Raw genomic sequence first — 48,299 nt, 5'->3', positions numbered from 1 at the left:
CGACCTCGTCGACGTCGAGCTCCACGACGGTGCGTTTCTCGCCTTCGCGGGTTTCGTAGCTGCGCTGCTTCAACTGGCCCGAGACGATTACCCGTGCGCCGCGGCTGAGGCTCTCGGCTACGTTCTCCGCGGCTTGTCGCCAGATATTGCAGCGCAGGAATAGGGCTTCGCCGTCGCGCCATTCACCGGTCTTCCGGTCGAAATAGCGCGGTGTGGACGCGACGATGAAATTGGTGACCGCGTCACCTGCCGGTGTGAATCGAAGCTCGGGGTCACCGGTCAGATTTCCCTTGACGGTAAACAGGTCCTGAGCCATAAATCGGCTCCCTTCTCGAAAATAGTTGATGCACAGCCGCTGTCGGTCGGGATCAGCGATGGACCGCGCTGGGAATCGGTTCGGACGCGCGGCATGTCGGTGGGTCAGGCAGCGGTGGCTGCGGCGGCAGCGTCCACATTGACGTCGGCGTCGATGTCGATGTCGTGGAAGTCGATGAGCCCGGCGGCGGCTTGCTCGACGTCGACGAGCTCGAACTCGAGCTGCTCGCCGACCGTGGCGAGGAATCGCAGATACCGTTGCAGGCCGCGGTCGTTGTAGCGCCAGGAATCCTTTCCGGCGCGGGATTCGAACGCGCCGAGCACCATGGCCAGCACGATCACCCACGCCCGGCTCGCGGTCGCGGATTGGATCGAAGTGACCAGTTCGCTGGTGTACCCGGACACCCCGAGCAGGTTCAGCGCGGTCCTGGGCGCGTGGAACGACCCCAATAGATCCGACTCCCAGGCAAGGGACTCGGCGACGAACTGACCGGCCTGCGGCGGTGGAGTCCTGCGCGACAACAACCGTGTCAGGAACTCCTCACGCCGTTCTTTGGCGGCGAGACCGCGCTTGTTCAGCTCCCGCACCCGCCGCCGCTCCCGACGCGCCGCTTCCCGTTGCGTAGCAGCCTGTTCGGCCTCGGCACGCAGCTGCTCGGCGCGCTCGCTGCCCGCTTCCCCGTTGCTCTGAGAGAAGCTGCGCATGCGCAACCCTGACTCGGCCAGCTGATCGGCAGCAAGGAAGTACAGGGGAATCCAGCGGTCGCGGTATTCGACCGAATCGGCGTGACCCCGTCCCTCAGTGGGCTGGGATGCGGTGTTGCCCTGGGTGTCCCAGTCGACGTGATCGGGGTCGACCAGTTCGCCGGTGAGGGTGTCTACTAGTTGCCCGTTCTCCTCCACGTCGACATACACCAGCCATCGGTGCGCGTCCGCGGTGATCAGGTCTTCGGTGACCGGTCCGGAATCGACGGTCTCCAGCAGCTCAGCCGGAAGAATTTGCGGCTCGGTCGAACTGGTGTCGTGTTCGGTGGTGAGGACCCCGAAGCCCAGGGCCGCGTACAACAGGGATGCTTCGAGACGAGCGCGGGTTTCGCGGCGGTCGGCGGCGATCTGTTTGGCGCGGTAGCTGAAGCTCGACCGCGGCACCTGCAGCAGGCGCTCGACGGCGTCGGTGTCGCCGAGGGTTTCGTACTCGGCGATGACCGCGAGCTGATCGAGACTGTAGGAGCTGGAGTCGATGAGTCCGCGTGCGGTCGTCGATGCGGCGATCGCGGCGGTGTGCTTGATCTCGGAGCGTTTGCGCTGCAAGCCCTTCGCGACGCGTGTCACCGACGCACCGAGGTCCAGCATCAAGGCGATGCCGTCGGCGCGGTCGGCCTCGACCATGGGCACGCGCCGGTCGTTGACGTTCATCTGCATCAACGTCCGGGAGATACGGCGCTCGTTCTCCGGAAGGGTCGGGTCGGCGTCGCTCACCCACACCGGGACCTTTTTGGTGCCGACGCTGGCGGCGATGAGTGCGCGCAGCTGTCCTTCGGTGACATGCAGACTGCCGTCGGGCTGGCGTTCGGCGATGATCGGAATGCTGACGCCGAACTCTTTGATCGAGTCCCGCACGTCGGGATGCTCGTTGAGATCGAAAGTCTTGCGGACGTTCTCCGCGATCACCAACTCAGTCGGGTTGCGCCACAGAGCCTCGACCGTGGGCAACAGCTCCGTGTCGGAGTCGGGCTCCAGCTCGGTTGCAGGTTCGAGTTCGGCGGGAGAGGCAACGATTTCGGCGGGCTCGATAGCGTCGGTGTCAAGAACTGCTATGGCGGTAGGGGCGGAAATAGATTCCATGGGACAGACCTCCAGGAGTACATGAGTGGGGTCCGCTACGTTGTGGCGTAGCGGGCCCCAGAGGGAGAGAAAGCGGATGAGTGGTGTGCCTCAGGCAGCGATGGGGCGGCGCTCGGCGCGGGTGACGTTGAGGGGGCGTAGCCGCAGCACCTCACGGTCGTCGGCGATGAAGCTCCAGTGCCGACCGCGCCAGTCGGGATGTTCGGCGCGCCACTGATCCAGTACCGGAGAAGACTCGATCCCCGGCACGGCTCCAGCATGGCCACGATGAACCAGCTGTTCGTACTCGCCACGCGAGATGCTGTTGACAGCAAAGGATTTGACGGACATGAATGACCTCCGAGAATGTTGACAATCGGCAGAGCGTGAAGGACGTGTGGGTATGCAGGACGGCGGTGGCGGCGAACACGGTGTAGCGACGCCGCGAGGTACCGGGGTTAGCGCGCGAGTACGTCCTGGACGTCGCGTGCGGTGGTGATGAGCTGTGCCTGGCCGGTGCGGATGAACTCGTGGCAGCCGCGGGACTCGGCTGAGTCGACCGGCCCGGGAACGGCCATGACGGGCCGTCGCAGTGTGTTGCCCCAGCGCACGGTGTTGGCGGTACCACTGCGGATCCCGGACTCGCACACCACGATTCCCGCCGACAGGGCGGCGACGATGCGGTTGCGACCGAGGTCTATTGACCGGACTACGGGAGGACACTTCGGCTTGTTCTATAGCCATCCGCCCGGAGAGCGCGGTACACCTCCCCGTATTCGATCGACGAAAGTTGGTGGAGGTTGTTCGATGAGGGGCGTGATGTGGCGGCGATTCGGTTGCCCCGGTGGGGACGGGTCGACAGTGCCGAGGGTGTTGTGCCGTGGCTGGTATTCGATGACACCGGGTTACCGGTCGAGCCGGTCCGCCAGTACCTGACGGACTTCGTGGCCCGGGCCAATAGCTCGAAGTCGGTGCGTAGTTATGCCTTTGCGTTGTTGCGGTGGTGGCGGTGGTTGCAGGTCGTGGGGGTGGAATGGGACAAGGTCACGCCGTGTGAGGGTCGTGATCTGGTGTTGTGGCTGAAACAGGCGACCAAGCCGCGGAATTCGTCGCGCACGAAATCCGCGTCGACGGTCGGCACGGTCAATCCGATCACGCGCAAGCGCTATCTCGATGACCGCTACACCGCCCGCACGATCCGTCACTCGAATTCTGTGGTGAGGGCGTTCTACGAGTATTGGATCGAGTTGGGGCGGGGACCGCTGATCAATCCGGTTCCGTTGGATCGCCGGGGCGGCCGCGCCAACGCTCACCACAATCCGCTCGAGCCGTTTCGCGCCGAGGGCCGGATCCGCTACAACCCCAGACTGCCCAAACAGCAGCCACGCGAGATTCCCGATGAACAATGGCGAGATCTGTTCGGGGCCTTGCGCTTCAACCGCGACAGAGCGTTGCTGGCGCTGACGGTGAGCTCGGCCGCGCGCGCCGAGGAGATACTCGGCATCCATCCGGTCGACCTGGATTGGGGTGATCAACGAGTTCGGGTGATCCGTAAAGGAACTCGGGCAGAGCAGTGGTTGCCGGCCAGTCCGGAAGCGTTCGTCTGGCTGCGGCTTTATCTTGCCGATGTGGGCGAGCCGGTCGATCCGAATCAACCGCTGTGGCAGGACGCTTCGCCGTCGTGATCGCGGGACCGGGCTGCGCCGTCAGCCGTTGAATTACGAAGCGCTTCGCAAGGTTGTGGTCCGGGTGAACGAGCGGCTGGGCACCAACTATTCGATGCACGATCTTCGCCACACGGCGGCGTTGCGCATGGCTCGTGACGAACACCTGTCGATTCGCGATGTCCAGACGATTCTCGGACACGTCCATCTGTCCACGACCGCTTCGATTTATCTCGTCGAAGACCAGGAACAGGTGATCCGCCGAGTCCAACAGCACCTGGCCGAACGCGAACAACGCCAATCCCTGCCGCCCGCGCCGGTCGCAGTCGGCTACGACGCCGATGACCTGACGATTCTGTTCGGAGGAAATCCTTCATGACCACCTCAGCCGCGACATCGGCTCGCAACCGCAAGGAACCGACGTTCAAACGCCACGACGATCTGGCCGACGCTCCGGTCACCGGCGGCGACCGCGATCACACGCCGATTTCCGAACTACTGGAACTGGTTTCGTCGTTGCCGGTTGGACCGGCCCGTGAGCACGGGAAACGCTCCGGCAGCATCGCCGCCGCACGCACCATCCTGGAATGGCTGCGCAGCCACCCCGCCGACGGATGGCAGGACCGCTGGGTCGTCTCCGGGGCTGATGAGGGCCTGGACTGGATCGACGCCCTGGTCGACCCTGCCGACCCGCGCGCACCGGTCACTCAACGTGATGAGCTCCTCAATGGCCTGGGTCGGCTGTTGTTGTGTCGGGTCTTCTTCCCCAGCTTCGGATTCTTCACCGGCTTCAACTCCCACTCTCTGTTCAGGCATGTTCGGGCAGTGTTTCGCCCGGACTTGTTCGACAAGATCGAACAACGCGCGGACGCGCTCGGCGTCAGCGCCAGAGGGCGCACTCTGTCGATCCGGGCGATCAGCAAGATCGTGCTGCACACCGGTCGCGATCCCGGCCAGCTCACCGCGGAGGACCTGCTCGCCTATCGGTCGTGGCACATGCGCACTCGTGACGGCGGCAACGGCGTCCCGCTGGCCTGGACCCTGTTGCAGGGAATCGCCGACCTTGGTGAGCACGCCACCCTCGACGACGTGGTTCGCCACGGGCAACGGCCCACGCACGAACTCGTCGCCCTCTACGACATTCAGAACCGGGATGTCCGCGACGTGTTGATCCGATACCTGCAAGAGCGCCGACTCAGTATGGACTTCAGCAGTTTCACCGGCCTCGTTGCTCGTCTGGCGGGCCTGTTCTGGTCCGACATCGAACAGCATCACCCCGAGGTCACCACACTGCACCTGCCAGAGGAGGTGGCGACGGCCTGGAAGCAACGGTTGCGGACCGTCCGCAGCGGCACCGGTGAACGGTCAGACGGCGACTACATCGTCACGCTCATGACCGTTCGCGCCTTCTATCGGGACCTACAGGAATGGGCGATGCACGACCCGTCCTGGGCGCGATGGAGCTATCCGAGCCCGATCCGCAAGAGCGAGACCGCCGGACAGGCGAGCAAGGTCAAACAGCGAACCGTCGCCAGCACGCACCAACGCATCCGTGAACGAATGCCGCACCTGCCGGCCCTCGTCGACAGCGCTGAACGCCACAAGAACGAACAGGCAGCGCTGCTGGCTGCCACCCGGGCGACACCGATCGGATCGACCTTCGAACACGCGGGCCGCGGTTATCGCCGGACGATGCCCAAGAGCTACACCAAACCCGGATACCGGCACGAGTGCCCACCCGACCAGGTCGAAGACCTCGCAACCGGTGAACTCGTCGAGATCGGCAAGCAAGAACACGAAGCGTTCTGGTCCTGGGCGATCATCGAAACTCTGCGCCACACCGGAGTTCGGATCGAAGAGCTGCAGGAGATCACCCACCTCGGGCTGGTCTCCTACAAACTCCCGAAGACCGGCGAACTCGTCCCGATGCTGCAGATCGTTCCCTCCAAGATCAACGAGGAACGCCTGCTGCTGGTCGGACCCGAGCTGGCCAGCGTTCTCGCCACGATCATCACGCGCCTGCGCACCGAGAACAACGGCCACGTTCCGTTGACGGCGCGCTACGACGAACACGAGCGCATCACCGGCCTGCCGCTGCCGCACCTGTTCCAGCATCGTCTCAGCTGGCACTGGAAAGTCCCCAGCGCCAACACTATTCAGCATTGGCTCAACGAGACCCTGCAACGCGCCGGGCTCACCGACACCGCCGGGCAACCACTGCGCTTCACACCGCATGATTTCCGCAGACTCTGGGCGACCGAAGCGGTCACCAGTGGACTGCCGATCCACATCGCCGCCCGCCTCATGGGCCACAAGAATCTGAACACGACCCAGACCTACGTCGCGGTCTTCGACGAGGAACTCGTGCGCTCCTACCGCGCCTTCCTCGACACTCGGCGCGCCCTGCGGCCGAGCTCGGAATATCGTGAGCCCACCGACCAGGAATGGCACGACTTTCAGCAGCACTTCGAGCTGCGGAAACTCGAACTGGGCACCTGCGGCCGCCCCTATGGAAGCCCTTGCAAACACGAACATGCCTGCCTGCGATGCCCGAGCCTGCGAGTCGACCCGCGAGCTCGAACGCGAATCGTCGAGATCATCGCCAACCTCCGTGACCGCATCACCGAGGCCCGCGTCAACGGCTGGACCGGGGAAGTCGAGGGCTTGACCGTCAGCCTCAACGCGGCCGCGGCGAAGCTGGTCGGCCTCGACCGGATGAATGAACGGCCCTCTGGCACAACCAGACTCACCGAGCTCGGAATGCCGGTCATCCAAGAAGGGACAGGCGCATGAGCGAGGTCCGGCTCTCGACCGCCGACGTGATCGAACTGTTCGAGATGCTCCAACTCGTCAACGACTGGATCAGCACCGACCCGATCGCACAACGCAGACTCAGCGGATTCATCAACGACTCCGACTGGGCCCCAGACACATTCGTCGCGGACCTGGATCGGTTCGTCTTCCTCCTCGGCGGCAGCAACGGCGAATACCTCCTGCGCGACAAGGACTCCGGCTAGTCCGGATAAGGAAGAGGTTCCGGTTGGGTTCGACACCGGGCGGGTATTCGCTGACCAGCAGCCCGGTCTTCTCGATGTCGGCGAGCAAGCCGGCGTTGCCCTGGGGGAAGAGCCGGTGCAGCCCGCACGGCAGGACCGCCACGGTGGGCCGCCCGGCCTCGAGAGCGGCTGCGTGGGCAGTCGCATCGATGCCGAAGGCGCCTCCGCTGAGGATGGTCCAGCCCTGTGCGGCGAGGTCCATGCCGACATATCGGGTGACCTTTTCGCCGTACGTGGTCGAGGCGCGTGCGCCGACGACGGCGATTTCTGTGCGGTCGGCGAGCGGGTTCAGCTGCCCGGGACCGCGGGTCCACAACGCGATCGGAGTGTGGGCCTCGATGGTGTCGAGGTCATTGAGCGCGGCCGGCCAGCCCGGGTCGTCGCGGGTGAGCAGCCGACCTCCGACACGCTCGGCCCGTTCGAGGTCGTGCTGTGCCGTGACGCGGGCCTGGGGGCCGAATTGTGAACGCATCTCGTCCATAGCGATGCGTTCTGCGGCGTCGACCGGACCATGCGCCGCGAGCAAAGCGCGCACGGTATCGGGTGCAGTCAGTGCCGCGCGTGAGAGCAGCGCCCACGCCAGCAGGTGATCATCGGGAACGGTCATCGGGGTCCTCCTTGGTGGGTGAATCAGGTTCTGCGCCACCGATATCGATGCGCAGCTGCGCGGCGGCATCGATTCCGAGGCGGCATAGCCGGCGGAGTCTGCTGGGCGGTGACGCGGTCGATAATGCGAGGTCGAGGAGCTGTGCCATGCGGTGGTCGGGGTCCGAGGCGAGTGCGGCTTCCAGGGCGATTCCCGCGAGTGCGCCGTCGCCGCGTAGGTAGGCGCTGAATCCCAGCAGCATGGCGGCGTCGGCGCGGTCCGGGTCCGGGAGTGCGCGGGTCAGGATCGACCAGAGCTGGTGCGCGCGGGCAGAGTACGGGCCGGCGGCGATGCCGTACATGACCTCGCGGACATCGGTGTCGCGCAGGGCAACCGCGACTTCGGCGAGGTTCCGTGGTGCGGGCGTCTCGACCGCGGATGAGTGTTTGATGATCTGTACAACCCGCCACAACGCCTGCCTGGTGTAGGCGTCCGGATTGCCGATGCGCACCGCGCGAGCGAACCGCCGCTGCGCATCGGCGGCGACCTCGGGCAGCGCGTGGGTGACGCGCTCGCGCAGTGTCGGATCCACCTCGACGAGATCGGTGATCGCCGTGCGGTTTGGGCGGATGGGGCGGCCCGCGACCGTGTACTCGGCGGCAATCTGTGACGAGGCAGGATCGCGAAGGCGCCCGTGCTGATCGGGTGCGAGCTCGTTCCACCATTCAGCCTCGGCCGCGATGATGGGTGTACTCCACGCTCCGGCGAATGCGAGGCCATCGGCTTCCAGGTCCCGCCGCAAACTCGCCAATGTTGAACGACAACTCTCGTCGGCGGCCGCTAGCTCTGTAGGTCGGGACAGCCGATCGTCCACCAAGACCGCCACAACGGTGGAAGCCTCGCCTTGCGCGCACATGTCTTTCGCGCGCTGCCCAACGTCTGTGTCGGACAAGCGGTGAGTCTGCAACGGAGACTCGGTCCGGACGAGAAACTGCACGGTTGGCGCTCCGCCCCAACGAGTTTCGTCTCTCACGAAGATCAGGACCAGTGATCGGACGGGAGTGAAGCCGAGCATCGCGGGCACGGCGGCGATGAAGTCGGCGGGATCGGCGATATGCACATGCAACGGCATGAAGAAGACTCCTAATCTTGGACGAAGCGCAACGGCACGGACCGCGGTCACGGCGAGACTGGGATCGATTGGTGTGAAGGCGAACTCGGTGCCAGCGCCGCAAACTTCACAGGGCAGCCGTAGATTCAGTGCTGCCGCGTTGAAGCCTGTGCTGCGGGTGAACTTCGAACTCGGCACCTGCGGCGGTAACCGGTATCGTGGGGAGTGCGAGGGACTGGCTGGGTTGTCGTATGCCTGTCAGGAGTTGTGTGTGATGACCAAAAACCCTCGCGCGCGTCAGGCGCGTTCTCGCACCCCGGAGTCACCGGAACTCGTTGCACGCCTGCAACGCTCACGCCAACGCAGCCTGCAACGCCGCGCCGCGGCCACCGAGCGGGAGAAGACCATCACCCGCGCGGTGGGTAAGTACCTCGCCGCCTGGAACGCGATCACCAACGCAGAACAGCGCCGCGACAGCGAAGTCGAACGGTTACGCGAGCAGATCGACACGGTCATCGCCCGCGCGTCTACCGAGATCGGAGGCTACGAAAACGCGCAAGCGGCAGCCGCGGCCGCAGTCCGCGCGCACGTGCAGGCCGATGAGGAAGTCGCCGACCTGCTTGAGATCACCCTCAAACGTGCACGCCAACTACTGGGCGGCTCACGCGCAAGGACCCCGGCTCAGTCCAGAGGCAGGGCATCGTCGAACAGCGCAGATCCCACGCATCTGCTGACTACCATCGCACCGGCACACCCACGCCCGGGTGGTGGCAACCCGGTTGCCACCTCAAACATCCGATCTACTGCATAGACGTGACCGATCCAGTAGTGCGTTCGGCGAATTCACTCCCTGACGAGCACGATGACCTCGTCCGAGCGTGAGGTGAGTTGTCTGATCTCAAGTGCGGTGAGTTCTTCGGCAACGATGCGCGAGCACACTTCGAGCCATCGGAGCTCAAGGTCGATTCTCGACAGGCTCAGCAAGCTGATCGCGATGAGTCGCAGCAGCGTTGCTGACGCCGACGACAGCGGGCGACGGTCGTCGAATATGTGTGCAAGCGAGGCAGCGTAGGCCTCGGACAATCGGCACAGCGGCGACCAATGGCCAGCGCGCAGACCGAGGCTGATCTGCTCGACGGCGTCACGTAGCTCATCCACGGAGTGCGTAGAGATCGTCACGGGTACGTCGCGGTGTCGGTTGCGTGCGAGGGGCCAGTGGAAGCGACTGCGTGGCGGTGTGATCCACAGGTGTGGGTCGTTGGCGTTGATCGCGGAGATCATACCGTCCAACTGTCGGGGCGCCGGCCAGGACAGATTAGGCCAGCGCATCTGGCGGACACTGTCCAGCAGTGGCCGCACTGCGTCCAGGTCGCCACCTGGTGCCAGGGCTGGGATCAGCGCTGCGGTGGTGTCGGCGTGTGCTCGGGAGGAAAGGAAAGCGGGCAACGGGTGTTCGCTCCATGAGGGATCCGCCAGAAAGTTCGCGAACTCGAGGGCGAGAACGGGGAACAGTTCGGCCACTGACTGCCATCCACGTCTGCTCAGATGCGCGGGCCCGGACCGACCTCGGTGGAGTTTGTCGGAGTCGATATGCGACATGTAGGCGGCGGCATATAGATCCGCTGCGGCGATTTCGGTGCTGCGGGCGGTCGTGCGGCGTAGTGCCCGCGAGGTGCGTGCGTAGGCGATGGTGCTTGTAACGTCGCGGACAAGTAGTTCGGTGAGCTCTTGTCTGGCAACGAGGTTGGTTTGCGCGGCGCCGACCTCGGGCTCCCACAGACGGGGCATCACTAGCTCTTCGATGGGTTGCGGCTTGGAGATCCACACTGACACGCCAGCGTCACCGAGCAGCCCACGCTGGTGCAAGTCGGCGGCCTCGACGGCGTAGGGCAACCGGTAGGTCGCGCCGTCGGCCCAAAGGTTGATCCAGACGCGGAAGGCATGTGCGTCGTCGAAGCGTGCACCGCGTACCACCGTTTCGTCCTCGGCAGGCAGGCGCTGGCCGGGTGGTCGTGCGATGCCATCGCGTTGTTCGTCGGCCGCGAAGAGGCGATACAGGCCCGCGGGGACCGGCAGTGTACTGCGGTGTCCGCCGGTGATGTGAGCGGTGCGCGCGACGTAGCGGGTGGAAACCACACGCCGCAGCAGGGATTGGTCGATACCGGGAAGGTCGAGCAGCAGCGTGTTCATCTGCTGGCGTAGTCGCGGTGACATCCTGGTGCCCTGCTCGGTGCAGTCGAAGGCCAGCCCCAGCGAATGCGCAGTACTCGACTGCAGGCAGGCTTCGATCACCTCGTCCGCGTCGTGCTGGGCCGTGTAGAGCACGACGGTTTCACGCCACCATTCGTCATCGACCATGGCGGCCAGCAAGCTCACTTCGCCTCGCCGATGAATCTCGACCGAAGCCAGGTATTCCTGAAAAGTCTTGTGACAGAAGCTCAAGACACCGGGCTCTGGCTCGACCAGCAGTCCGTCGTGAACCAGTAATGTCAGCATCTGCCGGGTGTCGAGTTCGAGCGTGAGCCGCGACAACAGATCCGCGATCACCGCACCAGCCTGGGCCTGGTCGAGTTCGCGGACTCGATCGATCATCATCGCGTACGCCAGTGCCTGCAGCAGTGCTTGCTTGTCGCCTGCCGAGACGCGCAGCGACAGCCCTTTAGCGCCGGCGCGGCGCCAAAGCAGCACCTCGCAGATCTCTTTGTAGAGCTGAATGCGGTTGTCGGGCAACGTTCCTCGTTCGCGGTGAACATTGACGATCATGGTCAACAGCAGAGGGTTGACGGCCATGTCACCGAGCGCGTCGTGGGAGGCAAGTTGATCGCGCAGCCCGTGGGCCTGGCGTTGGGCTTGGGTGCGGTCGGATTCGACGGCGCCGTACCAGTTCTCGACGAACCGGCTGATCTGCTCAAGGGTGAGCTGGCGGACCTGCAAGACCTCGGCGCTGTTGATCGCGGCGGGTTCATAGCCGTGGCGACGCGAGGCCAGCACGAAGTGGTTACCACCGAAATATCCGATCTGGCAGTCGATCCACTCCAGCACCGCGTGACGATGATTCGGGTTCCCGACCTCGTCGAGCCCGTCGAACAACACCACACATCGGCCGCGCCGCAACGCGGCGTCGAACCAGCCCGGCGGCGGCGTGCGCCCCAAGCTGGCCGGGACTGCCAGATCGGCCAGCCGTACCGTGTGGTCGGTGGCGATGGTTTCGGCGTGCTCGCGCAGATACAGCAGAATCGGTATCCGCCGCCGTCCGAGGCGGCCGCGGCAGCTCAGTCGCGCGACCTGTCGCAGCAGCGTCGTCTTGCCGCTGCCCGGTGCACCAAGAATCGCCAGCACCCTCGCCTCTGCGGTGGACAGCATCGCCGCGATCGAGAGCCGCTCGGTGACCGCGCCGGGCATCAGGTCAGCGACCAGGTTACCGCTGACCTGATGCTGGGCGCGGTTGACTAGGCTCAGATCGATGTAGATCTGATCGAACGACGGCGCGGTGTGCGGGGTGGTCGCCAAACCCTGCAGGTCGATGCGCTTGAGGTGGTGGATCAACCAGTGCCGGTAGGTACGTTCGAACCGCGACAACCGAACAGCCAGTACGGAATCGAGCGACTCCACCAGCCGCGGACGCCACCGGGTGGCGATCTCGGAAACCACGCCGCCCGCTAAACGCCCCACCCCCAGCACCGCCCAATACCCGACCAACACGGCGAGCGCCCATCCCGGGTGGATGGCCGCGAAGTCCTTGAGTGTCGACCCCACGATGGCAGGCACGCCCAAAGCGACCATCACCCAAGCCACTGTCGGCAGTCCCGAGCCCCACCCGCCTCCTTCTTCGGCCGCCACGTTTACTCAATCCCCCTGTCGTGCAACAACTCTTCCGCCGCCGCACAGTATCGCCGGTCGCAGCCACGATCGCAGCCCGATCCCAGGAAATACCACACACGAGCCGATCGCCGGGCCAGCGCCGGTCCCGGTGAATGTCACGGCCGTCTTTGGCGTACTTCGATTCCTTGTCCAGGCAGTTCCTCTGAAGGGGGGCATGCGCGGCGGGATAGCCGAACCAATATCGAAGCTGCATGCACGCTCAATTCGGCGTGTGCGGATGGCTGAGATGTGATGTGGCAGAGGCCATGTAGTTCGGATGCCGATCGAGGTTGGTGTGTACGTCATCGACCCTCGGTGAGGCGATCGAGATCCAGTGCTGCGGCCAACATGTCGAGCACCGTCGGCTCGGAACTGGCTGTGCCGCGTACTTTCCGCAGCCGCCGGATCGGCACCTCCCGCAGACGGACCCCGTATCCGGAGGGGCTGGACTTGTCGCCGTCGACGTGCATGATCTGGTAGTCGCGTGCGTCGATCAACGCGGCATACCAGGAGTCGGCGGGTTTACCTGCGCGTTGGGCTTCGTCGGACTCGGGACCGGGCGCGGTCCATCGGCGGCAATCGCACTCAAGGTCGTCGCAGGGAGTGATGCGGGCGGCGACGGCGTTGGAGCGGTAGGTCGGCATCCGCCCGGCGAGCATGGGGCACCCCTGTGTCGAGTAGGCGGCGCATTCGGGGTGAAGCCCGGCTTCAGGGGCGATGCCGCGGAGCCAGTCCTGGGGGCGGATGAAGACTACGACCTGGTTGCCGGGGCCTTCGCCTTTGCCGAGCTCGTTGCCGCAGACTTGGCACAGGCGCAGCCCGAGTACCAGTGCGTAGCGTTCGGGGTCGATCGCGCCCCAGACCGGTGAGCGCCGTCCGCGGTGACACAGCGTCAGGTACGGGATGGCCAGCCCTTGTGCGGTCGGCGCGTCGTGCAGATGTGCGGGAATCGGATGTCGAGGCGAATTCGATGACGGCACAGCGGAATTCATAGTCTCTCCTCGAAGACAGAACGGACACGGCTGGCAGTGGGGTTAGAGTGCGGTGCAATCTGCAGTGGCCGGATGCGTGGACAAGGTCACGGTGACTGACTGTGTGACTCGACCTGCGGACTCGACTCGGACGTGCACCACTGCGGCGACGGCACCTTGACCTGCAGGCTTGGCGAGCCACGGGCCAAAGGCTGCGGGATCGACTGGGGGGAGGGCAGATTCGATCCATGCGACCAATGCGGTGGCGTCGGCGATCACCATCGCTTGCACCCGGTGTATGGGCTGGAGTTGTGCACGGCTACGACGGTCGGGGCACCGGGAGCGTGATCGATCGTGGAGCGTGTCAGGACGGCCTGGTAGCCGCCCGTCGCCCATGATCCATCGGCGACGATGAACCGGCCGTCGGGTGAGGGGTCGACGGGTATGAGGGACCACTGGGTGCCCGAGTCGCCGAAGCTCTCGAAATAGTCTTCTTCCCAGGCGATTTCGCGGCGTCCGTCTGCTCGGACGCGTAGGACTTGGGTGGCGCGCTCGACCGAGATCAGCGCCATGGTCGCGGTACCGACGTCGCCGGCCGCGTACGGAGTGATCCCCGCGAAGGGAGCTATTTGTGTACGGGGCATCGGAGCGTCGGCGAAGCATGCGCGATAGCCAATGACGAGCACCCCGGCAACAGGTGCTTCAGGGGCAACTTCCAGGTAGCGGGGGTCAACGCGCAACCGGGCGTTGTGTCTGTTCAGGTCACTGTCCACCATCGTGACCACCTAGTGGGGCAGTGAGGTGAAAGGTGTTGGCGCGAGGCGCAATCGATATGTGGGATGGTTCAGTCACGCTCGGAAGTCCCTTTCTCGGCGAGACTCTCAGCCAGAGCTCGGCTGGGTCGCTGATTCAGGTCAGGCGACATCAGAGAAGGTCAGGTCGGCGTATCGGTCTGTGCCGGTGAGGAATTCGCATTCGCAGTGTGGGAACTCGCGCCAGCACTCGTCGCAGAACCCGCACGCGGTGCAGTGTGGGCCGAGACGTTCGGTATCGAATTGGCCGCAGTAGTCGCAGTAGTCGTACAGGTAGCTGCCGGGCTGGTGTGTGGTGCCTGGCGCGCGCCACCGATAGGAGTGGTTGGAGTACCAGATCCCGTCTGCGCTCCAGTGCCCGTGGTGCTCGTTGAGCAGGTAGGCGGTGTGCTTGTAGCGTGGGTCGACAGTCAGGATGATGATCTTGTCGCCGTTGAGCCAGTGCTCGAGCCCGGTGCGGCCGGTCCAGGAATCGATCGGCCCGAACGGCTCGCGCGGGAGGAAGTCCTCGGCCGCGACCCGGGTGTCCGAGCGCGGATCACCGATCCGGGGGTGCACGATCTCGGGAAGGATCCCGTTGTGCGCCATCACCGTTCGCTCATCGCCACCGAACGCGAAGGGATGACAGTTCTGCTCGCTGACATATCCGTGGGTGGCGAAGCGGGAATGGAACAGTGCCGGTGTGTCGGGGAATAGTGCTCGCGCGGAAGCGAATTCGTTGATTACGGCGTCAGCGTCGAGTCCGCGGCCGAGGAGGATGTGGTCGTCGGCGACGATGGCGTAGCCGTGTCCGTGCGGGTTCGCGGCCGCACCATCGCGCAGCGCCTCGAGGTCGGGGGTGATGCCGGGCTTGTAGAAGCTCAGGATGCACATTGCAGGGCCTCCATTTCCGCCAGCAAGGGCAGGTAGATCGGGTGGGCTCGCACCCAGGTGACGAACGCGGCCCATTCCCAACCCCTCCGGCGAGCCACGTCGCCGGAGGTGAGGGTGCGGGTGTACTCCACCGACGCGGCGACGAAGGCCAGAGCGGCTTGGACCTGTTGGCGGTGTAGGGAACTGGCGAAGATGCGGACTTCGAAGGTTTCTTGCGGGTAGACGTTGATGGCTTGGTAGCGGCCGTAGCCGAAGCGTTCGCCTTTGGCGAATTTGGCGATGTCGGCGCGGGTTTCGGGAGTGAAGCTGGCCCAGTCATCGCTACGGCGGCGGGCCAGTCGCACGGCATGGGGTTCGTTGCGGTAGAAGAACTTCATCCACCGATACACGTGTGCCGGGGAGTCGAATCCGTCGCGGGAGACGTGGACATGGATGCCGACCTCGTTGTCGATGTAGGCGCCACGGACACGCAACTCCCGCAATACATTCCAGGGAAACTCTTCGATGGCCCAGGCGTAGCTCATCGGGTGGGTGACGAGTTCGAATCCGTTGCCGTAGCCGATGGATCCGTCCTCTTTGAGGTAGCCGAGCCGGCCGAGATGGTTGGTGGCGATGTCGACGCAGTCCTCGAGGGCACGGCTCGGTGTTTTGACCTCGAGTTCCAGCCCGAGGTAGACCGGGCCTTCGCCGTGGAAGACGGGGTCGGGTTTGTAGGAGTAGTCGTAGATGCGGTCCTCGCGCTGATCGTGATCGCAGTGCGAGCAGTAGGTGCCGTTGCTGGTGAGGCGATCGCAGTCCAGGCATTCGCGGTATTGGTCTTCGCAGTCGCCGCACACGTCCTCGCCGTTGTCGACGAGTCGGACCGAGCGGGCGTATCGGCGGCAGTCCGAGCACCACCAGTAGTGGTTCTCGCGGCACCGGTCGCAGACGGTGCCGTCGTTGGTGGTGCGGTCGTCGGAGGTGGTGTAGAGCTCGCAGCATTCGCATTCGCGCCATCGCTGAGCGCAGTCGGTGCACAAGGTCCCGTCGTCGACGGTGGTGTGAACCGTCGTGACGCGGTCACCGCAGTCGTCGCAGAACGGAAGGCTCTCGCAGGTCGAGCACAGAAGGCCGAGGCTGTGAGCAGGGGGATCGTCGGGCAGCTGTGCCGCACACCTGGCGCAGAGGGCTCGCGCTGTCAGCGAATTGGGCATAGATGGGCCTTCCTGGTTGATGAGAACTACAGGAGAAGTCGCAGGACCGATGCGCGAATACGCGGGCGCGCAGGGGCATTCGCGTGGCAAGGCGCATGAATTCCGTGAACGAGTCGCGGTACGGGCACGAGGAATAGGGTCGGATCGGCCTCTGCTGAACAGGCGGATGCGACCGGATGAGGACGAAGCTGAGAGAGGGCGGATCGAGACTCGATGCCGCGGGACTGCCGAGAAGTGGGCTAGCGGATGTCGCTGCGGCGCAGCGCTACAGCGGGCGTGCTCGAACGTCCGGTGCAGTCGCAGTGAGGAAAGACGTTGGCGCAGTGGAAACACCAACCGCAACGGCCGCAGTACTGGCCGCGACGGCTGAAGTCGACGTCGCCACAGCCTTCACACACGTACAGCCACGCGCGTGAGCGCAGCAGCCCCGATGTCGTGTCGGGCCGATAACCGGGGTTCGAGTACCAGATGCCGGTCTCCCAGATTCCGGCTGATTCGTTGAATACGTAGGCGTTCTCGGCGAAACTCGGGTCGAGGGTCAGCAGGACGAGTTTGCTGGTCCCGAGCCACGATTCAAGGCAGCGCCGACCACGTCGGGTGTCGTAGGAGCCGAAGGGCTCTTGTGGAAGGTAGCCTTCGGCGGCGATGCGGGTATCCGAGCGTGGGTCATACGGTGCCGGCTGTACCCGGCGCGGCAGAATACCGTTGTGCGCCAACACAGTTCGGCTGTCCCGGCCGAGACGGAACGGGTGGCAATTGTCCAGGCTCACCGCCCCATGCGTGGCGTAGCGGCTGTGGAATAGTGCGGGCTGATTCGAGTGCCGGCTTCGGACAGCGGTGAAATCGTCGATCACCTGGTCGGCGTCCATGCCGCGGCCGACCAGGATGCCGTTATCGGTGACCACAGCGAACCCGTGGCCGTCCCTGTTGACGCGGGCGCCGTTTCTCAGGGCCGCGAGATCGGGGTTGACGCCGCTCGGCAGAAATGTCAGGAGGCACACGCGAGTGCCTCCATCTCCGCCCGTAGCGGCGCATACTCCTCATGCTGGTTCACCCACGCGGTGAACTGATTCCAGTCCCAGCCGCCCTGCCGAATCACTTCAGTGGAAGTGAGCGTGCGGGTGTACTCGACGGTGGCCGCGGCGAACGCCAGGGCCGCCTGCACTTGCTGGATATCGAGGGATCCGGCGAAGACCCGCAATTCCAGGCTCTTTCGCGGGTGAGGGTTGATGGCCTGGTATCGGTTCAACCCGTACCGGCGCATATCGTCTTTCGCCGTGTGCTTCACCCGCTCCCGTGCGGTAGTGGAGAACTGTGCGAAGGGTGATCGGCGTCGGGCCAGGGCGACCGTTTGCGGCTCGTTGCGATAGATCAGCTTGGCCCACCGGAAAATGTGGGCGGCCGAGTCGAATCCGTCACGCGAAACATGCACATGGATGCCGACACTTTGATCCGAGCGGCACCCGAGTTCCTTCAGCTGCTCGATTAGCTGCCAGGGAAACTTCTCGATCGCGAATCGGTAATCCATCGGATGGGTGACCAGCTCGAAGCCGAGCGGCTCGATCGACGAGTCGTACTTGAGATACGCCAATTCGCGTACATAGTCGCCGACCATCGACGCGCACGTCTGATAATTGTGGGACGGGACAACGATTTCCAGTTCCAGGCCGAAGAACATCGGGCCGTGGCCGAAGAATCGCGGGTCGGGCTTGTAGTTGTAGTTCCAGATCCGACCATCGGATTCGCAACTCTCGCAATCGGTGTGCTCGGGCAGGAGGGTGCCGCATTCCTCGCACGAGCTGTAACTCTGTGCGCACCGCGAACACACACGGAAGCCGCCCGAGACGTATCGACTGTCGGCGGTGTAGAGGCTGCACGCAGCGCAGCGATCGAAGAATCGATCGACGCAGGCTGGGCATACACGATCGCCGGTATCGGTGCGCCACGTGGTCGGCGTGTGGTACCGGCAGCGCGCGCATTCCGACCAGCCGTCCGCACACGTGTGGCACAGGCGTCCGAGTTCGACAGTCATGGCCAGATGGCGGCTGGGTTCGCGACACCGATCGCAACGCGGCAAGGCGACCGCGCAAGGGAGGCAGACTGTTTCAGCGTCGGGGGTCTGCAAACGCCGTCCGGAGATGGCAGAGTGGCAGACCGCGCACAAAGGTGCAGGCGATGTGTTCAGGGGCATGACGGATTGCCTTCCAAAAGGGTCGACAAACGAAAAACGCCGTGACGGAGGGAATTCCGTCACGGCGTGAAAGAGATGAGCATTCTTAGTAGAAGAGCGGGGCCTATTGGGTCGGCTATAAGGTCCTCATAGAGCCGGGAGGTTCTGCTGAGGGCTACTCTCTTTGAATCCACAATAAGAATGAGGTGTCTCAGCCGCCCAGATCGTTCTCGCGTGTATTACGTCCCGGATCGGGTCCGCGAATCAGGCAGGTCAAGGAGACTCGTGCTGAACGGCGACAGGTGCCGGGAGGGTCGGAGTAGTTTTTTTTGGGCGCTGGTCTGGGTGCAGCGGCGGCGGTACCAGGCAGTACACCGCAGATAGTGTTGGTCCACGAGTGTCGGCACAGATCAGCAATTGGCGCACTGACGGCCGAGTATTTGCGGTGGTCGGATGTGGGTGCGGTGAATTGCGTGCGGTGCAGTTGCTTCGAGGTCGTGGGCGAGCGCAGGGTCGCCCTATTAGGGTGAATGCCGGGACCGGTGGCTGCACAGGGCTAAGCTTTCTGAGAAGGCTAGAGCTTCGCGTAGCCGCCTGTGTTCCAGACGATCCACCGGAAACTATTAGGGGAAAGGGGTTGGCGCGCTGGGATTCCGGGTGCGACGGGGTACGGCCAGAAACAGCAGCCGCACCGGTGGCAGTAGCAACCGGCACTCCACACGTTGCGAGCAGCTCCGCGCCCTCGCAGGATTCGATTATTGCGACGAGTCCGACGGATAGCCGCTGTGAACAGCAAGAGCGAAGGGGCTGCGACGGTCAATGAGAATCCGAAGGCAACAAAGATGAGCATCGGCAAGCCGACGTCCCCATCCGGCGCACGGACCGCGAGGACGGAGAACAGCACAGCGAACAGTGCGGGTATCGACAGCAAGAGGCCGAGCCCGACCAACTTTCCCGAGGCTCGCTGTGCCGGTTCCGGTGCGAGTGACTGCGCGAGCCGGGTGGAGTGGGTCCGTTCGACGGTGGTCGAACCGAACACTGGGATGAGACCACCGGTGCTGATGCCGACACCGGAGTAGTAGTCGGAACCGTAGTAGGTGGAGGTTCCCGATGCCCGGATGGCGGGGACTCGCTGTACCTGGTCGTCGTGTTGGCATGTGGGGCAGTTGAAGTCGTATCCCACGGTGGCATCCTGTCCCACTGCGGTTGCGCTGCGGTGGTGACGGTTGCCGCGCAACAGCGCCTGTGCTGGTTCCCGGTGGTGCGATGGTTCGATCCATCGAACACCGTTACGGCGCGGCTGTCGAGTGGGAATTGGGCGGTCGGTCTCCGAGGTCAACGAGCCTCCTTCGGGTCTGATGGGTTCTCCCGCTGTGGTGCTCGAACGTCGTGAACCAGCATCAGGTCTCGATCGGGTGTCCACGTACAGGGATCCAACCGCTGTAAACCACTGGTGGTGCTGGGTGCGGCGTGGCGGGCTCCGTCTCAACGTGCGGTGGAGGAGATCCTGCAGGTCATCGTCAAATATCAAGACCCTGTGCAGATTTCGATCGGGGCACTCGTGGAAAGTGTGTCAGTATCGATTTTCGAAGAGTGTCCACAAGGCTAGGTGAGAGAGGTGGGTAGGCGGGTGCTGTCGCGTTTCGGTCCAGGCAGAAACTCAACACAAAGTGAATGAAAAGCGGGTACTCGCGCAGCGGAACCGCTGGTCAGGAAGTGTGCTCCCCGCACGCGCGGGGGTGAGCCGCTTTCGCCGCCCGCATTGAGGCTGCCCGCGTTGTGCTCCCCGCACGCGCGGGGGTGAGCCCGCACCAAAGCCGAGCACGGGCCTCGTCACAGGGTGCTCCCCGCACGCGCGGGGGTGAGCCCTTCTGCGGCTGGGTCCGCGTGCTGCCCGACGGGTGCTCCCCGCACGCGCGGGGGTGAGCCCAAGTCCGATCTGCTGACTCGATACAACGATTCGTGCTCCCCGCACGCGCGGGGGTGAGCCCTTCCAATACATTTTGTTGACGCCGTCGCTCTGGTGCTCCCCGCACGCGCGGGGGTGAGCCCAGACTCCCGGGCAACCCCCGATCGGTGACCATGTGCTCCCCGCACGCGCGGGGGTGAGCCCAGAGCGCTTCCCCCGCACACGCCCAAGCCCAAGTGCTCCCCGCACGCGCGGGGGTGAGCCCGTGACTTGAACTTCTCAGTGGGCGGGTAGATCGTGCTCCCCGCACGCGCGGGGGTGAGCCCACGCACCGAGCGATTTCGACCCGGGGTACGCCGTGCTCCCCGCACGCGCGGGGGTGAGCCCGGACCGGTGATGCCGGGGACTTTGCCCAGGGAGTGCTCCCCGCACGCGCGGGGGTGAGCCCCGCGACCAGCTCCAACGCGAGCTCCAGCTCTAGTGCTCCCCGCACGCGCGGGGGTGAGCCCTCGACCTCGCATGGATCAGATACCTGCTGTGGGTGCTCCCCGCACGCGCGGGGGTGAGCCCTGCTCGACAACCCGGACCTGGCCAAGGACCTGGTGCTCCCCGCACGCGCGGGGGTGAGCCCGCGCGCTTGGAGTTCGGCGTCGACGGCGCTGCGTGCTCCCCGCACGCGCGGGGGTGAGCCCTCTTCACGACGAAGGACCCAGCATGACGACGAGTGCTCCCCGCACGCGCGGGGGTGAGCCCTCTTCACGACGAAGGACCCAGCATGACGACGAGTGCTCCCCGCACGCGCGGGGGTGAGCCCTGACCCCCGTTTTCCGGCGCTGGTTTACCGGAGTGCTCCCCGCACGCGCGGGGGTGAGCCCGCTCGCAGCAACTCGTCACCGACAGGGAGATCGTGCTCCCCGCACGCGCGGGGGTGAGCCTATGACGCGGAGCAGACCAAACGGGCCGCGACCGTGCTCCCCGCACGCGCGGGGGTGAGCCATTCAGGAGAAGGCATGACCGACACCCACCGCCGTGCTCCCCGCACGCGCGGGGGTGAGCCCGTCGATCGCCTCACCCTTGCCGTGGAAGCCTGGTGCTCCCCGCACGCGCGGGGGTGAGCCCGCTCGAAGACCTGGGTCGGCCGATGATCCCGGGTGCTCCCCGCACGCGCAGGGGTGAGCCCTCAATGTTGAGCGCTGGCTCTCACGCATCCTGCGTGCTCCCTGTACGCGCGGGGGTGAGCCCCGATTCCACGGGTTTATTCATGAACGGGAGCAGTGCTCCCCGTACGCGCGGGGGTGAGCCCAAGTCCGGATCCGCCTGGGACGTGCCCGCGTCGTGCTCCACGCATGCTCGGGGATGAGCCTGTAAATGGCGGAATTGTGATGGGCTGCTGGTGTTCACTGCTTGAGGCATACCGGACGTCGGCCATGGAGTTCGTGCAGCGTGAGGTCGGGCGTTGTCGCAGGCCCAATCGTCGCGTCGCGGACGCGCTGTGTCAGCGGATGACTTTGCGTGCCAGTTCCCGCTGGCCGATGGCGGGGCGCGCGTATTGCCTGCACACTCGATCGTGTTTGCGGACAGCTGGCTTTTGGATATCTGTGGCTGCTTTCGCGGGGGCTGTTCGAGGTTTGTGGAGGGGAAATGCGTTCTGTTTCAACGCTTTCGGCTGCGACGTTGTCTGCGTGGGCGAAGAGTGACGGTGCGGGTGGCAGTTTGTCGCTGGTCAGGCATTTGGCTGATTCGGCGTCGGTCGCCGCTCTGGTGTGGGATCGATGGTTGCCGGCGAGAACGAAGCAGGTGATGTCGGTGGGGCTGCCGGGTGGGGTCGAGGATGGGCGGGTGCTGCTGCGGTGGTTGGCGGGGGTGCATGATGTCGGGAAGTTGTCGCCGGCGTTTGCCTGTCAGGTTCCCGAGCTCGCTGATCGGATGCACTTGTGTGGGTTGCGGATTGGGTCTGTTCCTGCGAATCGGCGTGCGTTGCCGCATGGTCTTGCCGGGCAGGTGGCGTTGGAGTCTTTTCTGGGGCAACGCGGATGGTCTGTGAAGGTCGCGCGGTCGTATTCGATTGTGGTTGGCAGCCATCATGGGCGTCCGCCCTCGGGTGCGGAGTCCGATGCCGCGCCGTTTCTGGGTTCGTTGCTCGGCGACGGTGTGTGGGAGCGCAGCCGTGCGGAACTGTTGTGTCATGTCACCGAATCGGTTGGCGCACTGGATCGTTTGCCGGATTGGCGGACGGTGCGGTTGCCGTTGGCGACCCAGGTGCTGTTGACGGCCGCGGTGATCGTGTCGGATTGGATTGCCAGTAACCAGGACCTGTTTCCGCTCGACAGTGATCGTGTCTCGGATTCTTTTGCCGCCCAAGCGTGGGCGCAGCTGGCTCTGCCCGATCCATGGACTCCGTCGACGACGCTCAGCGGGGCAGAGCTGTTCCGGTCTCGTTTCGATCTTCCAGCGGGGGCCCGGATTCGTCCGTTGCAAGTGGAGTGTCTGCGGTTGGCCGAGGATATGTCCGCGCCGGGGTTGATGATCGTCGAGGCCCCTATGGGGGAGGGCAAGACCGAGGCCGCGCTTCTCGTCGCCGAGGTGCTGGCGCGTCGGTTCGGGTTGGGTGGGGTGTTCGTAGCGTTGCCGACGATGGCGACGTCGAACGCCATGTTCGATCGCGTGCACGAATGGGTGGGCAAGTTACCTGATGCGGTCGGGAGCTTGTTTCTCGCGCACGGTAAGGCGGCGCTGAACGCGGCGTTCTCGGAGTTGCGGTACAAGGGTTTCGCTTCGATCGGTGTCGATTGCGCTGACGACGGTGTGGTCGCTCATGCGTGGTACGTGGGGAAGAAGGGCCCGCTGGCCAATGTCGTGGTCGGCACCGTCGACCAGGTGCTGCGCGGTGCGCTCAAAGCCCGTCACGTGATGCTGCGTCACCTCGCGTTGGTGAACAAGGTCGTGGTCATCGACGAGGTGCACGCCGCGGATGCCTACATGTCGACGTATCTGTCCAGGTGTCTGGAATGGTTGGGTGCCTACCGTGTGCCCGTGGTGCTGATGTCGGCGACATTGCCTCCGGCGCAACGGCGTTCACTGCTCGATGCGTACCAGCGGGGTGCTTGTGAGGGGAGGGTGGTCGACGAGGTCGCTGCACCGCGGAGTTATCCGAGCGTGACGGTGTGGCCGAGCACCACAGCGCCCGCAGTGGTTGCGGCTTCGGGCCGCGGCCTCGAGGTCCACGTCGATCCCCTTGCCGATGATCTCGATGTGCTGATCGCCGAGCTGCGGGGCCTGCTGTCGGACGGTGGTGTCGCGGGGATCGTGTGCAATACCGTGGCCCGCGCGCAGCAGGTATACACCGCGCTTGTCGAGGACAGCGTGTTCTCGGCCGAGGAAGTATTGCTGGTGCATTCACGATTCGTGTCCAATCACCGTGCGGCGCTGGAGGATCGGCTGCGCTCGCTTTTAGGGCCGCTGGGGCGGGCGAACCGCCCGACGCGTTTTGTCCTGGTCGGCACTCAGGTAATCGAGCAGTCGCTGGATATCGATCTCGATGTCCTGATCACCGACCTCGCGCCGGTCGATTTGCTGCTGCAGCGGATCGGGCGACTGCACCGGCACCTTCGTCCCTATCGTCCGGCGCGGGTCCGCGAACCGCGGTGCCTGGTACGGGGAGTCGATCACAGCACCGCAGTCCCGGTGCCGGTGAAGGGGTCGACCGCGGTGTATGGGGCGGCGCGGCTGCTTCGCGCCGCGGCGGTACTCGAACGCCAAACCGACAGGCTGATACGGGTTCCCGCGGATATTCCGACCTTGGTCGCTGCGGCCTACTCCGAGTCGTTCACGGCGCCAACGGGTTGGGAGCAGGCCGTTGACACCGCCGATACCGCCTGGGGTGCGTTCATCGCCGATCAGCAACGCCGCGCCAACGACTATCTGCTCGGAAAACCTTACGGGGAACGGACGAATCTGCGCGGCTGGCTGATCGCCGAAGCCAGCGACGACGCGGACGGAGTCGGTGGGCAAGCTCAGGTCCGCGATGCCGAGGACAGTATCGAAGCCATCGTCGTGCAGCGCCGCGCCGACGGGGTGTACGCGCTGGACACTGTTCCCGAACGCGGTGGCGAGTTGATACCTACCGAAGGTCCGCCGTCGGTTGGATTCGCAAAAGCGCTGGCGGCCTGCACGATCCGGCTGCCGCCCTCGTTGACCAAGTATGGGCGGATGGGAACAACTGTCGCCACCTTGGAGAACGCCTACTATCCCGGCTGGCAGCAATCACCGTGGCTGGCAGGGGAACTCGTCCTGGAACTCGACGAATCTGGCTGCGCCGAACTCAGCGGCTACAGCTTGAGATACGACGATCGACTGGGACTGGTTATTGAGAGATAGCTGTCGGTGCACCGCACGGCCGCGTCGTGCCGCTGCGGATCGGCCTCCAGGTATCTCGGCTACTTGTCGGTGGGGGTTTGTATGCTCCCTGGCAATTGAATCTCCTCGGCAAGAGGCTGCGAAATATTCATGACTGCAACAGATTTCGAAGAATTGCCTCAAATCGGACGTTTGCGGCATTGTTCAATCACAAGGACTCCCATGGCCACGAGTAGCGACTTCGATCTCCTGGAAGAACACTGGATCCCTGTGTTGGACCGACACGGGCGGGCCCGGCAGGAATCGGTGCGGAGCCTGTTCCGCAATGCTCACGAATTATCCACGCTGGCAGGCGAATTGCCCACGCAGGCGTTCGCGATGCTACGGCTCCTATTGGCGGTGCTGCGCCGCAGCGTGATCGATAGGCCAGGGTCCTCGGCGAAGGTGTGGGAGGGGCTGTGGTCCCAACCTTTCCTGCCGACGGCGGAAATCGACGCGTATCTGACGACGCATGCGGCACGGTTCCGGCTCTTCGATCAGCAGGCACCGTTTTTCCAGGTCGCCGATCTTCGCGCGGTGAACGGGAAGGTCAGCTCTCTGGATCGAATGATCGCCGATGTACCCAACGGGGAGAAGTACTTCACCACGCGGGCGGGGGCGGCGGTGGAGCTCCTGGAGTTCGGGGAGGCGGCGCGCTGGCTGGTCCACGCACACGCCTTCGATCCCTCGGGAATCAAGACAGGCGCTGTGGGGGATCCGCGGGTGAAGGCAGGCAAGGGATATCCGATCGGGTTGGGGTGGGCAGGGAACCTTGGCGGTGTATTTCTCGAAGGCGCGACATTGCGAGAGACATTGCTGTTGAATCTCGTGTTACGTGACATCAACGCTGAGCGCTTCGCAGCGGACGATCTGCCAGCATGGGAACGCCCACCAGGGCGAGCGGACGTCGGCCGCGCGCGTCGGCCCACCGGACCGGCGGATTTGTGCACCTGGCAGAGCCGACGAATCCGACTGGTACACAACAATACTCACGTCACCGGTGCCGTGTTGTGCAACGGCGACCCACTGGAGCCGTTCAACCAGCATCTTCTCGAACCGATGACCGCGTGGCGACTGAGCCCGACTCAAACGAAGAAGGTCGGCCACACCCGGCACTACCCCCTAACTCACAACCCGAGCAAGGCGTTATGGCGAGGGCTGACCGGACTCATCGAGCAGGTGGGGGTCTCGGCCGGTATCGCCGAGCGAGCGATCGCACCCGGGCTACTGGAGTGGGTGTCGCACCTGCTCGAAGAAGGTGTACTCGAACCAACCCATCAGGTGCGACTGCATGCGGTCGGCATGGAGTACATCAACAATCAGTCGGTCGTCGGAGACATCGTCGATGACACCATCGGCTTCCGCGCCGCACTACTCGCCGCCGACCCGGCCCTGCGGTACGCGGCGATCCACGCCGCGCAGACCGCGGAGCAGGCGGTCACCGCGCTCGGGTCGCTGGCGGGCAATCTCGCGATCGCGACGGGGGGCGAAGCCGCCGGGCACAAAGAACGCGCATACGAGCGAGGCTATTTCGCGTTGGAAACGCCGTACCGGCGCTGGCTCGCCGACTTACGCCCCGATGCCGGTCTGACCGCATGCGGCGAGCGGTGGCAGCGGGTTGTGGACGAGGTGATCACGTCGATCGGCCGCGGGCTTGTCGACTCGGCAGGCGAACCGGCGTGGGTCGGGCGTGAGGTCAAGGGCACCTATATCGATGCCAGTCTCGCGCGGATCTGGTTCCACGCACGTCTGCGGAAGCTGCTGCCCGCCGCATACATCGAGGACAACCACGAGAAGGGCAGCGCCGCGTGAACACCGACACCCAGATCGACAAACCCACCTATCGTGTCAAGGACACCGCCTTGACAGAGTTTGTCGCGCAACGTATTTCAGTCCTACAAGCCCAGCTCATGAAAGATGTCCCCGACGCGGTGGCGGTGTTGGCGAAGTTGCGCCGCGGTGTCGGTCACCCGGCGGGGAGCCTGCCGGAACTGCATGCCGCGACGCTCGAAGGACTGCCAGAACCGCTGACCGATCCGGCGGGATTCTCCCCGGCCGAACGAGACGGCGCACCGACACCATGGGAGCAGGCCGCCCACGACTCGATCACCTTGTACGCGTGGCATCAGCAATCCAAACGAGAGGGCATGCACCGCCGTGGCGCCTCGTTCGGTACCGCGATGCGCGTACTCGGTGAACAGACCTCCGTCGAGGCGGTGCGCCGACGCTTCCACGCTCTGGGCACCGCCGCGCACCACGACGCCCGATTGATCCTGCTGCGTGGTCTGGTCAGTCAGCTACGCGCACAGGCGATTCCGCTGGACTACGGCCGTCTCGCGCAGGACCTGCGACGTCTGCACGAGCACACCTACGCCCATCAAGTCCTGCTGGCGTGGGGCCGTGACTACCACCGCGGCACCGCCATCGAATCCGATCACACCGACACAGACACAAGGAAAGGCGAAGACCAGTGACCCGACTGTTCGTCGACGTGCACATCCTGCAGACGGTACCGCCGAGCAATATCAACCGCGACGACACCGGCAGCCCGAAAACCGCTATCTACGGCGGGGTCACGCGCGCACGGGTATCAAGTCAAGCGTGGAAACGCGCCACCCGCACGATGTTCGGTGATCTGCTCGACCCGGCGACGCTGGGTGTGCGCACCAAACACATTGTGGAGCTCATAGGAAAGCGCATCACAGAGCTGTCCCCGGATTTCTCCGCACCGGAGGCCGCCGCGGTTCAGGTCGTCACCGCGGCGGGCATCAAAGTGGAGAAGCCGCAGCGCCGCAAGAAGTCCGGGACAGACACCGCGAAGTCCGGGACAGACACCGCGGCGCCTGTCATGCAGGACGCGAGCACCGAAACAGCGCCCCCGACGGAAGAGAACACCGGAGCGGCGACCCCTGACAGCGTGGAGGAACAGGGGACCAACACACTGGAGCAGGCGAAGTATCTGCTGTTCCTGAGTGCCTCGCAAATCGACCGGCTCGCGCAGTTGGCTATCGTTGCAGCACAAAGTAATTCGGCAATCGACAAAGCCGTCGCGCGTGCTGCCGCGCAGGGGCAGAACAGTGTCGATGTCGCGCTGTTCGGCCGCATGGTCGCCGACGCCAACGATTTGACCATCGACGCCGCGGCCCAAGTGGCACACGCGATCAGCGTGCATGCGGTCAACAATGAATTCGACTACTTCACCGCGGTCGACGACCGCGCGCCCGACGACAACGCCGGGGCGGGCATGCTGGGATTCATCGAATTCAACTCCTCCACGCTCTACCGGTACGCCAACGTCAACGTCGACCAGCTCGAGAAGAACCTCGGGAACCCGGCCGCGACAGCGCAAGCGGTCGAAGCGTTTCTGACCGCGTTCGTCAAGAGCATGCCCACCGGCAAACAAAACACCTTCGCCCACCGCACCCTGCCCGAGACCGTCGTGTTCAGCGTGCGCACCGATCAGCCGGTCAACCTCGTGGGAGCGTTCGAAGAGCCCGTCAACGCCGCAGGCGCTGCCCGCGCGAGCATTGCCACCAAAGCCCTGGTCACTCGCCTGCTGGCAGTGGAGAAAAGCTACGGCGACGGATCAGCCCGCAACTTCGTCGTCGCCGCCGGCGACAACGCCGGCGAACTCACCACCCTCGGAGAACCACAGCCGCTCAAGACCGCGGTCGCCGCAGTGATCGAACTGGTGCGCGCGAAATCGGGCGCACGGTCATGACGGTGTTGCTGCTGCGGTTGGCGGCCCCCTTACAATCATGGGGCGTGGCAAGCCGATTCGCGCGACGCGGCACCCAGCACTTCCCGTCCAAGAGCGGCGTGCTGGGCCTGATCTGTGCCGCACGTGGCCGACGCCGAACCGACCCGATCGAGGACGAGCTCCTCGGGCTGGCATTCGGGGTCCGCATCGATCAGCCAGGTGCTTTGGTGCGGGACTTCCAGACCGCGACAAGCCTGGACGGGCGCACCCGGTATCCGCTCTCGGAGCGCTTCTACCTCTCAGACGCGATCTTCGTCGCAGCGATCGAAGGCGACCGCAACCTACTCGAAGGTGTTCGCGCAGAACTGATCCGACCCGCGTTCCCGCTCTATCTCGGACGACGTTCCTGCCCCGTCACCGAACCCCTCGTACTCGGCGAGGTTCGCGAGGGCACCATGCCACAGGTTTTGAAAGACGCCCCCTGGCAAGCAGCCCAACACTATCGACGCAAACAACCGACCATGGTCCACTTACCGATCTTTCGAGACGCCACCGCGACCGACACCCCCGAGGCGCTCAGCGAACGGGTGCGTGATCTCCCGGTGAGTTTCGACCCTGTCCGCCGCGAATACGGTTGGCGCACCATCATCACCGAACACGCCCCCACACCAAACCCGGACGGGCACACCCGCACTCACGATCCACTCGCTGCTTTCGGGGGTTCCTGATGTACCTGTCCCGAATCCCGCTGAACCCTGCCCGCCGCGGCACCCGAGCATTCCTGTCCTCACCCCAAACCACCCACGCCGCGGTCATGGCGTCCTTCCCTCCAGGCCTTCTCGATCACGCCGACAGCCCAGGGCGCGTGCTGTGGCGAATCGACCAGCACGACAAGCAAATTCACCTCTACGTCGTGAGCCCAGCCGAACCCGATTTCACCCACATCATCGAACAAGCCGGCTGGCCCACCACCGGTGCGTGGGCGACTCGCAAGTACGGGCAACTGCTCGACACCCTGACTGTCGGTCAGCGTTGGCACTTCCGACTCACCGCCAACCCCGTACGCCACACCCAAACCAGCCCAGAGGCCACCGCCCGCAAGGTCCGCGGCCGCGTCACCCCGCTCAAAGCACCCGAACAGCTCGACTGGCTGCGCCGCAGAGCAGCCGATGCCGGCTTCTGCCTCGCGGAGTGTGGCCCGGCCGGCCAACGCGAAGACGACGTCCGGATCATCGCGCGCGAGAGTTTGTCCTTCCGGCGCCAATCCGCCACGGTCAGCCTTTCCATCGCGACCTTCGAGGGGACACTGGTAGTGACCGACACCGACCGCCTCACGATCGCTCTCACCCACGGCATCGGCCGCGCCAAAGGCTACGGCTGCGGCCTGCTCACCCTGGCACCACCGCAATGACCGACATCCCCGGCGTGCGGCCGGTCCGCATCGGCGAACTGGTCCGAGCCCAGGATCGACTGACCTTCATCTACCTCGAGCGCTCGGTCGTGCACCGCGATGCCAACGCCATTACTGCCACCGACGAACGCGGAGTCGTCCATATACCTGCAGCAACGCTGGGCGCGCTGATCCTCGGACCAGGGACACGCGTCACTCATCAAGCGATGATGCTGCTCGCCGAAAGTGGTTCCACCGCAGTGTGGGTCGGCGAACAGGGCGTTCGCTACTACGCGCATGGTCGTTCACTGGCCCGTTCCTCTCGACTGCTCGAGGCGCAGGCGACCGCGTTCGCCAACCAGACCACCCGCCTGCGTGTGGCACGCGCGATGTATGCGATGCGATTCCCCGGCGACCCGATCGATGGTCTCACCATGCAGCAGCTGCGTGGCAAGGAAGGCGCCAGGGTGCGTCGGCTGTATCGCGAACACGCCGAACGCACCGGTATCGACTGGGCGAGAAGGAAATTCGACCCCAACGATTTCGCCGGTGGCGATCCGGTCAATCAAGCGTTATCAGCGGCGACGACCTGCCTGTACGGTATTGCCCACGCGGTGATCGTTGCGCTGGGCGCCGCCCCTGGGCTCGGATTCGTTCACACCGGCCACGAGCGATCTTTCGTCTTCGATATCGCCGATCTGTACAAAGCCGAATTCGCGATCCCGATTGCATTCGATATCGCGGCCGCCGAAGTAGAGGATATCGGGGCGGCAACCCGCCGGGCGGTCCGCGACGCTATCCACGCTGGCGGGCTCCTCGGCCGATGCTGCAAGGACTTACACACACTGTTGCTTCCCGACGAACCAGACGCCGGTGATGACTGGGATACCGACGTGGTTCAACTGTGGGATCGACAGGGCAATGCCGATAGCGGCGTCTCCTACGCCGATGAGGAAGTGCCGTGGTAGTACTGGTCCTGAGTGCCTGCCCCGCAGGATTGCGCGGACATCTGACGCGCTGGCTATTGGAGATCAGTCCCGGAGTGTTCGTGGGTGTCCTGCCGATACGCGTGCGCGACTTGGCCTGGCAGCGAGTCATCGAACTATCGAAGGACGGCCGCGCCATCATGATCTACTCCACGCGATCAGAGCAGCGCCTCGCGTTCAAAGTGCACCGGCACGAATGGGAGCCAGTCGATATCGACGGCGTCCATCTGATGCGCCGACCACACACCGGGGACCACACGGCAGGACGGCCACGAGCCGGCTGGAGCAAAGCCAGCCGATATCGCAAAGCGGCGCAACAGAGCGCCAAGCGCCGCAATGGCGAGCAAAAGTGAATGAAAAACACCGTTCCCGACTACAGACATGCTGGTCAGGAAGTGTGCTCCCCGCACGCGCGGGGGTGAGCCCTCCTCAATCGTCATGCGTCGAGCTCCTTCATCGTGCTCCCCGCACGCGCGGGGGTGAGCCCTGGGTCCTCAGGCACAAGCGAAGGCTTCGTGAGTGCTCCCCGCACGCGCGGGGGTGAGCCCAACCAGACCAACAGCACGAACCATGATCCGATGTGCTCCCCGCACGCGCGGGGGTGAGCCCGATTTTGGCAATGCCCGCTGAATAGCTGGTAGGTGCTCCCCGCACGCGCGGGGGTGAGCCCAGGCTGGCTTTCTGTTCATCGCTGAGGTTGCCGTGCTCCCCGCACGCGCGGGGGTGAGCCCTCACCCAAACCGAATTTGTTGTCATACCTGACGTGCTCCCCGCACGCGCGGGGGTGAGCCCGGACCCTCCGGGTCCAAGATCCGGTCCATGTGGTGCTCCCCGCACGCGCGGGGGTGAGCCCAACCTGCCCTCGGTCGACCACCCGCAGTTCGTCGTGCTCCCCGCACGCGCGGGGGTGAGCCCAACCTGCCCTCGGTCGACCACCCGCAGTTCGTCGTGCTCCCCGCACGCGCGGGGGTGAGCCTGTGTCGCGGCCACAGTCCCGTTCGCCTTCAAAGTGCTCCCCGCACGCGCGGGGGTGAGCCCTCACCTCGAGCGCTCACCGGCCGCATGTGATAGTGCTCCCCGCACGCGCGGGGGTGAGCCCGCGCCGGGTACTGCGGAGTGGGTAAACGGATAGTGCTCCCCGCACGCGCGGGGGTGAGCCCGGACGTTCCGCAACCCGCAAGGGGCAATGCGAGTGCTCCCCGCACGCGCGGGGGTGAGCCCTGCTCACGGAGATGGGGTGCGCATTCTTCTGCGTGCTCCCCGCACGCGCGGGGGTGAGCCCAAGCTTGGCCATGGTTAGGCTCCCTGATTTTCGTGTGCTCCCCGCACGCGCGGGGGTGAGCCCACGCCGGGCAGGTCTTCGGCGGTCAGGAAGGTGTGCTCCCCGCACGCGCGGGGGTGAGCCCACGCCGGGCAGGTCTTCGGCGGTCAGGAAGGTGTGCTCCCCGCACGCGCGGGGGTGAGCCCACTCACCCCCTATGGTCTTTCCCTCTTTCTTGGTGCTCCCCGCACGCGCGGGGGTGAGCCCCGGTGACCAGTGTCAAACTCGCCGACTTCGACGTGCTCCCCGCACGCGCGGGGGTGAGCCCACTCCGGACGGGGTCACCAAGGAAATCCAGTGGTGCTCCCCGCACGCGCGGGGGTGAGCCCACGAGGAGCGCTACGCCGCTCCATCTCGGCGGGTGCTCCCCGCACGCGCGGGGGTGAGCCCGATTACGACATGAATGACAGCGACATGGCGGAGTGCTCCCCGCACGCGCGGGGGTGAGCCCTACTGGAACCTGACCTGCCGCACATGCGATGAGTGCTCCCCGCACGCGCGGGGGTGAGCCCGTCGACGTTGAAGAACAGGCCGGTCGGGTTGAGTGCTCCCCGCACGCGCGGGGGTGAGCCATTGCGGTGGGCAGGTGATCGACCGCGGATACGTACTCTCCCCGCATGCGCGGGGGGTGAGCCATGAGAAGTGACGACGGTGGGCGATAAAGCTCTGTGCTCCTCGCACGTGCGGGGTTAGCCTCCGAGCGAGCCTGCTCAGAGATGCGGATAGTGATGCAAGGCAGCGACTCTCGATGAAGAATGGCGTGTCGCGAACCGTGTCGTGTATCGAAACTTAGCCCGCCAGCGACTCGCTGGCTTTCACTGACACTGGTCGGTTACTGTCCAGAATCTGTTCTCTTGTCATCCGGCTCGTTTAGCAGATTCAGACTTTGCGAACTATGCGGGATGATGCGCATCGGAACTCTTAATCAGGCAATTGGCCTAGGTGAGTTGCTCTTTCGGGGTCTCAACACGTGTGGCTTATGCCTATCTGCTGGAGCCGAAGCAGGATCGCCTATGAGTCCATAGCAACCCTTCAGCTCAGATCTCTCGATTGGCATAGCAGGACAGCGTTGTGGCTATTCAGCTCTTGTTAAATTATGCTGCGGAGCGGGTCATCTCGGAGGTTCCGGGCAGGCCCTTTCGCTGTGTGTTCGACGTTAATCCCTTATAGCCCCACTAAATTCGCTAAGAGAGACAATCTGTGGATAACAACGATTCAACGCTGGAAGACCTGCCTGACGAGCCTTCGGTTCCTGCCTTGGGGCCCGATTCATCTCCTGTACTTGTCCTGGTTCTGAGTGCATTGGTGGGGATCGGGTTTGGGTTATTGACTGATTTGCCCACTGGTACCAATGTCTTCTTCTCAGCCATGGCAGTGCTGAGTTCAACGGGTCGGTGCCCGGCCTGCGCGCACCGAAACCGAGAGTGAGCGGCTATGGTTTCGTTCGATCCCCAGCATGCGCGGGGATGAGCCCAGCCAGAACGCCGTCCTGATTCTGGATGAGCATTTGTTCCCCGCACGCGCGGGGGTGAGCCCGGTGATCGCTAGAAGGTTGCTTCTGGGACATATTCGGTGAACGGTTCGGTGTGTCGACACGCCGAGCGGTCGCTAGTGCCGCCCACGCCGGCGGCCTCCGGCTGGCCGCATGGGTGTGTCGCGAGTGTGCAAGGCATCTCGGATGGTGCTGGCGGGGAATCCGGTGAGTCTGCTGCAGCTGGCGAGTGAATGGCCGACGAGGTAGAGCCGTTCGGCGTGGTCGATGTCGGGGGTGGTCATGGACTGGTACCGACGGGGAATCTCGCGTTTGGTCAACAGCGTCAGAACCGCAGTTTTGGAGATCCCGAACTGTGCGGCCAATTCGGCGGTGGATGCGCCGTCACTGTATGCCTGGATCAGTTCCTCGACTGTCGGGGAAGGAAGACGCCGCTCGATCTTGCGAGGCTCGGGGAGCCTGGTCGCCGGCGGCTTCCTGCGTCGGCGCGGGGCCGTCGAGCCCTTCCCGGCGTCGATTTTCGCGCGGGTTGTTTCGAGTTTCTGCAGGTCAGCACGGTTTGAATAACGTCCAGCTAGGTCCACTTACAAGAGGGCTGGTCAGGCATGGTTTCCATGGATGGCCAGCCCTTTTCGTGCAATAGCGACCCTGAGGGGACGCTCCCGATGGACGTAGACGGAGCCAATACAGTGCGTTCGCTTGCAGTGCGTTCGCTGGACGACGTCGAGCGAACGGGTGTGGCCTGACTAGCTGTAGTCCGGTGCAGCGCGCTGCAGCGTGGAAACGTAGTTCGCCTCGGCGTCTTCCTTGGACATCCCGGTAATGGAGTTCCAGGCGTCCCACTTGGCCTTGCCCTTGATATCGGTCATACCGGGCCTCGGGGTATCGCAGTCACCGACGGTGGCCTGCTTGTAGTACTTGTAGAAGGACAGCTGGATGTCGTTGGAGTTGTCGATGCTTCCCTTGTTCGCCGGGTCATTCACATATGTGACAGCTGATTGGAAGCTGGACATGGATCTCCTTCGCCGAGGGGGCCGTGACAAGCCCGAAACGTGCGGGGCATGCACCAGGAAATCGTACCGGGATGACTAAGGCTTGATCTTCAGAACCGTTGCGTGCCAGCAGACTTCTGCGTGAGTACCGGGCCTTCCCGACGACGACACCTGGTCACGTCCCAGTCGACCGCGCACGAGCCAGGCCGGGGTTAGGTGCGGGGCTGTACGTGCACTGTCAGTACCGGTTTGTCGTCATCGGATTCGTCGGGGCCGGAGACGTGGTCCCACATGGTGTCGATCATCGGTTGCAGGAAGAGCTGACCCAGTTGGCGGACGATGATCTCGATGATCTGGGTCGAGTCGCGGCGGTTGGTGGAGGCGATGCCTGCTTCGCGGGCCTTGCTTAGCTCGCGTCTGGTCAGCTCTGTAAGACGTTGGAGCAGCTGGCCTTTCGATCCTGTCGGATCGAGTAGAGCGCGGCGCAGGTAGTTGACGACGGCTGGATTCGACTCGAGCATTCGTTCCACCGCGGCGTCGCGTGCGGCGGCGACCTCTCGGGGAGTGCCGTCGGTGGGGGCCTGGGCGACCGCCTGGGCGAAGTAGTCGACGATCAGTTGCTCGACGGCGTTGCGGATGCCGTCCTTGGTCTTGAAGTGGTGCACGAGCAGTCCGACCGTGACGCCCGCGGCCGTCGCGACGGCACGCATCGATATGCGGTCCTCGCCGTGCGCGGCGTAGAGATCCATCGCCGCATTGCGGATGCGCGCCTTCGCGGTCAGGTCGTCTATGCCTGCGCGTGGGTCGGCACTCGTTCCCATCTGGCTCCCCTCGGTCGAAGCGTGAGTATATCGTCCACTCAATACGCTATACATTCAGTAAGAATGCTATACAGTTGTACAGCGTGGCAGGTGGAAGGAGTCAAATGCCCGACATTCTCGAAGGCGTTCGCGTCGTCTCACTCGCGGTGAACCTCCCGGGGCCGCTCGCGGCCGCTCGGCTCGCGGGGTTCGGCGCCTCGGTGATCAAGGTCGAGCCGCCGACCGGCGATCCACTCGCGGTGGCCGCACCGGGCTGGTATGCCGAACTCACCGGTCGGCAGCGGGTCGCTGTGCTGGATCTGAAGGATCCGGACGACCGGGCCGGGCTCGATGCCGAATTGGCTGGCGCCGATGTGCTTTTGACCGCCATGCGCCCCTCGGCGCTGCGCAAGCTCGGGCTCGACAACGCGCCCGAGCAGTTCCCGGGGCTGTCGCATGTGGAGATCGTCGGCCACGACGGCGCGCTCGAAGAGCTTCCCGGGCACGACCTGAATTACCAGGCGGCCCACGGCACCCTGCAGCCTCCGCTGATGCCGACCATCCCCGTGGCCGATCTGCTCGGTGCCGAACGTGCGGTGTCGGCAACTCTGCTCGCCCTGCGCAATGTGGCGAAATCCGGTGCCGGGCACCGCTATCGGGTGGTCCTCGAAGACGCGGCCGCCGATGCCGGTGCCGCGGTGCGCCACGGACTCGTGGGCCCAGAAGCGCCACTCGGAGGCGCGACCCCGACCTACGGGATATACGCCACCGCCGATGGTCATATCGCCCTGGGCGCGCTGGAACCGCATTTTCGGGCTCGGGTGCTCGAGCACCTCCAGGTGCCCGATATCCGAGCAGAACTCGAGCGCGTCTTCGCCACGCACGGCACCGACCACTGGGAGGAGTTGGCCGAGCGGGCCGATTTCCCGCTCACCGGCATTCGCAGTCGAACACAGGAGAAATGAAGTGACAGTTCGCGAAGCAGTCATCGTTGACGCGGTGCGCACACCCGTGGGCAGGCGCGGCGGTGCGTTGAGCAGGTGGCATCCGGTGGACCTGCTCGGGCACACGCTGCGAAATCTGGTGGAGCGCAGTGGAATCGATGCGGCGCTGATCGACGATGTGATCGCCGGCTGCGCCATGCAGCATGAGCATCAGTCCGGGAATATCGGCAGGCACGCCGTGCTGTCCGCGGGTCTGCCGGAGTCGGTACCGGCGGTCACCATCGACCGGCAGTGCGGATCCGGTCAGCAGGCAGTCAATTTCGCCGCGCAGGGTGTCATGGCGGGTACCTACGAGTTGGCGATCGCCTGCGGTGTGGAATCGATGTCGCAGGTGCCGATGCCACCCGCGTTCGCGCCGGGCGCACCGCTGGGGCCACAGTACGGACCACTCGAACTGGCCCGATACGACGGCGGGATGATCGCGCAGGGCGCCGCATCGGAGCTGCTGAACGAGACCTTCGGCCTGGACCGGGAAGTCTTGGATGCCTACAGCATTCGCAGTCACGAGCGGGCCTTCGCCGCGACCCGGGCCGGTAAGTTCCGTGATCAGCTGGTCCCCATCACGGTCGACCCACATGATCCGTCGGCTCCGACCGTGGACGCGGACGAAGGTATTCGGGAACACCTGGACCCGGTCAAGATCGCTTCACTGAAGACGATATTCGCCGTCGACGGGCGCACCACGGCAGCCAACTCCTCTCAGATCAGCGACGGCGCCGCCGCGCTGCTGATCGCCGACCGCGAATTCGCGCAGCGCCACGGCCTCGTTCCACGCGCCCGGTTCCGGGCACTGTCGGTGGCCGCGGCCGATCCGGTCATCCAGTTCACCGCGGTCCTGGACGCCACCCGAAAGGCGCTGAAGCATTCCGGGCTGAGCATCGACGATATCGACCTCGTCGAGGTCAATGAGGCGTTCGCCGGCGTGCCACTGGTGGTCGCGCGCGAGTTCGGGATTCCGGACGACAAGTTGAACGTCAACGGCGGGTCGATCGCGATCGGGCATCCGCTGGGCTCCACCGGCGCGCGGATGCTCTCCGACCTCCTGTGCGAGCTCGAGCGCACCGGAAAAACGTACGGCCTGCAGATCATCTGTGAGGCGACCGGTACCGCCAACGCCACCATCATCGAACGGATCTAGAGGGGCACCTATGGACACCCACATTGTCAAGGGTCTGCCATCGACCCACGGCGACCACTATCAGCTCAACACCACCAGCCTGATCCGGCATGCGGTACGCACCTATCCGGAACAGGAGATCGTCTACCGCACCGCGGACGGCAGCTGGGGGAGATATACCTACGCCGACGCCTACGTGCGGATCAAACAGGCGGCGAATGTATTGAAGGGGCTCGGCATCGGCCCCGCCGATATCGTCGGCATCCTCGACTGGAACAGTCGGCGGCACTTCGAATTGAGTTGGGCCATACCGGGTCTGGCCGCTGTCATGCTGCAGATGAACCTGCGCCTGTCCGTCGAGGATCTGAGCTACGTCACCGATCACGCCGAGGCGTCCTGGGTGCTGGTCGACGAAAGCCTGCTGCCGATCGCCGAGGCGTTGGCCCCGCATGTGCCGAAGGTCAAGGGCTGGATCGTCATGTCGGATCGGCCGCTCTCGGACATCGAGACCTCGCTGCCGAGGGTGTTGCATTTCGAGGACCTCGTGGCCGCCGCCGAGACCGAGATCGATTGGCCGATCATCGATGAAACATCCACCTACAGTGCGTGTTACACCTCGGGAACGACCGGTCGGCCGAAGGGCGTCTACTACTCGCACCGGGGCAGCTACCTGCACGCGATGGCCATGGCCGCGGCGGTCAACCTGCGCCGCGACGACACCGCGATGCTCATCACCCCGATGTTCCACGGCCAGTCCTGGGCGCTGCCGCACACCGCGGTCTGGGCGGCGGCCAAGATCATCCTGCCCGGCCGCTATATGGCCGAGAACACCCAGCTGCTGGTCGACCTGATGATCACGGAAAACGTCACGGTTGCCAACGGTGCACCCGCGATCTTCCAGCCGATGCTCGACTACATCAAGACCCTCGCGGTGAAGCCGGACTTCCATAATGTCCGATTGCTCTCCGGCGCAACCGAACCCGCGCTGTCACTGATGCGGGAGTTCTACGAGCTCACCGGCGCGGACCTGGTCCAGGGCTACGGCGCGACCGAGACGACGCCGCTGATCGCCATGAACATCGGTGTCAAACCCTCGCTGCGCGGCAAGATCTCCGATGACGAGAAGTGGGATCTGAAGCGCTGCCAGGGATTACCGGTCTCCGGTATCGATATCCGGATCGTCGACGACGCGGGCAACGACCTGCCGCACGATGGTAAGAGCGTGGGGGAGGTACTGGTTCGCGGCCCCTGGGTGATCGAGCGTTACCACAGGCTCGATGACGATGCCGACCGCTTCCTCGACGGCTATTGGCGCAGTGGCGATGTCGGCAAGATCTACCCGAACGGCTACTTCAAGCTGACCGACCGCATCAAGGATGTCGTCAAGAGCGGCGGCGAATGGATCTCCTCGATCGATATGGAGAACGCCATCGTCGGACACCCGAAAGTGCAGGAGGCGGCCGTCATCGGCATCGCCCACCCGAAGTGGCAGGAGCGCCCGCTGGCCCTGGTCGTGCCGGTCGAGGGTGCGGAATTGACCCGCGCCGACATCATCGCGGTGCTGGCTGGCTTGTTCGCCAAATGGCAACTGCCCGACACGATCCTGTTCGTCGACGAACTGCCGCGCACCAGCGTCGGCAAGCTCGACAAGAAGGTCATGCGCGTCGAGCACGCCGACATCTACAAGGACGCACAGTGACAGAGACAACCTCGGCAAGCGAGGTCTTGCGCTCCACCCGCGACGGTTCGGTGGCGCTGCTCGAGATCAACCGGCCGAAAGCCAAGAACAGCCTCAATGCGGAGCTACTCGCCGCGCTCGCAACGGAATTGGCCGTGCTCCGGTCCGACGGCGGCGTGCACGCTGTCGTCGTTACCGGTGCGGAGGGTGTGTTCTGCGCGGGCGCCGATATCACCGCGTTCGAGAAGATTCGGGCCCAGCCGCTGCTGGGCGATCGGACCGCACTCGGTGACGGGTTCTGGTCGGACCTGGGCACCTTCCCGAAACCGGTGATCGCCGCGGTCGAGACGTTCGCGCTCGGCGGTGGCTGCGAGCTCGCGCTGGCCTGCGACATCGTAATCGCCGGCCAGTCAGCGAAATTCGGGGTGCCCGAGGTCAAGATCGGGGCGATCCCCGGTGCGGGCGGCACGCAGCGACTGATCCGCGCCGTCGGCAAATCCAAGGCCATGGCCATGCTGCTCACCGGCGACTTCCTATCCGCCGAACAGGCGTGCGGCGCGGGGATCGTCGCCGAGGTCGTGGCCGACGGCGAAGCGCTCACCCACGCGCTCGCCATGGCGCGGCGGATCGCGAAGAACTCACCACTGGCCGTGGCACTGGCCAAGGACGCCGCACTGCGATCGTTCGAAACCTCGCTGGCACAGGGACTCGAACACGAGAAGCGCAATTTCCACGTCGCGGTGCACTCCGCCGACAGCCGCGAAGGCCAGGCCGCCTTCCTGGAAAAGCGCGCACCCACATTCACCGGAAAGTAGAAATCATCATGTCTGAGCTTTTTCCCGACTACCGATCCCCGTGGGAGACCGAGGATCAGCGGGTCCTGCGCAAGCACGCGGCCGAATTCTTCCGCAGAGAGGCGACGCCCAACCAGGCGCGCTGGGCCGAACAGCAGCAGGTGGATCGCGAGTTCTGGACCAAAGCCGGTGCGGCCGGACTGCTTTGTCTGAACCTGCCCGAGGGGTACGGGGGCGGCGGTGGCAGCTTCGGTCACGAAGTCGTTGTGTCCCAAGAGCTTGCCCTTGCCCATGACACGGCGTTCGGCTTCGGTGTGCATTCGATGCTTGCGGCGCAGTACATCAACAGCTATGCCACCGAGGAACAGAAGCAACGCTGGATTCCCGCGATGGCGAGCGGCGAGATGGTGCTCGCTGTCGCGATGACCGAACCGGGCACCGGATCCGATCTGCAGGCGGTGCGCACCACGGCGGTTCGCGACGGTGACAACTACGTCATCAACGGCTCGAAGACGTTCATCTCCAACGGATCCCACTGCGATCTGCTGGTGATCGTGGCCAAGACCGATCAGCAACTCGGTTCCAAGGGCATATCGCTGATCGTCGCCGAGACCCGTGGTCTCGCCGGATTCGAACGCGGCCGGGTGCTGGCCAAGATCGGGCAGCACGGCCAGGACACCCGCGAGTTGTCGTTCACCGATATGCGGGTGCCGGTCGAGAACCTGCTCGGCGGCATCGAGGGCCGGGGCTTCTACCAGCTGATGGAACAGCTGCCGCGGGAACGGCTCACCATCGGCGTCACCGGTGTCGCCATGGCCGAGGCCGCGGTGCTCGAGGCCGTCAAGTACGCCAAGGAGCGACAGGCCTTCGGCAAGCCGATCCTGGACTTCCAGAACACGAAATTCGTGCTGGCCGAATGCAAGACGGATGTACTCGCCGGAAAGGCGTTCATCGACTACTGCATTCAGCGCTACCTCGACGGAACACTCGACGCGGCAACCGCGTCCATGGCCAAGCTCTGGGCCAGCGAGAGGCAGGTCGAGATCATCGATCGCTGTCTGCAGATCTTCGGCGGGTACGGCTACATGATGGAGTACCCCATCGCGCAGATGTACGCGGCGGCCCGCGTGCAGAAGATCTACGGCGGCACGAACGAAATCATGAAGGAACTCATCGCCCGCAGCCTCTAGAGATGCTGCCGGACAACACTTTCCGATAGGGAGATTTTGATGGAGATTGCAGGTACCAGTGCCCTCGTGACCGGCGGCGCCTCCGGACTCGGCCTCGCGACGGTGGCGGCGCTGGCGAAATCCGGTGCGCGGGTGGTCGCGCTCGATCTGCCGTCCGCCGATCTGGAGGCGCTGACCGCCCTCGGCGATGCGGTCCGGTTCGTGCCCGCGGACGTCACGGATGAAGACGCCGTGATCAAGGCTGTCGAGCTTGCCAACGCCGGTGGTCAGTTGCGCATAGTCGTGAACTGCGCGGGCATTGGCAACGGCATCAAGACGGTCGGCAAGAGCGGCCCGTTTCCGCTCGCCGCCTTCGAGAAGGTCGTGCGTATCAATCTGATCGGCACGTTCAATGTCGTTCGCCTTGCTGCCCATGCCATCTCGCGGAACGAGCCCATCGACGGGGAGCGCGGAGTCATCATCAATACGGCCTCCGGGGCGGCGTTCGACGGTCAGATCGGCCAGGCTGCCTACGCGGCCTCCAAAGGCGGTGTGGTGGCGGCGACGCTGCCGATCGCCCGCGACTTGGCGTCGATGTTGATCCGCGTCAATGCGATCGCGCCCGGGCTGTTCAAGACACCGCTGCTCGCCTCGCTTCCGGAGCAGGCGCTCAACGCGCTCGAGGCGCTGTCGCTGCATCCGGCGCGGCTCGGGGACCCTCGGGAATTCGCGCAGCTGGTGGAGGCGATTGTCGCCAACCCGATGCTCAACGGCGAGACCATCCGACTCGATGGCGCCGTCCGTATGCCTCCGCGCTGATATCGGTCTCGCTGCCGTGACGATTGCGCTGGCCGCGACGGGCCATTGACGTTTTAATACTTCAGTATTAATCTGGAAGCATGGCTCAGGGTGCAGCGCGAAAGGCAATGATCGATGCGGCCGAGCGGCTCATTGCCGAACGTGGGCTGGCGGCGGTAACTCTGCAAGATGTACAGCAGGCCGCCGGTCAGTCGAACCGGTCGGCGGCGAAGTACCACTTCGGTTCGCGCGATGGCCTGCTCGACGCAATCATCGAGGCGCGAATGTCGCCGGTCGACGAATGTCGTGAACGATTACTCGCCGACCTGCAGGCCCAGGGTTCGCCGCCCGATGTGCGCCGAGCCGTCGAAAGCTTGGTGCTGCCACTCGCGGCGGAAACTCTGGGCCGTAAGGGAAGTCGATATGCCCGATTCCTGAGTCAGGCAATGTTCGATCCGGCGCTCGCCGAGACGCTGCAAAAGCATTTGCGTGCAGAGAGTTTCCGGCGTGCCGAGGAGATTGTCATCTCTATTGCCAACGCCCCACGCGATATCGCCGAATGGCGTTCCGCGAATATTGTCAACCTCGCCATCACCACCCTTGCGCGATGGGAGGACAAAGACCGCAGCCTGGTGCTGACGGCTCGGATCATCTCCGAACTCATCGATTCCTGCGTGGCAATTCTGGAAGCGCGGGTATCGGCCGCAACTAGCGATCAAGGACTTTTGGCATGACGACCAGTGTTACCGGTACCAGAATCACTCGCAAGGCCACCGATCCGTTGGAGGCCGTCGGGCCGCTGGTGGCGCAACGACCCAGTGAGTTGTTCGGCGCTGCCCCGTACACGACCTTCACGCTGTCCCCGACAACGCCGACCGTCGGTGCGGAGATCTCAGGCATCCGCCTCACCGGCGACCTCCCCGCGGGTACGTTCGCCGAGCTGCGCCGAGCCCTGCTCGAGTGGAAGGTGTTGTTCTTCCGCGATCAGGACATCGACCGCAGCGAGCATCGCGCATTCGCCCAGCGGTGGGGCGCGCTCGAGCAGCACCCCTTCTTCAAATACGCACAGCCCGGCCAGACCGACGTCGATGTCGCGACGCTCGCGAAGGACGCGATGACCGGCGGTGTGGAGAACCTCTGGCACAACGACGTCACCTGGCATACGCACCCTTCGTTCGCCGCGATCCTGCGAGCGGTCGAAGTTCCGCCCGTCGGCGGCGACACGCTGTGGACGGACACCGGGGCCGCCTACGAACTGCTCCCCGCGGACATTCGCGATCGAATCGATCATCTTGTCGCCGAGCATGATTGGATGGATTCCTTCGGCCGATACATGCCGAAGGACAAGGTGGATATGCTTCGGCCCCAGTTCCCCGCCACCGAACACCCAGTGGTCCGGTTGATTCCGGAGACCGGCCGTCGGGTGCTGTTCGTGAACAGCGGGTTCACCACGCGAATCGTCGGCGTCCCCGAGGCCGAATCCAATGAGCTGCTGGCACTGCTCTTCCGTCATGTGCAGCGCCCGGAGTTCCAGGTGCGACTGCGCTGGCAGCCGAATACCGTTGCGATCTGGGACAATCGGACCTGTCAGCACTACGCCGCCAGTGACTACTTTCCGGCGCGACGAGTAATGGATCGAATCTCGATTGTCGGCGAGCGACCCGTCGGGATCTCTTCCTGACACCGTGACGCTACTGCCATCGACCCGGCGTGCGTGGCTGGTAACGGGTCTGCTGTTCGTATTCATCGTCATCAATTTCGCCGATAAGGCGCTGCTGGGGCTGGCGTCCAAACCGCTCAGTGCCGCATTCGGATTGGACGCCGCCGGCTACGGCCTCGTCGCAAGCAGTTTCTTCCTGCTGTTCAGTGTGTCCGGCATAGCGGTCGGGTTCCTGGCCAACCGATTTCCCACCCGCTGGTTGCTGCTGGCGCTCGTCATCGTCTGGTCGATATCGCTGGCACCGATGACGTGGACAACCTCGATCGCCGTCCTGGTCGCTTCGCGCGTCACGCTGGGCGCCGCGGAGGGTCCGGCCTACGGCCTGGCGAATCACTCGATGTTCAAATGGTTTCCGGAGAACAAACGACAACTTCCCAGCAGCGTCTTGCTGATGGGCAGCAGTGTCGGCACGCTGCTCGCCGCACCGGGTCTCACCTGGGTCATCCAGAATGTGGGCTGGCGCACGGCATTCGGGGTCACGTCGCTGCTGGGCGTGCTCTGGTGCATCGTGTGGATGACCCTCGTCCGCGAGGAAGGTCCGTACGGAGCGAGCGCCGAGCCGTCACCATCGGACGAACCGGTGCTGACGACGGCGGTACAACACGTCGCCTACCGCCGTATCTTCTGCTCGGGGACTTTCATCGGCAGCGTTCTGCTGGGCTTCGCGGCCTACTTCGGGGTAGCGATCGCGGTCGCCTGGGTGCCACAGTTCCTGCAGGATGGACATGGGCTGTCGGCTACCGCCGCGGGGAACGTGGTTGCCGCGTTCTGGGCGGTCTCGGGCGCCCTGATTCTCGGGACCGGACTGCTGTCGCAACGGCTGACATTGCGCGGGGTGAGCACCACCTGGTCCAGGGGAATGCTCAGCGTGGCAATGGTGCTGGCGGGCGGCATCCTCACCTTGCTCGGTGCTCTCGTCTCGTCACCGACATTGAGCGTGGTGTTGCTGCTGGCGGGCATCGCGGCGCCGGGCGGAGTAGTCGCGATCATCGTGACACTGTGCGAAGAGATCTCGCCGGTTCAGCAGCGCGGTGCCGTTCTGGGCACGACCGTCGCCCTCTCGACCCTGGCCGGTGTGATCGCTCCGACCCTGATGGGACGTCTCGTGGAGTCGGCGTCGGAAGAACTTGCCGGTTACACAACGGGATTCGCGGTGCTGGCAATCATTTGCGTTGTCGCCGCAGTCGCCGGTGCCGCCCTTATCAGGCCCACACGTGATGCGGTGCTCCTTCGCCGTCCTCGTGAAACCGCCACTGCCCCAGACCATTACACGCAACGACCGACCTGAGGAATATCTGGTGAGTATCGATCGACACTCGTCGGCGACCGCAACCGTCGACGTACAGAATCCGGCCACCGGCGCCGTGGTGGGAAGCGTTCCTCTCCAGACCGCGGATGCCGTGCAAGCAGTCGTGCGGGAACTGCGATCACGGCAGCCGGCGTGGGAGGCGCTCGGGTCCGAGGGCCGAGCGGCTTGGTTGCGGAAACTGCGGAACTGGCTGCTCGACAATGAGTCTCGGCTGGTCGAGGAACTACACGCCGAGACGAGCAAGCCGCGTGCGGAGGCCGTACTCGAAGTCATGATGATCTGCGATGCGATCAACTACTACTCGGACCGGGCGCGGAAGTTCCTCGCCGACGAGCGGCCGAGACCGCATGGGCTGCTGACTGTTCAGAAGAAGCTGACTCAGGTGTACCGCCCGTATCCGGTCGTGGGAATCATCAGTCCGTGGAATTTTCCACTCATGATTCCCGGAGTGGATGCCGTTCCGGCGCTGTTGGCCGGTGCCGCCGTGGTGATCAAACCGTCGGAGGTCACTCCGATGTCCGGGTTGGGGCTCGCACGGGGCTGGCGGGAGATCGGTGCGCCGCCGGTGCTGGCCTGCGTCACCGGCCGCGGGGAAACCGGTGCGGCCGTGGTGGATTCGGTGGATATGGTGCAGTTCACCGGCTCCACGCGGACGGGGCGGGCGATTGCGGCGCGGGCCGGTGAACGGTTGATTCCCTGCAGCGTCGAACTCGGCGGGAAGGACCCCGCCATCGTCCTCGCCGACGCCGACCTCGTGCGCGCCGCCAATGGCATCGCATGGGGCGGTCTGGTCAACTCCGGGCAGGCTTGCATCTCGGTGGAGCGGGTGTATGTCGAGGCTTCGGTCTACGATCGGTTCCTCGAGTTGCTGGCCGAACGCGTCTCGGCGCTCAGACAAGGACTCGACGATGGCTGCGCCTCGGCGGACATCGGCGCCTTGGCCACCGTGCAACAGGCCGAGATCGTGCGCGGCCACGTGGACGACGCGCTCGCCCGTGGGGCCGGCCTGCTCACCGGCAGCATAGTGCGCGATACCGGAATGTTCGTCGAACCAACGATTCTCGTCGACGTCGACCATTCCATGGCATGCATGCGTGAGGAGACGTTCGGTCCGACCATCCCGGTAATGCGGGTCGCCGATGCGGAAGAAGCGATCCGGCTGGCCAACGACTGTGAATACGGGCTCTCCGCCACCGTGTGGACGAAGGACCGTGCCCGAGGTGAAGCCATTGCGCGCAGGCTCGAGGTCGGGTCCGTCAATATCAATGACGCGTACGCGAATCTGTTCTGTTTCGCACTGCCGCAAGGTGGTTGGAAGAACTCAGGCCTCGGCTCCCGGCTCGGTGGCGCGCAGGGCGTGCGGAAGTACTGTCGCCGGCAGGCGATCACGGCTCCACGCGTGCGGCCACCGAAGAACGAGGTGCTGTGGTACCCGTACTCGCCCCGACGCGCCCGGACCGTTGCCAAGATGCTGCGACTGCTGGCGGCACGCAATGTGCGCCGCCGCCTGTTCCGGGGTTGAGATGGGGCAGATGGTCGCACCGCAAGACCGGCGGCACGTGGACGAACACGAGCCGGACTATCGTTTCACCCTGGCCAACGAGCGAACGTTTCTGGCGTGGATCCGTACTTCGCTGGGGCTGTTGGCCGGAGCAGTGGCCGTCCATCAGTTGGCCGCTCCCTTCGAGTCCGTAAGCGCGCGTACAGCACTCGCGTTCGGCTGCGTTGTCCTCGCGGTCGTGCTGGCGGGCGGTGCGTATTTCCACTGGCGGTCCGTGCAGGCCGCGATGCGTCGCGATGAGCCGCTCCCGGGTTCGGTTCTGGTCCCGATTCTGTCGACCGGGACCGGCGTCATCGCCGTGCTCGCAAGCGCCGCGGTCGTTCTCTCGTGAGCCCACCGCCCCGAGATTCCGGCCTGCAGGCGGAACGCACGTCCCTCGCTTGGCGACGAACGGCATTGTCCGCCATCACGGTTGCGGCGCTGTTTCTGCATCGCGCTGCCGTCCGGGGCTGGGGTACGGCCGCAGTTCCTGCGGTATTCGCGGTCTGCTCGATGCTCGTACTCATCCACCTGAGCCAGCTGCGGTCGAATCGGCTGCGGAAGGGATACGTCGGCACGAGTGCACGCACCTCGGCCGCAGTGTCATCGGTCGTGGTTTGCACCGCCCTGTCCGCAGGCGTGGCGGACATCATGCATGGGTGACACCTACCCGGTCTGTGGGAATGCTCGACCGACACGTGCTGCAGATTGCCAATCAATTGCTGCTGTGCGAAATCTGATCTGTGACTCGGTGTGTCGACACGCCGATGGAGTGTGTTATCGAGAGCTGCACTGGCGGCCTCCGGCTGGCCTCATGGGTGTGCCACGGGTGCGCAGGGCGTCTCTGATGGTGCTGGCGGGAAATCCGGTGAGTCTGCTGCAGCTGGCGAGTGAATGGCCGGCGAGGTAGAGCCGTTCGGTGTGGTCGACGTCTGGGGTGGTCATGGACTGGTACCGCCGGGGGACTTCATGCTTGGTCAACAGCGTCAGTACCGCGGTCTTGGAGATTTCGAATCGCGCGGCGAGCTCGGCGGTGGATGCGCCGCCACCGTAGGCCCGGATCAGTTCCTCGATCGTTGTGGAAGGGAGACGTCGCTCGATCTTGCGGGGCTCGGGGACTCTGGTCGCTGGCGGCTTCTTGCGTCGCCGCCGGGCGGATGAGCCCTGCCCTATGTCGATTTTTGCGCGGGTGGCTTCGAGTTTCTGCAGGTCGGATCGGCCCTGTTGGAATAACGTCCAGCTAGGTCCACAGAGAAATGGCTGGTCATCGCAGGTTTTGCGATGACCAGCCATTTTTTGTGCCAGATACGTGCCAGATACGTGGCTGATCACGCGGCGGTTGGGTCGGGCGTTGTGGACCAGCCGCCCAATTGAAATGTGATGCTGGTCATGATTCGATGCTGTCTGGCGCGTGGAGCATCAAGCACGGGCGTGCCTTGTCGAGCGATAACTGCGCACAGATGATTCAAGACAGTAGCCTCGGACCCTGCTGGCATGGAATGAGCGATGCCTGAGCTTGGCTCCAAGGGTTTCGCGGCGTGATCCAGAGCCACGCATTGATCATGCGCTTCGGCCGGAGTGCCAGTTTGATCCGACTACCTACATCGCATGCGGCAATTCTTAGTGCCTGTCCGGGTTCTGATCGTTTAGGGAACAGACCGTGCGGGAGGTTGCCGGAAGTGGCCCGATGGAACGGAACCTCCTGGTAGCAACAGGAATTACCACATCCACTGTTGCCCAGAAGGTTCC

40 protein-coding genes, 1 pseudogene and 2 CRISPR repeat arrays are annotated in these 48,299 nt (G+C 64.6%); of the genes and pseudogenes, 25 read left to right on the top strand and 16 right to left on the bottom strand.

The annotated features are described in order from the left end of the window. From GFY24_RS37605 to GFY24_RS37590, 4 genes are all read right to left on the bottom strand, one after another. Positions 1–316, bottom strand: a 316-nt coding sequence (locus GFY24_RS37605) for a single-stranded DNA-binding protein (RefSeq protein WP_153809887.1), incomplete at its 3' end; no start/stop codon positions are given. Positions 317–420: 104 nt separating this feature from the next. Next, complete coding sequence (locus GFY24_RS37600; protein ID WP_153809886.1) at positions 421–2,160, bottom strand: ParB/Srx family N-terminal domain-containing protein; 1,740 nt, start codon at positions 2,158–2,160, stop codon at positions 421–423. A 90-nt stretch (positions 2,161–2,250) separates the two neighbouring features. Beyond that, on the bottom strand, positions 2,251–2,490 hold the full coding sequence (locus tag GFY24_RS37595; RefSeq protein ID WP_153809885.1) for a hypothetical protein: 240 nt from the start codon (positions 2,488–2,490) through the stop codon (positions 2,251–2,253). Positions 2,491–2,597: 107 nt separating this feature from the next. Next, on the bottom strand, positions 2,598–2,819 hold the full coding sequence (locus tag GFY24_RS37590) for a DNA-processing protein DprA (RefSeq protein ID WP_309231809.1): 222 nt from the start codon (positions 2,817–2,819) through the stop codon (positions 2,598–2,600). A 141-nt stretch (positions 2,820–2,960) separates the two neighbouring features. Here GFY24_RS37590 and xerC point away from each other — a divergent pair, with 141 nt between their 5' ends. The 4 genes from xerC to GFY24_RS41430 all read left to right on the top strand — a co-directional run bounded on the left by xerC (position 2,961) and on the right by GFY24_RS41430 (position 6,820). Beyond that, a complete protein-coding gene (gene xerC / locus GFY24_RS37585; RefSeq protein ID WP_309231808.1) occupies positions 2,961–3,824 on the top strand; it encodes a site-specific integrase in 864 nt (287 codons plus the stop codon). 64 nt (positions 3,825–3,888) lie between these two features. Continuing rightward, a complete protein-coding gene (locus GFY24_RS42665) occupies positions 3,889–4,182 on the top strand; it encodes a tyrosine-type recombinase/integrase (RefSeq protein WP_375336159.1) in 294 nt (97 codons plus the stop codon). Further along, on the top strand, positions 4,179–6,596 hold the full coding sequence (locus tag GFY24_RS37580; RefSeq protein WP_153809883.1) for a site-specific integrase: 2,418 nt from the start codon (positions 4,179–4,181) through the stop codon (positions 6,594–6,596). The genes GFY24_RS42665 and GFY24_RS37580 overlap by 4 nt, the downstream gene beginning before the upstream one ends. Continuing rightward, entirely contained in the window at positions 6,593–6,820 is a 228-nt protein-coding gene (locus GFY24_RS41430) for a hypothetical protein (protein WP_194853175.1), read from the top strand. The genes GFY24_RS37580 and GFY24_RS41430 overlap by 4 nt, the downstream gene beginning before the upstream one ends. Before the next feature lie 61 nt (positions 6,821–6,881). Here GFY24_RS41430 and GFY24_RS43955 read toward each other — a convergent pair. Next, positions 6,882–7,331: pseudogene (locus tag GFY24_RS43955) on the bottom strand (DNA-processing protein DprA); the annotation flags it as partial. A gap of 118 nt (positions 7,332–7,449) precedes the next feature. Further along, entirely contained in the window at positions 7,450–8,577 is a 1,128-nt protein-coding gene (locus GFY24_RS37570) for a DUF4192 domain-containing protein (protein WP_153809881.1), read from the bottom strand. A 73-nt stretch (positions 8,578–8,650) separates the two neighbouring features. Between GFY24_RS37570 and GFY24_RS37565 the strand changes: the two genes are divergently transcribed. Beyond that, positions 8,651–9,367, top strand: a complete 717-nt coding sequence (locus GFY24_RS37565) for a hypothetical protein (protein ID WP_153809880.1) — start codon at positions 8,651–8,653, stop codon at positions 9,365–9,367. A gap of 32 nt (positions 9,368–9,399) precedes the next feature. Here GFY24_RS37565 and GFY24_RS37560 read toward each other — a convergent pair whose 3' ends face one another. The 7 genes from GFY24_RS37560 to GFY24_RS37530 form a co-directional block, all read right to left on the bottom strand. Then, positions 9,400–12,339 (bottom strand): NACHT domain-containing NTPase, encoded by a 2,940-nt coding sequence (locus GFY24_RS37560; protein ID WP_228567043.1) that lies wholly within the window; start codon positions 12,337–12,339, stop codon positions 9,400–9,402. Positions 12,340–12,719: 380 nt separating this feature from the next. Next, positions 12,720–13,409 (bottom strand): hypothetical protein, encoded by a 690-nt coding sequence (locus GFY24_RS37555; RefSeq protein ID WP_153809878.1) that lies wholly within the window; start codon positions 13,407–13,409, stop codon positions 12,720–12,722. A gap of 254 nt (positions 13,410–13,663) precedes the next feature. Then, a complete protein-coding gene (locus GFY24_RS37550) occupies positions 13,664–14,032 on the bottom strand; it encodes a hypothetical protein (RefSeq protein ID WP_153809877.1) in 369 nt (122 codons plus the stop codon). 270 nt (positions 14,033–14,302) lie between these two features. Then, positions 14,303–15,073: a class II glutamine amidotransferase gene (locus tag GFY24_RS37545; RefSeq protein ID WP_153809876.1), complete on the bottom strand. Its 771-nt coding sequence runs from the start codon at positions 15,071–15,073 to the stop codon at positions 14,303–14,305. After that, on the bottom strand, positions 15,061–16,266 hold the full coding sequence (locus GFY24_RS41425; protein ID WP_194853173.1) for a hypothetical protein: 1,206 nt from the start codon (positions 16,264–16,266) through the stop codon (positions 15,061–15,063). Before GFY24_RS41425 ends, GFY24_RS37545 begins: the two co-directional genes overlap by 13 nt. A gap of 239 nt (positions 16,267–16,505) precedes the next feature. Continuing rightward, positions 16,506–17,267 (bottom strand): class II glutamine amidotransferase, encoded by a 762-nt coding sequence (locus GFY24_RS37535; protein WP_309231807.1) that lies wholly within the window; start codon positions 17,265–17,267, stop codon positions 16,506–16,508. Then, positions 17,255–18,298 (bottom strand): amidoligase family protein, encoded by a 1,044-nt coding sequence (locus GFY24_RS37530; protein WP_228567036.1) that lies wholly within the window; start codon positions 18,296–18,298, stop codon positions 17,255–17,257. The genes GFY24_RS37535 and GFY24_RS37530 overlap by 13 nt, the downstream gene beginning before the upstream one ends. Before the next feature lie 1,856 nt (positions 18,299–20,154). Continuing rightward, positions 20,155–21,709: direct repeats of the CRISPR family, unit length 28 nt; unit sequence GTGCTCCCCGCACGCGCGGGGGTGAGCC. 277 nt (positions 21,710–21,986) lie between these two features. Between GFY24_RS37530 and cas3 the strand changes: the two genes are divergently transcribed. The 8 genes from cas3 (at position 21,987) to cas2e (ending at position 31,169) form a co-directional block, all read left to right on the top strand. Further along, positions 21,987–24,722 (top strand): CRISPR-associated helicase Cas3', encoded by a 2,736-nt coding sequence (cas3, locus tag GFY24_RS37525; protein WP_153809875.1) that lies wholly within the window; start codon positions 21,987–21,989, stop codon positions 24,720–24,722. A gap of 201 nt (positions 24,723–24,923) precedes the next feature. Continuing rightward, a complete protein-coding gene (gene casA / locus GFY24_RS37520; RefSeq protein ID WP_194853172.1) occupies positions 24,924–26,552 on the top strand; it encodes a type I-E CRISPR-associated protein Cse1/CasA in 1,629 nt (542 codons plus the stop codon). Continuing rightward, complete coding sequence (gene casB, locus GFY24_RS37515) at positions 26,549–27,214, top strand: type I-E CRISPR-associated protein Cse2/CasB (protein WP_153809873.1); 666 nt, start codon at positions 26,549–26,551, stop codon at positions 27,212–27,214. The genes casA and casB overlap by 4 nt, the downstream gene beginning before the upstream one ends. After that, entirely contained in the window at positions 27,211–28,461 is a 1,251-nt protein-coding gene (gene cas7e, locus GFY24_RS37510; RefSeq protein ID WP_309231806.1) for a type I-E CRISPR-associated protein Cas7/Cse4/CasC, read from the top strand. The genes casB and cas7e overlap by 4 nt, the downstream gene beginning before the upstream one ends. Continuing rightward, on the top strand, positions 28,458–29,168 hold the full coding sequence (cas5e, locus tag GFY24_RS37505; RefSeq protein WP_153809872.1) for a type I-E CRISPR-associated protein Cas5/CasD: 711 nt from the start codon (positions 28,458–28,460) through the stop codon (positions 29,166–29,168). The genes cas7e and cas5e overlap by 4 nt, the downstream gene beginning before the upstream one ends. After that, positions 29,168–29,851, top strand: coding sequence for a type I-E CRISPR-associated protein Cas6/Cse3/CasE (gene cas6e / locus GFY24_RS37500; protein ID WP_153809871.1), 684 nt, complete (start codon positions 29,168–29,170; stop codon positions 29,849–29,851). The genes cas5e and cas6e overlap by 1 nt, the downstream gene beginning before the upstream one ends. After that, positions 29,848–30,798 carry a type I-E CRISPR-associated endonuclease Cas1e gene (gene cas1e, locus GFY24_RS37495; protein ID WP_153809870.1) on the top strand — a complete coding sequence of 317 codons (951 nt, stop codon included), beginning with the start codon at positions 29,848–29,850 and terminating at the stop codon, positions 30,796–30,798. Before cas6e ends, cas1e begins: the two co-directional genes overlap by 4 nt. Continuing rightward, positions 30,792–31,169 carry a type I-E CRISPR-associated endoribonuclease Cas2e gene (gene cas2e, locus GFY24_RS37490; protein ID WP_309231805.1) on the top strand — a complete coding sequence of 126 codons (378 nt, stop codon included), beginning with the start codon at positions 30,792–30,794 and terminating at the stop codon, positions 31,167–31,169. The genes cas1e and cas2e overlap by 7 nt, the downstream gene beginning before the upstream one ends. Positions 31,170–31,213: 44 nt before the next feature. After that, positions 31,214–32,773: direct repeats of the CRISPR family, unit length 29 nt; unit sequence GTGCTCCCCGCACGCGCGGGGGTGAGCCC. A gap of 1,602 nt (positions 32,774–34,375) precedes the next feature. Here the strand turns inward: cas2e and GFY24_RS37485 are convergent. Then, a complete protein-coding gene (locus tag GFY24_RS37485; RefSeq protein WP_153809869.1) occupies positions 34,376–34,642 on the bottom strand; it encodes an acyl-CoA-binding protein in 267 nt (88 codons plus the stop codon). 191 nt (positions 34,643–34,833) lie between these two features. Beyond that, entirely contained in the window at positions 34,834–35,442 is a 609-nt protein-coding gene (locus GFY24_RS37480) for a TetR/AcrR family transcriptional regulator (RefSeq protein WP_153809868.1), read from the bottom strand. 104 nt (positions 35,443–35,546) lie between these two features. Here GFY24_RS37480 and GFY24_RS37475 point away from each other — a divergent pair, with 104 nt between their 5' ends. The 12 genes from GFY24_RS37475 to GFY24_RS43950 all read left to right on the top strand — a co-directional run bounded on the left by GFY24_RS37475 (position 35,547) and on the right by GFY24_RS43950 (position 47,213). Next, the gene (locus tag GFY24_RS37475) at positions 35,547–36,386 is read left to right on the top strand and encodes a CoA transferase (RefSeq protein ID WP_153809867.1); all 840 of its coding nucleotides are present in this window, start codon (positions 35,547–35,549) and stop codon (positions 36,384–36,386) included. Between the two features lies 1 nt (position 36,387). Next, positions 36,388–37,563 carry a thiolase family protein gene (locus GFY24_RS37470; RefSeq protein ID WP_309231804.1) on the top strand — a complete coding sequence of 392 codons (1,176 nt, stop codon included), beginning with the start codon at positions 36,388–36,390 and terminating at the stop codon, positions 37,561–37,563. 10 nt (positions 37,564–37,573) lie between these two features. Further along, positions 37,574–39,241: a long-chain-fatty-acid--CoA ligase gene (locus tag GFY24_RS37465; protein WP_153809866.1), complete on the top strand. Its 1,668-nt coding sequence runs from the start codon at positions 37,574–37,576 to the stop codon at positions 39,239–39,241. Then, entirely contained in the window at positions 39,238–40,035 is a 798-nt protein-coding gene (locus GFY24_RS37460; RefSeq protein ID WP_309231803.1) for an enoyl-CoA hydratase-related protein, read from the top strand. Before GFY24_RS37465 ends, GFY24_RS37460 begins: the two co-directional genes overlap by 4 nt. A gap of 8 nt (positions 40,036–40,043) precedes the next feature. Further along, positions 40,044–41,204, top strand: a complete 1,161-nt coding sequence (locus tag GFY24_RS37455; RefSeq protein ID WP_153809864.1) for an acyl-CoA dehydrogenase family protein — start codon at positions 40,044–40,046, stop codon at positions 41,202–41,204. Between the two features lie 39 nt (positions 41,205–41,243). Next, positions 41,244–42,002, top strand: coding sequence for an SDR family NAD(P)-dependent oxidoreductase (locus GFY24_RS37450; protein ID WP_153809863.1), 759 nt, complete (start codon positions 41,244–41,246; stop codon positions 42,000–42,002). Positions 42,003–42,109: 107 nt separating this feature from the next. Further along, positions 42,110–42,715 (top strand): TetR/AcrR family transcriptional regulator, encoded by a 606-nt coding sequence (locus GFY24_RS37445; RefSeq protein ID WP_228567035.1) that lies wholly within the window; start codon positions 42,110–42,112, stop codon positions 42,713–42,715. Then, on the top strand, positions 42,712–43,662 hold the full coding sequence (locus tag GFY24_RS37440) for a TauD/TfdA family dioxygenase (protein WP_153809861.1): 951 nt from the start codon (positions 42,712–42,714) through the stop codon (positions 43,660–43,662). The genes GFY24_RS37445 and GFY24_RS37440 overlap by 4 nt, the downstream gene beginning before the upstream one ends. Positions 43,663–43,666: 4 nt before the next feature. Further along, positions 43,667–44,989 (top strand): MFS transporter, encoded by a 1,323-nt coding sequence (locus tag GFY24_RS37435; protein WP_309231802.1) that lies wholly within the window; start codon positions 43,667–43,669, stop codon positions 44,987–44,989. Positions 44,990–44,999: 10 nt separating this feature from the next. Continuing rightward, positions 45,000–46,532 carry an aldehyde dehydrogenase family protein gene (locus tag GFY24_RS37430; RefSeq protein ID WP_309231801.1) on the top strand — a complete coding sequence of 511 codons (1,533 nt, stop codon included), beginning with the start codon at positions 45,000–45,002 and terminating at the stop codon, positions 46,530–46,532. 10 nt (positions 46,533–46,542) lie between these two features. Then, complete coding sequence (locus GFY24_RS37425) at positions 46,543–46,902, top strand: YidH family protein (protein WP_153809858.1); 360 nt, start codon at positions 46,543–46,545, stop codon at positions 46,900–46,902. Next, on the top strand, positions 46,899–47,213 hold the full coding sequence (locus GFY24_RS43950; RefSeq protein WP_375336158.1) for a DUF202 domain-containing protein: 315 nt from the start codon (positions 46,899–46,901) through the stop codon (positions 47,211–47,213). Before GFY24_RS37425 ends, GFY24_RS43950 begins: the two co-directional genes overlap by 4 nt. A 114-nt stretch (positions 47,214–47,327) precedes the next feature. Here GFY24_RS43950 and GFY24_RS37415 read toward each other — a convergent pair whose 3' ends face one another. Then, positions 47,328–47,882 carry a hypothetical protein gene (locus GFY24_RS37415; protein ID WP_153809857.1) on the bottom strand — a complete coding sequence of 185 codons (555 nt, stop codon included), beginning with the start codon at positions 47,880–47,882 and terminating at the stop codon, positions 47,328–47,330. Between the last annotated feature and the right edge of the window lie 417 nt (positions 47,883–48,299).

The sequence above is a fragment of the Nocardia sp. SYP-A9097 genome (assembly GCF_009649815.1).
In the GTDB taxonomy this organism is placed as follows: domain Bacteria; phylum Actinomycetota; class Actinomycetes; order Mycobacteriales; family Mycobacteriaceae; genus Nocardia.
Note: the sequence above shows the minus strand (reverse complement) of the source record. Positions and strands in the feature narration are given on the sequence as shown.

Bases quoted from the DNA above. Each gene is read 5' to 3' on its own strand.
- GFY24_RS37600 (WP_153809886.1), bottom strand. From the start codon at position 2,160: ATGGAATCTATTTCCGCCCCTACCGCCATAGCAGTTCTTGACACCGAC.
- GFY24_RS37595 (WP_153809885.1), bottom strand. From the start codon at position 2,490: ATGTCCGTCAAATCCTTTGCTGTCAACAGCATCTCGCGTGGCGAGTAC.
- GFY24_RS37580 (WP_153809883.1), top strand. From the start codon at position 4,179: ATGACCACCTCAGCCGCGACATCGGCTCGCAACCGCAAGGAACCGACG.
- GFY24_RS41430 (WP_194853175.1), top strand. From the start codon at position 6,593: ATGAGCGAGGTCCGGCTCTCGACCGCCGACGTGATCGAACTGTTCGAG.
- GFY24_RS37570 (WP_153809881.1), bottom strand. From the start codon at position 8,577: ATGCCGTTGCATGTGCATATCGCCGATCCCGCCGACTTCATCGCCGCC.
- GFY24_RS37560 (WP_228567043.1), bottom strand. From the start codon at position 12,339: ATGGTCGCTTTGGGCGTGCCTGCCATCGTGGGGTCGACACTCAAGGAC.
- GFY24_RS37555 (WP_153809878.1), bottom strand. From the start codon at position 13,409: ATGAATTCCGCTGTGCCGTCATCGAATTCGCCTCGACATCCGATTCCC.
- GFY24_RS37550 (WP_153809877.1), bottom strand. From the start codon at position 14,032: ATGCCCCGTACACAAATAGCTCCCTTCGCGGGGATCACTCCGTACGCG.
- GFY24_RS37545 (WP_153809876.1), bottom strand. From the start codon at position 15,073: ATGTGCATCCTGAGCTTCTACAAGCCCGGCATCACCCCCGACCTCGAG.
- GFY24_RS41425 (WP_194853173.1), bottom strand. From the start codon at position 16,266: ATGCCCAATTCGCTGACAGCGCGAGCCCTCTGCGCCAGGTGTGCGGCA.
- GFY24_RS37530 (WP_228567036.1), bottom strand. From the start codon at position 18,298: ATGACTGTCGAACTCGGACGCCTGTGCCACACGTGTGCGGACGGCTGG.
- cas3 (WP_153809875.1), top strand. From the start codon at position 21,987: ATGCGTTCTGTTTCAACGCTTTCGGCTGCGACGTTGTCTGCGTGGGCG.
- casA (WP_194853172.1), top strand. From the start codon at position 24,924: ATGGCCACGAGTAGCGACTTCGATCTCCTGGAAGAACACTGGATCCCT.
- cas5e (WP_153809872.1), top strand. From the start codon at position 28,458: ATGACGGTGTTGCTGCTGCGGTTGGCGGCCCCCTTACAATCATGGGGC.
- cas6e (WP_153809871.1), top strand. From the start codon at position 29,168: ATGTACCTGTCCCGAATCCCGCTGAACCCTGCCCGCCGCGGCACCCGA.
- cas1e (WP_153809870.1), top strand. From the start codon at position 29,848: ATGACCGACATCCCCGGCGTGCGGCCGGTCCGCATCGGCGAACTGGTC.
- GFY24_RS37485 (WP_153809869.1), bottom strand. From the start codon at position 34,642: ATGTCCAGCTTCCAATCAGCTGTCACATATGTGAATGACCCGGCGAAC.
- GFY24_RS37480 (WP_153809868.1), bottom strand. From the start codon at position 35,442: ATGGGAACGAGTGCCGACCCACGCGCAGGCATAGACGACCTGACCGCG.
- GFY24_RS37475 (WP_153809867.1), top strand. From the start codon at position 35,547: ATGCCCGACATTCTCGAAGGCGTTCGCGTCGTCTCACTCGCGGTGAAC.
- GFY24_RS37465 (WP_153809866.1), top strand. From the start codon at position 37,574: ATGGACACCCACATTGTCAAGGGTCTGCCATCGACCCACGGCGACCAC.
- GFY24_RS37455 (WP_153809864.1), top strand. From the start codon at position 40,044: ATGTCTGAGCTTTTTCCCGACTACCGATCCCCGTGGGAGACCGAGGAT.
- GFY24_RS37450 (WP_153809863.1), top strand. From the start codon at position 41,244: ATGGAGATTGCAGGTACCAGTGCCCTCGTGACCGGCGGCGCCTCCGGA.
- GFY24_RS37445 (WP_228567035.1), top strand. From the start codon at position 42,110: ATGATCGATGCGGCCGAGCGGCTCATTGCCGAACGTGGGCTGGCGGCG.
- GFY24_RS37440 (WP_153809861.1), top strand. From the start codon at position 42,712: ATGACGACCAGTGTTACCGGTACCAGAATCACTCGCAAGGCCACCGAT.
- GFY24_RS37425 (WP_153809858.1), top strand. From the start codon at position 46,543: ATGGTCGCACCGCAAGACCGGCGGCACGTGGACGAACACGAGCCGGAC.